Annotated in this window: 58 protein-coding genes, 4 tRNA genes and 1 rRNA gene (1 of these 63 running past the window's edge); 21 read left to right on the top strand and 42 right to left on the bottom strand. The window is 67.2% G+C overall.

Annotation, left to right across the window (positions count from 1 at the left end; translation table 11 throughout):
* Positions 1-524 carry the 3' portion of a Crp/Fnr family transcriptional regulator gene (locus ASE79_RS10775; RefSeq protein WP_234422585.1) on the top strand. The gene continues 160 nt to the left of window position 1, outside the view, so 524 of the gene's 684 nt are visible here — the last part of the coding sequence; the start codon falls outside the window, past its left edge; its stop codon occupies positions 522-524.
* Positions 525-590: 66 nt separating this feature from the next.
* On the opposite strand, the gene clpS is transcribed toward ASE79_RS10775, so the two are convergent.
* The 3 genes from clpS to ASE79_RS10755 form a co-directional block, all read right to left on the bottom strand.
* Positions 591-926: an ATP-dependent Clp protease adapter ClpS gene (gene clpS, locus ASE79_RS10770; RefSeq protein WP_055875355.1), complete on the bottom strand. Its 336-nt coding sequence runs from the start codon at positions 924-926 to the stop codon at positions 591-593.
* Between the two features lie 195 nt (positions 927-1,121).
* Positions 1,122-1,913, bottom strand: a complete 792-nt coding sequence (locus ASE79_RS20390; RefSeq protein ID WP_082445253.1) for a phasin family protein — start codon at positions 1,911-1,913, stop codon at positions 1,122-1,124.
* A 102-nt stretch (positions 1,914-2,015) separates the two neighbouring features.
* Positions 2,016-3,728, bottom strand: coding sequence for a PHA/PHB synthase family protein (locus tag ASE79_RS10755; RefSeq protein ID WP_056416043.1), 1,713 nt, complete (start codon positions 3,726-3,728; stop codon positions 2,016-2,018).
* Positions 3,729-4,054: 326 nt separating this feature from the next.
* Here ASE79_RS10755 and ASE79_RS10750 point away from each other — a divergent pair, with 326 nt between their 5' ends.
* From ASE79_RS10750 to ASE79_RS10740, 3 genes are read left to right on the top strand one after another with little or no spacing between them, the layout of a single operon-like run.
* Positions 4,055-5,263: an LL-diaminopimelate aminotransferase gene (locus ASE79_RS10750; RefSeq protein ID WP_056416040.1), complete on the top strand. Its 1,209-nt coding sequence runs from the start codon at positions 4,055-4,057 to the stop codon at positions 5,261-5,263.
* Positions 5,264-5,270: 7 nt separating this feature from the next.
* Positions 5,271-6,047 carry a sulfite exporter TauE/SafE family protein gene (locus ASE79_RS10745; protein ID WP_056416037.1) on the top strand — a complete coding sequence of 259 codons (777 nt, stop codon included), beginning with the start codon at positions 5,271-5,273 and terminating at the stop codon, positions 6,045-6,047.
* Between the two features lies 1 nt (position 6,048).
* Positions 6,049-6,477: an acyl-CoA thioesterase gene (locus tag ASE79_RS10740; RefSeq protein WP_056416033.1), complete on the top strand. Its 429-nt coding sequence runs from the start codon at positions 6,049-6,051 to the stop codon at positions 6,475-6,477.
* Between the two features lie 12 nt (positions 6,478-6,489).
* On the opposite strand, the gene ASE79_RS10735 is transcribed toward ASE79_RS10740, so the two are convergent.
* Positions 6,490-6,963, bottom strand: coding sequence for a winged helix-turn-helix transcriptional regulator (locus tag ASE79_RS10735; protein WP_056417171.1), 474 nt, complete (start codon positions 6,961-6,963; stop codon positions 6,490-6,492).
* Positions 6,964-7,109: 146 nt separating this feature from the next.
* Here ASE79_RS10735 and ASE79_RS10730 point away from each other — a divergent pair, with 146 nt between their 5' ends.
* Positions 7,110-9,215, top strand: a complete 2,106-nt coding sequence (locus ASE79_RS10730; RefSeq protein WP_056416030.1) for a RelA/SpoT family protein — start codon at positions 7,110-7,112, stop codon at positions 9,213-9,215.
* A gap of 47 nt (positions 9,216-9,262) precedes the next feature.
* A complete protein-coding gene (locus ASE79_RS10725; RefSeq protein ID WP_056416028.1) occupies positions 9,263-10,285 on the top strand; it encodes a glycosyltransferase family 2 protein in 1,023 nt (340 codons plus the stop codon).
* A 356-nt stretch (positions 10,286-10,641) separates the two neighbouring features.
* Here the strand turns inward: ASE79_RS10725 and ASE79_RS10720 are convergent, their stop codons facing one another.
* Positions 10,642-11,370, bottom strand: coding sequence for a class I SAM-dependent methyltransferase (locus ASE79_RS10720; protein WP_056416025.1), 729 nt, complete (start codon positions 11,368-11,370; stop codon positions 10,642-10,644).
* Between the two features lie 28 nt (positions 11,371-11,398).
* Entirely contained in the window at positions 11,399-11,824 is a 426-nt protein-coding gene (locus tag ASE79_RS10715; protein WP_199861061.1) for a GtrA family protein, read from the bottom strand.
* A 90-nt stretch (positions 11,825-11,914) separates the two neighbouring features.
* On the opposite strand from ASE79_RS10715, the gene ASE79_RS10710 reads away from it, so the two are divergent.
* Complete coding sequence (locus tag ASE79_RS10710) at positions 11,915-13,702, top strand: hypothetical protein (protein ID WP_056416022.1); 1,788 nt, start codon at positions 11,915-11,917, stop codon at positions 13,700-13,702.
* A gap of 40 nt (positions 13,703-13,742) precedes the next feature.
* Here the strand turns inward: ASE79_RS10710 and ASE79_RS10705 are convergent, their stop codons facing one another.
* The 6 genes from ASE79_RS10705 to ASE79_RS10680 all read right to left on the bottom strand — a co-directional run bounded on the left by ASE79_RS10705 (position 13,743) and on the right by ASE79_RS10680 (position 17,783).
* Positions 13,743-14,363 carry a MarC family protein gene (locus ASE79_RS10705; RefSeq protein WP_055874200.1) on the bottom strand — a complete coding sequence of 207 codons (621 nt, stop codon included), beginning with the start codon at positions 14,361-14,363 and terminating at the stop codon, positions 13,743-13,745.
* The gene (gene folD / locus ASE79_RS10700) at positions 14,360-15,250 is read right to left on the bottom strand and encodes a bifunctional methylenetetrahydrofolate dehydrogenase/methenyltetrahydrofolate cyclohydrolase FolD (RefSeq protein WP_056416018.1); all 891 of its coding nucleotides are present in this window, start codon (positions 15,248-15,250) and stop codon (positions 14,360-14,362) included. The genes ASE79_RS10705 and folD overlap by 4 nt, the downstream gene beginning before the upstream one ends.
* The gene (locus ASE79_RS10695; protein ID WP_056416016.1) at positions 15,247-15,558 is read right to left on the bottom strand and encodes a DUF167 domain-containing protein; all 312 of its coding nucleotides are present in this window, start codon (positions 15,556-15,558) and stop codon (positions 15,247-15,249) included. Before ASE79_RS10695 ends, folD begins: the two co-directional genes overlap by 4 nt.
* The gene (locus tag ASE79_RS10690) at positions 15,555-15,857 is read right to left on the bottom strand and encodes a YggT family protein (RefSeq protein WP_055874210.1); all 303 of its coding nucleotides are present in this window, start codon (positions 15,855-15,857) and stop codon (positions 15,555-15,557) included. The genes ASE79_RS10695 and ASE79_RS10690 overlap by 4 nt, the downstream gene beginning before the upstream one ends.
* Positions 15,858-15,999: 142 nt before the next feature.
* Positions 16,000-16,917, bottom strand: coding sequence for an acetylglutamate kinase (gene argB, locus ASE79_RS10685; RefSeq protein WP_056416014.1), 918 nt, complete (start codon positions 16,915-16,917; stop codon positions 16,000-16,002).
* 212 nt (positions 16,918-17,129) lie between these two features.
* Entirely contained in the window at positions 17,130-17,783 is a 654-nt protein-coding gene (locus tag ASE79_RS10680; protein WP_056416011.1) for a queuosine precursor transporter, read from the bottom strand.
* A 162-nt stretch (positions 17,784-17,945) separates the two neighbouring features.
* Between ASE79_RS10680 and ASE79_RS10675 the strand changes: the two genes are divergently transcribed.
* Both ASE79_RS10675 and ASE79_RS10670 read left to right on the top strand, forming a co-directional pair.
* Positions 17,946-19,211 carry a NupC/NupG family nucleoside CNT transporter gene (locus ASE79_RS10675; RefSeq protein WP_056416009.1) on the top strand — a complete coding sequence of 422 codons (1,266 nt, stop codon included), beginning with the start codon at positions 17,946-17,948 and terminating at the stop codon, positions 19,209-19,211.
* 45 nt (positions 19,212-19,256) lie between these two features.
* A complete protein-coding gene (locus ASE79_RS10670; protein ID WP_056416007.1) occupies positions 19,257-20,018 on the top strand; it encodes a MerR family transcriptional regulator in 762 nt (253 codons plus the stop codon).
* 99 nt (positions 20,019-20,117) lie between these two features.
* Here the strand turns inward: ASE79_RS10670 and ASE79_RS10665 are convergent, their stop codons facing one another.
* The 3 genes from ASE79_RS10665 to ASE79_RS10655 all read right to left on the bottom strand — a co-directional run bounded on the left by ASE79_RS10665 (position 20,118) and on the right by ASE79_RS10655 (position 22,194).
* Positions 20,118-20,672, bottom strand: coding sequence for a fasciclin domain-containing protein (locus ASE79_RS10665; protein ID WP_056416004.1), 555 nt, complete (start codon positions 20,670-20,672; stop codon positions 20,118-20,120).
* A 79-nt stretch (positions 20,673-20,751) separates the two neighbouring features.
* Entirely contained in the window at positions 20,752-21,690 is a 939-nt protein-coding gene (gene dapF / locus ASE79_RS10660; protein WP_056416001.1) for a diaminopimelate epimerase, read from the bottom strand.
* 39 nt (positions 21,691-21,729) lie between these two features.
* Positions 21,730-22,194 (bottom strand): DUF6456 domain-containing protein, encoded by a 465-nt coding sequence (locus ASE79_RS10655; RefSeq protein ID WP_056415998.1) that lies wholly within the window; start codon positions 22,192-22,194, stop codon positions 21,730-21,732.
* A gap of 85 nt (positions 22,195-22,279) precedes the next feature.
* On the opposite strand from ASE79_RS10655, the gene ASE79_RS10650 reads away from it, so the two are divergent.
* Complete coding sequence (locus tag ASE79_RS10650; RefSeq protein WP_056415995.1) at positions 22,280-22,840, top strand: helix-turn-helix domain-containing protein; 561 nt, start codon at positions 22,280-22,282, stop codon at positions 22,838-22,840.
* 16 nt (positions 22,841-22,856) lie between these two features.
* Here the strand turns inward: ASE79_RS10650 and ASE79_RS10645 are convergent.
* From ASE79_RS10645 to ASE79_RS20380, 8 genes are all read right to left on the bottom strand, one after another.
* Positions 22,857-22,932: transfer RNA gene (locus ASE79_RS10645), tRNA-Val, on the bottom strand.
* 64 nt (positions 22,933-22,996) lie between these two features.
* Positions 22,997-23,938 (bottom strand): MarR family winged helix-turn-helix transcriptional regulator, encoded by a 942-nt coding sequence (locus ASE79_RS10640; protein WP_056415992.1) that lies wholly within the window; start codon positions 23,936-23,938, stop codon positions 22,997-22,999.
* Between the two features lie 113 nt (positions 23,939-24,051).
* The gene (locus ASE79_RS10635; RefSeq protein ID WP_056415990.1) at positions 24,052-25,539 is read right to left on the bottom strand and encodes an NAD(P)(+) transhydrogenase (Re/Si-specific) subunit beta; all 1,488 of its coding nucleotides are present in this window, start codon (positions 25,537-25,539) and stop codon (positions 24,052-24,054) included.
* 27 nt (positions 25,540-25,566) lie between these two features.
* Entirely contained in the window at positions 25,567-25,896 is a 330-nt protein-coding gene (locus ASE79_RS10630) for a proton-translocating transhydrogenase family protein (protein ID WP_056415987.1), read from the bottom strand.
* Between the two features lie 19 nt (positions 25,897-25,915).
* The gene (locus tag ASE79_RS10625) at positions 25,916-26,131 is read right to left on the bottom strand and encodes a type II toxin-antitoxin system HicB family antitoxin (protein ID WP_200910363.1); all 216 of its coding nucleotides are present in this window, start codon (positions 26,129-26,131) and stop codon (positions 25,916-25,918) included.
* 41 nt (positions 26,132-26,172) lie between these two features.
* Positions 26,173-26,562, bottom strand: a complete 390-nt coding sequence (locus tag ASE79_RS20385; protein ID WP_082445289.1) for an endonuclease domain-containing protein — start codon at positions 26,560-26,562, stop codon at positions 26,173-26,175.
* A gap of 59 nt (positions 26,563-26,621) precedes the next feature.
* On the bottom strand, positions 26,622-27,743 hold the full coding sequence (locus ASE79_RS10615; protein ID WP_056415979.1) for an NAD(P) transhydrogenase subunit alpha: 1,122 nt from the start codon (positions 27,741-27,743) through the stop codon (positions 26,622-26,624).
* 4 nt (positions 27,744-27,747) lie between these two features.
* Complete coding sequence (locus ASE79_RS20380) at positions 27,748-27,870, bottom strand: aa3-type cytochrome c oxidase subunit IV (RefSeq protein ID WP_082445252.1); 123 nt, start codon at positions 27,868-27,870, stop codon at positions 27,748-27,750.
* 139 nt (positions 27,871-28,009) lie between these two features.
* On the opposite strand from ASE79_RS20380, the gene ASE79_RS10610 reads away from it, so the two are divergent.
* Positions 28,010-29,425 (top strand): sigma-54-dependent transcriptional regulator, encoded by a 1,416-nt coding sequence (locus ASE79_RS10610; protein WP_056415976.1) that lies wholly within the window; start codon positions 28,010-28,012, stop codon positions 29,423-29,425.
* A 38-nt stretch (positions 29,426-29,463) separates the two neighbouring features.
* On the opposite strand, the gene ASE79_RS10605 is transcribed toward ASE79_RS10610, so the two are convergent.
* The 7 genes from ASE79_RS10605 to glmM all read right to left on the bottom strand — a co-directional run bounded on the left by ASE79_RS10605 (position 29,464) and on the right by glmM (position 36,297).
* A complete protein-coding gene (locus tag ASE79_RS10605) occupies positions 29,464-30,348 on the bottom strand; it encodes a bestrophin family protein (protein WP_056415973.1) in 885 nt (294 codons plus the stop codon).
* A gap of 67 nt (positions 30,349-30,415) precedes the next feature.
* Complete coding sequence (gene folP / locus ASE79_RS10600) at positions 30,416-31,474, bottom strand: dihydropteroate synthase (protein WP_056415967.1); 1,059 nt, start codon at positions 31,472-31,474, stop codon at positions 30,416-30,418.
* Between the two features lie 153 nt (positions 31,475-31,627).
* The gene (locus tag ASE79_RS10595) at positions 31,628-32,785 is read right to left on the bottom strand and encodes a site-specific DNA-methyltransferase (RefSeq protein WP_056415964.1); all 1,158 of its coding nucleotides are present in this window, start codon (positions 32,783-32,785) and stop codon (positions 31,628-31,630) included.
* A gap of 175 nt (positions 32,786-32,960) precedes the next feature.
* Positions 32,961-33,599 (bottom strand): ribonuclease HII, encoded by a 639-nt coding sequence (locus ASE79_RS10590; protein WP_056415961.1) that lies wholly within the window; start codon positions 33,597-33,599, stop codon positions 32,961-32,963.
* Positions 33,587-34,447: a bifunctional hydroxymethylpyrimidine kinase/phosphomethylpyrimidine kinase gene (gene thiD / locus ASE79_RS10585; protein WP_056415959.1), complete on the bottom strand. Its 861-nt coding sequence runs from the start codon at positions 34,445-34,447 to the stop codon at positions 33,587-33,589. Before thiD ends, ASE79_RS10590 begins: the two co-directional genes overlap by 13 nt.
* A gap of 294 nt (positions 34,448-34,741) precedes the next feature.
* Positions 34,742-34,957, bottom strand: a complete 216-nt coding sequence (locus ASE79_RS10580; RefSeq protein WP_056415957.1) for a DUF1272 domain-containing protein — start codon at positions 34,955-34,957, stop codon at positions 34,742-34,744.
* Complete coding sequence (gene glmM, locus ASE79_RS10575; protein ID WP_056415954.1) at positions 34,957-36,297, bottom strand: phosphoglucosamine mutase; 1,341 nt, start codon at positions 36,295-36,297, stop codon at positions 34,957-34,959. Before glmM ends, ASE79_RS10580 begins: the two co-directional genes overlap by 1 nt.
* A gap of 68 nt (positions 36,298-36,365) precedes the next feature.
* Here glmM and ASE79_RS10570 point away from each other — a divergent pair, with 68 nt between their 5' ends.
* Both ASE79_RS10570 and ASE79_RS10565 read left to right on the top strand, forming a co-directional pair.
* Positions 36,366-37,628: a dicarboxylate/amino acid:cation symporter gene (locus ASE79_RS10570; protein WP_056415951.1), complete on the top strand. Its 1,263-nt coding sequence runs from the start codon at positions 36,366-36,368 to the stop codon at positions 37,626-37,628.
* On the top strand, positions 37,603-38,691 hold the full coding sequence (locus ASE79_RS10565; RefSeq protein ID WP_082445251.1) for an aldo/keto reductase: 1,089 nt from the start codon (positions 37,603-37,605) through the stop codon (positions 38,689-38,691). The genes ASE79_RS10570 and ASE79_RS10565 overlap by 26 nt, the downstream gene beginning before the upstream one ends.
* Here ASE79_RS10565 and ASE79_RS10560 read toward each other — a convergent pair.
* Entirely contained in the window at positions 38,663-40,456 is a 1,794-nt protein-coding gene (locus ASE79_RS10560) for a peptide MFS transporter (protein ID WP_056415948.1), read from the bottom strand. The genes ASE79_RS10565 and ASE79_RS10560 overlap by 29 nt on opposite strands.
* A gap of 117 nt (positions 40,457-40,573) precedes the next feature.
* On the opposite strand from ASE79_RS10560, the gene ASE79_RS10555 reads away from it, so the two are divergent.
* Both ASE79_RS10555 and ASE79_RS10550 read left to right on the top strand, forming a co-directional pair.
* A complete protein-coding gene (locus ASE79_RS10555; protein WP_056415945.1) occupies positions 40,574-41,149 on the top strand; it encodes a nitroreductase in 576 nt (191 codons plus the stop codon).
* 38 nt (positions 41,150-41,187) lie between these two features.
* Positions 41,188-41,544: a GntR family transcriptional regulator gene (locus ASE79_RS10550; protein WP_056415943.1), complete on the top strand. Its 357-nt coding sequence runs from the start codon at positions 41,188-41,190 to the stop codon at positions 41,542-41,544.
* Positions 41,545-41,765: 221 nt separating this feature from the next.
* Here ASE79_RS10550 and ASE79_RS10545 read toward each other — a convergent pair whose 3' ends face one another.
* Both ASE79_RS10545 and ASE79_RS10540 read right to left on the bottom strand, forming a co-directional pair.
* Positions 41,766-42,584, bottom strand: a complete 819-nt coding sequence (locus ASE79_RS10545; protein ID WP_056415941.1) for an arylamine N-acetyltransferase family protein — start codon at positions 42,582-42,584, stop codon at positions 41,766-41,768.
* A gap of 269 nt (positions 42,585-42,853) precedes the next feature.
* Entirely contained in the window at positions 42,854-44,566 is a 1,713-nt protein-coding gene (locus tag ASE79_RS10540; RefSeq protein ID WP_056415938.1) for an acyl-CoA dehydrogenase, read from the bottom strand.
* A 46-nt stretch (positions 44,567-44,612) separates the two neighbouring features.
* Here ASE79_RS10540 and ASE79_RS10535 point away from each other — a divergent pair, with 46 nt between their 5' ends.
* Positions 44,613-45,617 carry an L-threonylcarbamoyladenylate synthase gene (locus ASE79_RS10535; RefSeq protein ID WP_056415934.1) on the top strand — a complete coding sequence of 335 codons (1,005 nt, stop codon included), beginning with the start codon at positions 44,613-44,615 and terminating at the stop codon, positions 45,615-45,617.
* 117 nt (positions 45,618-45,734) lie between these two features.
* Here the strand turns inward: ASE79_RS10535 and msrA are convergent, their stop codons facing one another.
* Entirely contained in the window at positions 45,735-46,292 is a 558-nt protein-coding gene (gene msrA / locus ASE79_RS10530; protein ID WP_056415930.1) for a peptide-methionine (S)-S-oxide reductase MsrA, read from the bottom strand.
* Positions 46,293-46,351: 59 nt separating this feature from the next.
* Here msrA and galE point away from each other — a divergent pair, with 59 nt between their 5' ends.
* On the top strand, positions 46,352-47,365 hold the full coding sequence (gene galE, locus ASE79_RS10525; protein ID WP_056415927.1) for a UDP-glucose 4-epimerase GalE: 1,014 nt from the start codon (positions 46,352-46,354) through the stop codon (positions 47,363-47,365).
* A 135-nt stretch (positions 47,366-47,500) separates the two neighbouring features.
* Here the strand turns inward: galE and ASE79_RS10520 are convergent, their stop codons facing one another.
* The 3 genes from ASE79_RS10520 to folK form a co-directional block, all read right to left on the bottom strand.
* Entirely contained in the window at positions 47,501-48,013 is a 513-nt protein-coding gene (locus tag ASE79_RS10520) for a phosphatase PAP2 family protein (RefSeq protein ID WP_162237036.1), read from the bottom strand.
* A 203-nt stretch (positions 48,014-48,216) separates the two neighbouring features.
* A tRNA-Lys gene (locus ASE79_RS10515) sits at positions 48,217-48,292 on the bottom strand.
* 21 nt (positions 48,293-48,313) lie between these two features.
* A complete protein-coding gene (gene folK, locus ASE79_RS10510) occupies positions 48,314-48,823 on the bottom strand; it encodes a 2-amino-4-hydroxy-6-hydroxymethyldihydropteridine diphosphokinase (RefSeq protein WP_056415924.1) in 510 nt (169 codons plus the stop codon).
* A gap of 22 nt (positions 48,824-48,845) precedes the next feature.
* Between folK and ASE79_RS10505 the strand changes: the two genes are divergently transcribed.
* Entirely contained in the window at positions 48,846-49,577 is a 732-nt protein-coding gene (locus ASE79_RS10505; protein WP_082445249.1) for a uracil-DNA glycosylase, read from the top strand.
* Between the two features lie 244 nt (positions 49,578-49,821).
* Here the strand turns inward: ASE79_RS10505 and ASE79_RS10500 are convergent, their stop codons facing one another.
* On the bottom strand, positions 49,822-50,868 hold the full coding sequence (locus ASE79_RS10500; protein ID WP_056415921.1) for an MBL fold metallo-hydrolase: 1,047 nt from the start codon (positions 50,866-50,868) through the stop codon (positions 49,822-49,824).
* Positions 50,869-50,936: 68 nt separating this feature from the next.
* On the opposite strand from ASE79_RS10500, the gene ASE79_RS10495 reads away from it, so the two are divergent.
* A complete protein-coding gene (locus ASE79_RS10495; protein ID WP_056415919.1) occupies positions 50,937-51,512 on the top strand; it encodes a DUF4337 domain-containing protein in 576 nt (191 codons plus the stop codon).
* 135 nt (positions 51,513-51,647) lie between these two features.
* Here the strand turns inward: ASE79_RS10495 and aguB are convergent, their stop codons facing one another.
* A complete protein-coding gene (gene aguB / locus ASE79_RS10490) occupies positions 51,648-52,508 on the bottom strand; it encodes an N-carbamoylputrescine amidase (protein ID WP_055874312.1) in 861 nt (286 codons plus the stop codon).
* A 201-nt stretch (positions 52,509-52,709) separates the two neighbouring features.
* Between aguB and ung the strand changes: the two genes are divergently transcribed.
* Together ung and ASE79_RS10480 are read left to right on the top strand one after the other, a co-directional pair.
* Entirely contained in the window at positions 52,710-53,411 is a 702-nt protein-coding gene (gene ung, locus ASE79_RS10485; RefSeq protein ID WP_056417160.1) for a uracil-DNA glycosylase, read from the top strand.
* The gene (locus ASE79_RS10480; RefSeq protein WP_056415917.1) at positions 53,404-53,715 is read left to right on the top strand and encodes an alkylphosphonate utilization protein; all 312 of its coding nucleotides are present in this window, start codon (positions 53,404-53,406) and stop codon (positions 53,713-53,715) included. Before ung ends, ASE79_RS10480 begins: the two co-directional genes overlap by 8 nt.
* A gap of 203 nt (positions 53,716-53,918) precedes the next feature.
* Here ASE79_RS10480 and ASE79_RS10475 read toward each other — a convergent pair.
* From ASE79_RS10475 to rrf, 3 genes are all read right to left on the bottom strand, one after another.
* A tRNA-Met gene (locus ASE79_RS10475) sits at positions 53,919-53,995 on the bottom strand.
* A 37-nt stretch (positions 53,996-54,032) separates the two neighbouring features.
* Positions 54,033-54,109: transfer RNA gene (locus tag ASE79_RS10470), tRNA-Met, on the bottom strand.
* Between the two features lie 82 nt (positions 54,110-54,191).
* Positions 54,192-54,299: ribosomal RNA gene (gene rrf / locus ASE79_RS10465) — 5S ribosomal RNA — on the bottom strand.
* Between the last annotated feature and the right edge of the window lie 291 nt (positions 54,300-54,590).

The following is a 54,590-nucleotide window of genomic DNA, read 5'->3' as shown; positions in this document are numbered from 1 at the left end:
TCCTTCGCTTCCTCCATACCGGCGACATGCTCGGCGTGTCGGCGCTGGTGTATCGCGATTCCCCGGAGACGGTGGTCGCGCTGACCGATTGCACGGTCTGCCCGTTCGATCGATCGGTGATGACCGCGCTGGTGACCGATCATCCGCGATTGTCGGCGATCATCATGGTGATGAACCAGATGGAAAAGGTCGCGCTGACCGACCGGCTCGCCGCGCTCGGGCGCACCTCTGCCAAGGCGCGGATCGCCGCGTTGCTGATCGAGATGCACAACCGGCTGCGCAGGCGCGACCAGGCGATCGGCAACAGCTTCACGCTTGGCGTCACGCAGGAGGAGATCGGCGACGCGACCGGGCTCACCGCGGTGCACGTCAACCGCATGCTGCGCCAGCTCGAGGAAGACGGGCTGATCCGGCGCGAGGGCAGCCGGGTGACGCTGCTCAAGGAGACGCTGCTGGCACAGGCGGCGAATTACATCGAACGCTTCGACGGGCTCGACCTGCGCTGGCTCCCGCCCGCGCGATAGGTTTCGCCTGCCCTCCTCCCCCGCCAGGGGGAGGATCAGCAAGGAAATCGGGTCAAGCGGTGAGGCTCACGCCTTTTCGAGCGTGCACTGCAACGGATGCTGGTTCTGCCGGGCGAAATCCATGACCTGGCTGACCTTGGTCTCCGCCACCTCATAGCTGAACGTGCCGCACACCCCGACGCCCTTCTGGTGGACGTGGAGCATGACGCGAGTCGCCGCCTCCATATCCATGCGGAAGAACCGCTGGAGGCACAGCACGACGAATTCCATCGGCGTGTAATCGTCGTTGAGCATCAACACACGGTACGGTGTCGGCTGCTTGGTCTTCGCACGCGTCTTGGTCGCAATGCCAGCGCCCGTGCCGCCGGTACCATCCTCGCCATCGTCACGGCGCTCGGCCATCGATTCTACGGCCATCATTTCAGAGTCCACCACCATGCCGTCAAAATATGGCATCCCGTCGGGCAAGAGCAAGGGGGCGCCGACACACGGCGCGCTAAAACCGCAACCGCAAAGGGGGCGACCGTCGCGTGACGGCCGCCCCCTCCTGTCGCGTCTGATCCTGTCGCGCTACCCGGGGGCAGCGCGGCGCCAGGCTCAGGCCGGCATCTTCATCTTGTCGGTCGCAACCGCGACCCGGTTCGAGATCGGCTGCGCGAACTCGCCGAACATCTTGAGCATCCGCTCGGTCGAGCGCGAGCCCTCGGCGATCATCGTGTCGAACGCGGTGCGCGCATAGTCGCTCTGCAGCTTCACGAACTCGGTCGGCGACTTGGCAGCGGCGAGCGTCTTGGCGGCTTCGGTCGCGTGCTCGAACGAGGTTTTGGCGTAATCGGCAGCTTCCTGGCCGAGCGCTTCGACGTTCTTCGCGGCGATCTTCGACGATTCGACCAGTGCCTCGATATTGCCCTTGCCGAAGGCGACGAAATCTTCGGCCATCTTCGCCGACTTTTCCATCGCGCCCTTGGCCTGCTCGGTGAAATCGGTGGTGGTCGTGCCGCCGAACCCGTTCGTGAACAGGGACTTGGTCTTCTCGGTGATGCTCTGGATCGTTTCCATGATGGCGTCCTTCGTTTCGCTGACAGGAATCCCCGGGGGCGCGGCGGCCGTGATCGGGGCGGCTGGTATCGGGGCTGGAGAGTCGGGATGCGGCGGTACGCAGTCTGCCGCAGGGGGCTGTTCGATCGCAGGCGTCATGGCGACCGGCTCGGGTGCCGGAGCCGGAACGACCGGCTCAGGCGCGAGAGCCATGACGACCGGCGCAGGCGCCGGCGGGACAGCGATCGACTCGGATGCCGGTTGCGCCGGCTTGGCGACAGTCCGAGGAGCCTTCGCGGTGACGAGCGGCTTCGAGTCGGACTTGGCCGTCGGTTTTACGATATCCGTCATCCACGCACCTCTCTTCGGAGTAATGTCGCGATCTTTATACACGATTCGCGGCGGCGCACAAATATCTTGTGCACTGCACCATGACGTGAACGGAAGGTAGCGCTACCGGCCTTTGACGTACGTCCCGGGCGCATCGCAAAGCGCTTCGAGCGACCCCGCGCCGGGTACCCTAACCCCTTTTGCCGACACGGTTTTGGCATCGATCGCGCGGACCCATTCGACCCAGTCCGGCCACCAGCTTCCCTTGGTTTCCGTCGCCCCCGCGACGAAGTCCGCTAGCGTCGTATGCGCCGAGGGATTGGTCCAATACTGATACTTCCCGGCGGCCGGCGGGTTCACGACTCCGGCGATATGTCCCGACCCCGCCAGCACGAACTTCAGCGGCCCGGTGAACAGCTGAGTCAGCTTCCACACGCTCTCGGCCGGCGCGATATGATCCTCGCGCCCCGCCTGGACATAGCTCGGCGTCGTCACCTTGGTCAGGTCGAGCGGCGTTCCGGCGACGCTGATCGCGCCGGGCTGCACCAGCAGATTGTCGCGGTAGAGGTCGGTCAGATAGCTCAGGTGCCATTTCGCGGGCAGGTTGGTCGTGTCGCCGTTCCAGTGGAGCAGGTCGAACGGCACGTAATCCTGGCCGAGCAGGTAATTCTGCGTGACATAGTTCCAGATCAGGTCGCGCCCGCGCAGCAGGTTGAACGTCGTCGCCATGTAGCGCCCGTCGAGAAACCCCTCGGGCGAGAGCGACGCGACCATCTTCAACTGCTCGTCGTCGATGAAATGCTGCAATTCGCCCGCCTGCGCGAAATCGACCTGGGCGGTGAAGAACGTCGCGCTCGCGACCTTCGCCGCCTCGCCGCGCGCCGCCAGCAGCGCGAGCGTCGCCGCCAGCGTCGTCCCGGCGACGCAATAGCCGATGGTGTGGACCGCCGGCACCTTCAGCGCGGCGCGGACCGTGTCGATCGCATCGACCTGCGCGGCGACATAATCGTCCCAGATCACGTCCTTCATGCTCGCATCGGCGGATTTCCACGACACCATGAACACCGTGATGCCCTGCTCGACAGCCCAACGGATGAAGCTCTTCTCGGGCGTCAGGTCGAGAATGTAGAACCGGTTGATCCACGGCGGGAAGATGACGAGCGGCGTCGCCAGCACCTTGGGGGTGGTGGGCGTATATTGGATCAGTTCGTAGAGTGGCGTGCGCTTGACCACCTTGCCCGGCGTCATCGCCAGGTTGCGGCCGAGCTCGAACGCGCCGTCGGGGGTATGCGTCACCTGCCCGCGGGCAAGATCGGCCATCATGTTCTGCAGCCCTTTGAGCAGATTCTCGCCGCGCGTCTCGATCGTCTTCTCGATCACCTGCGGGTTGGTCAGCGCGAAGTTGGTCGGGCTCATCGCATCGACGAACCCCTTGGTCGCGAACCGCAGCTGCTCCTTCTGCCTGGCATCGAGCCCGTCGACCGCCTCGACGCTGCGCAGCATGTGATCGCCGATCAGTTCGTAGCTCTGGCGGATCAGGTCGAACACGGGTTCGCGCCACTGCGGCGCCTTGAAGCGCTTGTCGGTGACGGGCGCGGGGTCCGGCGCCTTGGCGGGATCGAGGAACCGCTGCCACAGCGTGAAGCTCTCGTTCCAGAAATCGCGCGCGCGCGCCAGCGTGGCGGGGTCGGTAAGCCCGGGAATCGTGGGCATCCCCTCCGGCGGCGCCTGCATCGCGGCGAGCCCCTGCTCCATCATCATCTGCTGCGCGCGGCCCATCACCCAGGTCCAGTGCTGGAGATCGGGCAGGCTCGGAGCGGGAGGAGTTTCGGCCATGGCGTCCTCTGGTTTTTCGGGAGCTTAACGCAGGTGTGGCTGGAGCGGAAGCTTGCGCCACAACCGATTCATGCCGCCGCCGCTCTCTATTCCCGTCTCCCGCCCCACATCGCCACCCACCCTACCCCGTCACCCCAGCGAAAGCTGGGGTATCCCCCTTGTCGAGGCGAGCGGCCCAAACCCGGATACCCCAGCGTTCGCTGGGGTGACGGCGTTGGGAAATACGCTCCCGATCCAATTTAAGGGGACGAACGCGGTGGTACGGAGTGGGTGACGCCTCCCTTTAGCTGCGGTAAAGCATCCCCTCCTCCAGCTTGAGGCTGATCATGTCCGAAGATTTCTACCGCATCAAACGCTTGCCCCCCTATGTCATCGCCGAAGTGAACGCGATGCGGGCGGCGGCGCGCGCGGGCGGGGAGGACATCATCGATCTCGGCATGGGCAATCCGGATCTGCCGCCGCCCGAGCACGTCATCGAAAAGCTCGTCGAAGTCGCGCGCAAGCCCAGCGCGCACGGCTATTCGCAGTCGAAGGGCATTCCCGGCCTCCGCAAGGCGCAGGCGAATTACTACGGCCGCCGCTTCGGCGTCGACGTCGATCCCGAGACAGAGGTCGTCGTGACGATGGGCTCGAAGGAAGGGCTCGCCAGCCTCGCCACCGCGATCACCGCGCCCGGCGACGTCGTGCTCGCGCCCAACCCGTCCTACCCGATCCACACCTTCGGCTTCATCATTGCCGGTGCGACGATCCGCGCAGTGCCGACCACGCCAGACGAGGCGTATTTCGAGAGCCTGGAGCGCGCGATGGCGTTCACCGTACCGCGCCCGTCGGTGCTGGTGATGGGCTATCCGTCGAACCCGACCGCCGAGGTCGTCGACCTCGCCTTTTACGAACGCGTCGTCGAGTTCGCGAAGAAGCATAAGCTCTGGGTGATCTCCGACCTGGCCTATTCGGAGCTGTATTACGACGGCAAGCCGACCCCCTCGATCCTCCAGGTGCCGGGTGCGAAGGACGTCGCGATCGAGTTCACCTCGCTCAGCAAGACCTATTCGATGGCCGGGTGGCGGATGGGCTTCGGGGTCGGCAACAAGACGCTGATCGCGGCAATGACTCGCGTGAAATCCTATCTCGATTACGGCGCGTTCACGCCGATCCAGGCGGCGGCCTGCGCCGCGCTCAACGGCCCGCAGGATATCGTCGCGCGCAACCGCGAACTCTATCACAAGCGCCGCGACGTGCTGGTCGAAAGCTTCGGCCGCGCCGGCTGGGATATTCCGAGTCCCCGTGCGAGCATGTTCGCCTGGGCGCCTTTGCCGCCCGCCCTCGCGCATTTAGGTAGCCTTGAGTTCACCAAACAATTGCTGACTCACGCGCACGTCGCGGTGGCCCCAGGAGTGGGCTATGGCGAAAACGGCGAGGGCTATGTGAGGATCGCGATGGTCGAGAACGAACAGCGGCTCCGCCAGGCGGCGCGCAACGTGAAGAAATATCTCCAGTCGATGGGCGTCAACACGCCCGCGCGTGGCGCTGGCTAACCGCTTAGTGGATATCAATCCGTTGTATTCGGTGGCCGGCGTGCTCGTCGGCCTGATCGTCGGGCTGACCGGCGTCGGTGGCGGATCGCTGATGACGCCGCTGCTGGTGCTCGTCTTCGGCTTCCACCCGGCCACCGCGGTCGGCACCGACCTGCTCTACGCCTCGGCGACCAAGACGGTGGGCACCACCGTGCATGGCTGGCGCGGCACGGTCGACTGGCGAGTCGTGCGGCGGCTCGCGACCGGCAGCGTCCCCGCGGCGATCGCGACGTTGCTCGTGCTCAACCATCTCGGCGAGAAATCGTCGGACACCGGCCATGCGATCACCGTCGTGTTGGGCGTGACGCTGATCCTGTCGGCGGTGGCGACGTTCCTGCGCGGCCGAATCGTCGCGTGGCTGACGCCCCGCGTCGGCACGGTCCGCGGCGAGCGTCAGGCGATGCTGACGATCCTGCTCGGCGCCGTCCTCGGCGTGCTCGTCTCGCTGACGTCGGTCGGTGCGGGCGCGCTGGGGATGACCGCGCTCCTGATCCTCTATCCGAAGCTGCCGATCAACCGGCTGGTCGGATCGGACATCGCGCATGCCGTGCCGCTGACGCTGCTCGGCGGGATCGGACACTGGATCCTCGGCTCGGTCGACGTCGACCTGCTCGTGTCGCTGCTGATCGGCTCGATCCCCGGGATCGTCATCGGCAGCCTGATCGCGACGCGCGTGTCGGACCGCGTGCTGGTGCCGGTGCTGGCGACCGTGCTGGCGATCGTCGGCATCCGCCTGATCGTCTGACATGCGGCCGGGTTTCGCCTTCTCGACGCGGTTTCGCGTGCGCTATGCCGAGATCGACGGCCAGCGCATCGTCTTCAACTCGCGCTATCTCGAATATGCCGATGTCGCGGTCACCGAGTTCTGGGACTGGACCGGGATCGTCACGGCCTTGCCGGAAGTGTGGCCCAGCACCGAGTTCAACGTGCGCCGCACCGAGATCGATTATCTGAAACCGTTCCGCCTCGGCGATACGGTCGAGGCGTTCGTGCGGATCGAGAAGCTCGGCACGTCCAGCCTGACGAAGCGATTCGAACTGGCGCATGCCGAGACGGGCGAGCTGCATACGGTGATCACGATGGTCAGCGTGCATGTCGATCTGGAAACCGGGCGGCCGGTGCCGCTGCCGGACGCGATCCGCGCGGTGCTGGAGGCGTTGCCTTCGTCATCCTGACGAAAGGTGGCGTTACTCCGCCGCCTCGGCCTCATCCCCCGCGACCTCGCCCGGTAGCGCCCAGATCAGGTCCCCCTTCCCCAGCACGCGCCCGTCATGCGCGCGCACCGAGACGGGCTGCAGCGGCCGCCGATCGCGCGCGTCGACGAGGATCGGGAACGCCGGCACGCATGTCTCCCACCGCTCGCCCCATTGCCGAAGCGCGATCATCGTCGGCAGCAGCGCGAAACCCTTGTCGGTCAGGCCATAGGCGATCTTGCGGCGGTCCTCCGGGATCGGCTGCCGCTCCAGGATGCCGTGCTCGACCAGCCGCGCCAGCCGGTTCGCCAGGATATTGCGCGCGATGCCGAGCTCCGACTGGAACTCCTCGAAATGGTGCAGGCCGTTGAACGCGGCGCGCAGGATCAGGAACGACCAGCGCTCGCCCATCGCCTCCAGCGCGGCGGGCAGGCTGCATTCCAGCAGTGGTTCGCGCAATTTGCCCATCACGTCATCCTCGTCCGTGGGCAAGCGTACCGCATATGCCGCAGAAGCGAAACGCCCCACGCATTCGCTACTCATGCAGTCATTAGATCACAGTGATCCGACGCTTTTTGTTGCCAAAAGTCCCTCCGCGGCCCCATCTACGATCCGTGCTGCGCCAATATGAACTGGTCGATCGCGTCCTCGACTACGATCCCGACGCCGACGAGGCCCTGCTGAACCGCGCCTATGTCTTCTCGATGCAGGCGCATGGGAGCCAGAAGCGCGCGTCCGGCGATCCGTATTTCAGCCACCCGATCGAGGTGGCGGGCATCCTCACCGACCTGCACCTCGATGCCGAGACGATCGCCACCGCGATCCTGCACGACACGATCGAGGACACGGTCGCGACACCCGAGGAGATCGAGCGGCTGTTCGGGGCATCGGTCGCGCGCCTCGTCGACGGCGTCACCAAGCTCAGCAAGATCGAGGCGCAGACCGAGAACGAACGCGCCGCCGAAAACCTGCGCAAGTTCCTGCTTGCGATGTCCGACGACATCCGCGTGCTGCTGGTCAAGCTCGCCGACCGCCTGCACAATATGCGGACGCTGCACCATATCGCCAAACCCGAGAAGCGCCGTCGTATCGCCAAGGAGACGATGGACATCTACGCGCCGCTCGCCGAGCGGATCGGTATGTACGAATTCATGCGCGAGATGCAGTCGCTCGCGTTCGAACAGCTTGAGCCCGAAGCCTCCGAATCGATCCATCGCCGCCTTGAACAGCTCAAGCAGGGCGATGGCGACCGGATTGCCAAGATCGCGTCGGGGCTTAAATCGGTGCTCGCGCGCGCCGGCGTCGAGGCCGAGATTTCGGGGCGCGAAAAGCATCCCTATTCGATCTTCCGCAAGATGTCGGAGCGGCACATCAGCTTCGAACAGCTGTCAGACGTGATGGCGTTCCGCGCGATCGTGCCGACCGAGGAGGATTGCTACCGCACGCTCGGCATCATCCACCAGCGCTGGCCGATGGTGCCGGGGCGGTTCAAGGATTACATCTCGACGCCCAAGCGCAACGGCTATCGCTCGCTGCACACCTCGGTGATCCATGCCGACAGCGCGCGCATCGAGATCCAGATCCGCACCGCCGACATGCACGCGCAGGCCGAGTTCGGGCTGGCGGCGCACTGGGCGTACAAACAGCAGATCAACGGCAGCGACCGGCAGGTCAGCTGGATCCGCGACCTCGTCGAGATCCTCGATACGGCCGAAAGCCCCGAGGAGCTGCTCGAACACACGCGCATGGCGATGTACACCGATCGCATCTTCGCGTTCACGCCCAAGGGCGAGCTGATCCAGCTGCCAAAGGGCGCGACCTCGATCGATTTCGCCTATGCGGTGCATACCGATCTCGGCGACCAGGCGGTGGGCGCGAAGGTCAATGGCCGCGTCGTGCCGCTGTCGACGGTGATCGAGAATGGCGACCAAGTGCAGATCCTGCGCTCGAAGGGCCAGTCGCCGCAACCGCAATGGCTGAACGTCGCGACCACCGGCAAGGCGCTCGCCGCGATCCGCCGGCATCTGCGCCAGAAGGAGCGCGTCGAACAGATCGCGCTGGGCCAGAGCCTGTACGAGGACATCGTCACGCGGTTGCCCGCGCAGATCGGCACCGATGCACTGAGCCACGCGCTCAAGCGGCTGAAGCTGCCCGACGAATCCTCGCTGATGGTCGCGATCGCGCGGCGCACGCTGTCGGACGCCGCGGTGATGGAGGCGTTGATGCCGGGGTCGGCCGGCGCGGACGTCACGCATGCGTTGGCGCCGCAATCGAGCGCAATCTCGATCAAGGGCCTTACCCCCGGCGTCGCCTACGACCTTGCGACCTGCTGCCATCCGGTCCCGGGCGACCGGATCGTCGGCCTTCGCCGCCCCGATGCGGGGATCGAGGTGCATGCGATCGACTGCCGCGTGCTGGGCGAACTCGCCGAGCGATCGGAGAACGAGACCGACTGGGTCGACGTGGCGTGGGGCGACGAGACCGAGGGCGCGGTCGCGCGGATATCGGTGATGGTGAAGAACGAGCCGGGCTCGCTCGGCATCGTCTCGACGATCATCGGCGGGCACAAGGCGAACATCATCAACCTTCGGCTCGATACGCGCGACAAGAGCTTCCACACCAACGAGATCGATGTCGAGGTGCACGACGTGCAGCAGCTGATGCGGCTGATGGCGGGGCTGCGCGCGGCGGACGCGGTGCACACCGTGGAGCGGGTGTAGAAACATCCGACGATGACGGCGGGCGCAGCGGACGCTAGACGGGGGCGATGAACCGTCCCGCTCTCTCTATCGTCGTGCCCTGCTATAACGAGGCCGCGTGCCTCGACATCCTGCACGCCCGCATTTCCGGCGCGGCCAAGGTCGCGGTCGGCGACGATTACGAGATCGTCCTGATCAACGACGGCTCGCGCGACGACAGCTGGGACGTGATGCAACGCCTCGCCAGCGCCGACCCGCGGCTGGTCGCGATCAACCTGTCGCGCAACCATGGCCACCAGCTGGCGCTCACCGCGGGGCTCGATCTGTGCGCGGGCGAGCAGATCCTGATCATAGACGCGGATCTGCAGGATCCGCCCGAGCTGCTGTCCGACATGCGCGCGGCGATGGCGGCGAGCCAGGCCGACGTGGTCTATGCGGTCCGCCGCCAGCGCGCGGGCGAGACGGTGTTCAAGAAGGCCACCGCCGCCGCCTTTTATCGCCTGCTGACGCGGATGACCGAAACGCCGATCCCGCTCGACACGGGCGATTTCCGCCTGATGAGCAGGCGGGCGCTCGATGCGTTCCTGAGCTTGCCCGAACAGGCGCGCTTCATCCGCGGCATGGTCGCCTGGATCGGCTTCCGCCAGGTGCCCTTCCCCTATGACCGTGCCGAGCGGCTCGCGGGCGAGACGAACTACCCGCTCGCCAAGATGATCCGCCTCGCCTTCGACGCGGTCACCGGCTTCTCGACCGCGCCGTTGCGGTTTGCCAGCCATGCGGGGCTCGCGCTGACCGGCGTGTCGCTGCTGCTGTTCGTGTATATCGCGATCGGCTGGCTGTCGGGCAGCGCGGTGCAGGGCTGGACTTCGACGATGCTGGTCACCGTGTTCCTGGGCGCGGTGCAGATGTTCGTGCTGGGAATGATCGGCGAATATCTCGGCCGGCTATATGTCGAGTCGAAGCGCCGACCGCTGTATATCGTGGCGGATATCGCCGGCCCGATCCAGGGCAAGGCGACGCTGGGGTTCCGCGCGGAGCCGGTTGAGCCGGTTCAGGCGCCTGATGGCCTCCCGCCCGTTCGCGTCGACTAAACGAACGCCGCCTGCCCCATCACGCCTCCACCCCGGCGGAGGCCGGGGCCCAGTTGCGAAGGTCGCAGTAACGGCGCGCACCCGCAGTTGGCCACGTTCCCCAACTGGGCCCCGGCCTTCGCCGGGGTGGTGCTTGCTTGGTGCTTGCTTGCCAATTCGGGGAGGCATGCCACGCCCTGTTCCGTTCGTGCCGAGTAGAGACCGAGTAGCTCCGTAAGGAGCGTATCGAGGACTCGTATCGAGGTATGGGTTCCGCGCGCCAGCTATCCTTCGATACGCCGTCTCGATACGCTGCTTCGCAGCTACTCGACGGCTACCCAGGACGAACGGAAGGGCGCGCGCAGATACCTCGATCGCTACCGCGGCACCGCCAGCGTCACGATCGAAACCCCCGGCGTCATCGGCACGCGCCCGACCAGATGGCGTTCCAGCCGGAAGATCGTCTCGAACAGCGCGTTGACGGGCTTGGGCGGCGGGGAATCGTCGCTGTCGTCGCGCCCCGTCATCCGACCGGCGATCCGCGCCGCCGCCGCCAGCGGGAACAGCAGCGAATTGAAATAGCCGAGCTTTTCGGGCTTGAGCCCCGCAGTCTCGATCGCCGCCTTCAGCGTCGCCTTCGAATAGCGGCGGTGGTGGTGGTTCACGGTGTCGTGCGCGCTCCACATCCACTGGTGCGCCGGCACCGCGATCAGGATCTTGCCGCCGGGCGCGAGGCAATCCGCCATCGCCTTCAGCGCCGCGACGTCGTCCTCGATATGCTCGACCACATCGAGCACCGCGATCAGGTCGTAATGGCCCCGCGGCACGCCCGGCAGTTCGGGCAAGGGTGCCGCGCCGACCGGCTTGCCGAGCCGCTCGCTCGCGATCTCGCGCGCGGCGGGATCGATCTCGATCGCGTCGATGCTGCCGAACGCGGCCAGCATCGGCAGATTGTGCCCGGTGCCGCAGCCGATCTCGAGGATCTTGGCGTCCTTCGGCAACGCGCCGTAGCGCGTCAGGTAATCGGCGAGGATGTCGCGGCGCGCGCGGTACCACCAATGCGTGGAATCATGCGCGGCCATCCGGTCGTAGACGATGCGGTCCATCAGTAATTCGCCCAGTTCGTTGGAAGCATCAGTTGAAAACCCAGAGACGGTTGAGCACGAAGCTCAGGATCGCGGCAAGAAGCACCGCGGGGATCAGCGGGATCCACGGGTGCAGGTGAAACAGCGCGGTGCCGATCCAGGTGATCAGCGCGTTGAGCGCGAGCCCGGCGCCCTGGACGATCACGAACTTGATATGCCGCCCCGCCCCAGGCTCCTTCGCATGGCCCTTGAAGCTCCAGCGGCTGTGCAGGAAGAACCCGACGACCACCGCGACGACGAACGCGAACGGCACCGCGGCCACTGCCTGGCGTGGCGGGAAGACATACGCCGTCAGCGGCAGGTAGACGAGAGAATAGACGAGGCTCGACAGGCCGCCGGCAATCCCGAAGCGCACGAGCTGGCCGAGCACGCCGCTCGCCCGCATCTGCTCTACCTGTCGCCAAATCGCCTGCATGCCCGCCTTGTTCTTTACCAACACCGCGATAGAGCGACGCTTGAGATATGCCCGCGCATCTAGAGTGCGTGCGGGCCGGAGGAAAGCGTTTTGGATCAGGCACCACCGCGGCGGAATACGCTGCTCGACGCACTCGATCGGCATTGGATCGCCTTGTCGCTGCTCGCCTGGGTGGCGGTGGCGGCATGGTCGATGGTCGATCGCTGGGGGCAGGTCCGCTGGCTGTCGCTCGGCGATACCGACGACAACATGCGGCTGATGCAGGTCCGCGCGCTGCTCGACGGCCAGGGCTGGTATGATCTGCGCAACTACCGGCTGAACCCGCCGGTCGGGTTCGACATCCACTGGAGCCGGATCGTCGACCTGCCGATCGCCGGGCTGATCCTGGTCTTCCGCCTGTTCACCACCAACAGCTGGTCAGAGCGGCTGGCGTGCGGGATCGCGCCGCTGCTGCCGCTGTCGATCGCGATGCTCGGCATCGGCGCGACCGTGCGGCGGCTGATCAGCCCCTATGCATGGCCGCTCGCCATCGTGTTCATGGTCGGTGCGACCGGCACCATGCTGATGTTCATGCCCGAGCGGATCGATCATCACGGCTGGCAGCTGGCGATGCTGAGCCTCACGGTCGCAGGCCTGTGCGATACCAACGGCCGTCGCGGTGGCGCGATGGTCGGCATCGCGAGCGCGGTATCGCTGTCGATCGGGCTCGAGCTGTTGCCCTATGCGGCGATGGCGGGCGCGATCATCGCGCTGCGCTGGGTATGGGACCGGGCGGAGGCGGAGCGGCTGTCGATCTATGCGCTGACGCTGGGCGGCGGCAGCACGCTCGGCTTCGCGCTGTTCGCGTCGAACGCCAACCAGGCGATGCGCTGCGACGCGCTGACCCCGGTGTGGCTCAGCGTGATGATCGCGGCGGGGATGCTGCTGTTCCTGCTCGCGCGGTTCGGGCCCGCCTCGCGCGGCGCGCGACTGGCGCTGGCGGTGGTGGCGGGCGCGGCGATCGTCGCCGGGTTCGCGCTCGTCTTCCCGCAGTGCCTGGGCCGGCCGGAGGGCATTTCGCCCGAGCTGCAGCGCAACTGGCTGGACAATGTCCGCGAGGCCAAGCCGATCTACAAGCACAGCTTCCGCGTCGGCTTCGCGCTGGCGACGTTGCCGATCATCGGCCTGATCGGCGCGATCGTCGCCGCCTGGCGCGCGCGGCGCGATCCGCGCGCGGTCGGCTGGGCGGCGGTCGCGCTATTCACCGCGTTCGCCTGCGCGATGCTGCTGTGGCAGGTCCGCGCCGGCCCCGCCGCGCAGTTGCTGGCGATCCCGGGGGCGACCGCGCTCGGCTGGCTGATCCTGCCGAGGCTGCTCGGCAACCGATCGCTGGCGGTGCGCGTGCTGGGGACGGTCGGTGCGTTCCTGATCGTCTCGGGGCTGTTCGCGGGGATGGTGATCCAGTATTTCCCGATCGACCGCCCCAAGCCCTATGAAAAGCGCGTCAACATGGCGACCGGCAACTGCCTGCGCACGACGGTGCTGCTCGCGCTGAACAAATACCCCGCGCAGACGATCTTCACCTTCGTCGACATGGGCCCGCGGTTGATCACGATCACGCATCACGATGCGATTGCGGGGCCGTATCACCGCAACGGCGACGCGATCCTCGACGTCCAGCATGCGTTCGGGGGAACCGCGGACCAGGCGCATGCGATCGTCAAGCGCCACGGCGCGACGATGATGCTGCTCTGCCCCAACGCGGCGGAATCGACCAACTACAAGGCGCGCAGCCCGAAGGGGTTCTACGCGGAGCTCGCCAGGAACGAGGTGCCGGCGTGGCTGACACCGCTCCCGCTACCGCGCAATTCCCCGCTGCGGCTGTTCAAGGTGGATTGATGCCCACCGCCGTCATCCCGACGACAGTCAGGATGACGGCCTAGTGCAGCACCACCGACAGGCCATCGAGCACGAACTGCACCGCCAGTGCCGCCAGCAGCACGCCGAGCAGGCGGGTGATCACCGCCTCGATCTTCGCGCCCAGGATCCGCATGATCGGCCCGGCGGCCAGCAGCGCGACCAGCGTCAGCAGCAGGATCGTCACCATCGCGGCGAGCACGATCGCCGAGCGCTCGAGCCCGCTGTTGCGGCTCATCAACAGCATCACCGACGCGATCGAGCCGGGACCGGCGATCATCGGCATAGCCATCGGAAAGATCGAGACGTCCTCGGCCTCGGGGTCGCTCGCCACCTTGGCGGCGCGATCCTCGCGGCGCTCGGTGCGCTTCTCGAACACCATCTCGAGCGCGATCAGGAACAGCATGATGCCGCCGGCGATGCGGAAGCTCGCCAGGCTGATGCCCAGGCCCTTGAGCAACGCCTCGCCGAACAGCGCGAACACGAACAGGATCGCCGCCGACACGCCGACCGCACGGATCGCCATCGCCCGCTTCTGCGTCGCCGACGCACTCGCCGACAGCCCGGCATAGATCGGCGCGCAGCCGGGCGGATCGATGACCACGAAGAACGTAATCAGCGACGAGATATAGAGCTCGATCACAGCCCGGCCCGATCGAGCATGGCTTCGTCGACGGCAACGCCTTCGCGGCGCCCCGCCGAGACCAGCGTGTTGCGCAGCAGGCACGCGATCGTCATCGGCCCGACGCCCCCCGGGACCGGCGTGATCGCGCCCGCGACGTCGACCGCGCTCGCGAAGTCGACGTCGCCGACCAGCCCCGTCTCGGTCCGGTTGATGCCGACGTCGATCACGGTCGCGCCGGGCTTGAGCCAGTCGCCCTGGATCATCTGCGGGATCCCGACCGCGGCGACGACGATGTCGGCGCGGCGGATATGCGCGGGCCCGTCCGTCGTCCGGCTATGCACGACGGTGACGGTACAGCTTTCGCGGAGCAGCAGTTGCGCCATCGGCTTGCCGACGATGTTCGAGCGCCCGACGACGACCGCCTCGAGCCCGCTCAGGCTCGGCAACACGCTCTTGAGCAGCAGCACGCAGCCGAACGGCGTGCAGGGCACGAACCCCGGCAGCCCGGTCGCGAGACGACCCGCGTTGATCGGGTGGAAGCCGTCGACATCCTTGTCGGGGTCGATCGCCGCTATCACCGCCTGCTCGTCGATATGCTTGGGCAAGGGCAGCTGGACCAGGATGCCGTCGATCGCCGGATCGGCGTTGAGCGTCGCGACCAGCGCGAGCAGGTCGTCGGCCGACACGTCGGCGGGCAGCCGGTGCTCGATGCTCTCCATCCCCGCCTCGCGCGTCGCCTTGCCCTTCGAGCGGACATAGACGCTGGAGGCGGGATCCTCGCCGACTAGCACCACGGCAAGGCCGGGCGCCCGGCCCGCCTGTGTCCGAAAGGCGGTGACGCCGTCTGCGATACGGGCCCGGAGGCCGGCGGCGAAGGCCTTGCCGTCGATGATGGTCGCGCTCATGCCCGCGGCCCATAGAGCGCGGACGCGATTTCCGCCAGCGTAGCGACATCACCGGCGATATGCAGGCGCTTCAGCCGGGCGGTTTCGCCCGAGACGATCGTCACCGCGCGCCTGGGCACGCCGAAGCTCTTGGCGACGAGCGCGACCAGCCCGGCATTCGCGGCGCCATCGACGGGCGCCGCCGCCAAGCGCGCGGCAAGATGCTCGGGGGTGCCGGCGACCAGCGTGTCCCGGCCGCCGCGCGGGGTTACCCGGACGGCGAGCGCCAAGCCGTCACCGACCGCGCGCCAGGCAGCGGGTCCGTTCAATAGGCCGCGACGAGATAGTTCTGCGCGATGTTCGGGATGACGATGTTGGTCAGGATATAGAGGATCAGCAGCACGACGAGCGGCGACAGATCGAGCGCGCCGAAATCGGGCAGGATCCGGCGGATCGGGCGATAGAGCGGCTCGGTGATCTTCTGCAGCGCGTTCCACACCGTGCGGACGAAATCGCTCTGCGTGTTGATGACGTTGAACGCGATCAGCCATGACAGCACCGCCTGGATCACGATGACCCACCAGACGAGATTGAGCAGCAACTGGACGATCTGAAGAAGGGCGATCAAGGCGTGGGTCTCCGCTGGTATGATACTAATATAAGGGGACGGAGGGAGAACGAGAACCCCTGCGGTGATCTGCCCGCTCGCTTGCGTCAGCCGGGCACAAGCAGGGAGGAGGAATCAAAGGGCCGTTAAAGGCCCCCCGCCCCTAACGCGCGCGCCCCTTGGCGCTGACCAGCGTCCCCGCGCCCTGCTTGGTGAAGATTTCGAGCAGCATCGCATGCGGCACGCGGCCGTCGATGATCACCGCGGCGTCGACTCCCGAGCCGACCGCCGCGACGCACGTCTCGAGCTTGGGGATCATCCCGCCGGTGATCGTCCCGTCCGCGCGCAGTTCGGCGATCTTCGCCGGGTCGAGATCGGTGAGCAGTTCGCCCTCCTTGTCGAGCACGCCGACGACGTCGGTCAGCAGGAAGAACCGCGCGGCGCCCATCGCGGCGGCGATCGCGCCCGCCATCGTGTCGGCGTTGATGTTGTAGGTGTGGCCGTCCGCGCCGATGCCGATCGGGGCGATCACCGGGATGATGTCGGCCTTGATCAGCGTGTCGAGGATCGTCCGGTCGACCGCGATCGGCTCGCCGACGAAGCCCAGGTCGACATGGCGCTCGATCCCCTGCAGCTTGTCAGGCTCGCGGCCATGGCCGACCTTCTGCGCGAGCACGAGGCCTGCGTCCTTGCCCGAAATGCCGACCGCGCGGCCACCCGCCTGGCCGATCCAGCCGACGATTTCCTTGTTGATCGAGCCTGCGAGCACCATTTCGGCGATCTGCGCGGTCTCCGCATCGGTCACGCGCAGGCCGTCGACGAAGCGCGATTCGACGCCGAGCCGCTTGAGCATCGCGCCGATCTGCGGCCCGCCGCCATGGACGACGACCGGGTTGATCCCGACCGCCTTCAACAGCACCATGTCCTCGGCGAAATCGCGCTGCAGCTCGGGGTCGCCCATCGCGTGGCCGCCATATTTCACGACGAACGTCTTGCCCGCATAGCGCTGCAGATAGGGCAGCGCCTCGGTGAGCGTTTCGGCCTTGGCGAGCAGGGCGGGATCGGGCGTGTGATCGGTCATGCCCGCGCTTTAGCCAGTCGCGGCGCGTTCGTCATCGGTGAACGTGCGCCCTCTGCCCCGCCGTCATCCCAGCGAAAGCTGGGATCTCCCAGTTCGAGCCCCCGCACCCGCCAACGGGGATACCCCAGCGTTCGCTGGGGTGACGGACGTGACGGAAGTGTCGGGCGTGACGGAAGTGTCGGACGTGTCGGACGTCCCGAAAGGTCCGGATTTCACAGCGGACGCGCGTCCAGCCACCGCCCGAGCTTCACGAAGAAGGTGATCATGAACGGCACCAGCACGATCGACAGCACGACCTTGGTCAGCATCTGCCCCGCCATCAGCTCGACGATCGGCCGCGCGCCGAGGAAGGAGATGGTGATGAACAACACCGTGTCGATCACCTGCGAGACGATGCTGGCGATCATCCCGCGCAGCCAGACCAGCTTGCCCTCGCCGCCGCCGACCTGCCCCGCCAGCTTGGCGAAGATCAGCACGTTGAGCGTCTGCGAGATCCCGTAGGAGATCAGCCCCGCCATCATCATCCGCGCGCCCTGTCCGACGACGATCGGAAACGCGTCGACCGCGGGCGGATACATGCCCGGATCGTGCGGCAGCGCCAGCACCAGCTGGATCAGCGCGGCGGACACCAGCAGGGGTATGAAGCCGAGGCGGACCAGCAGCGTTGCGGTCTTCTGTCCGTGCAGCTCGGCGATCGCGCTGCTGAGCACGACCAGCAGCAGGAATGCGAAGATCCCCGCCTCGACCGCGAGCGGGCCGAGCGCGACCTGTTTGACCCCCAGCACGCCGGCGATGCACACCATGCCGCCATACAGCACGGAGAAAATGAAGAGCGAACGCGGGAACGCGGGAAGGTCTGTATTCATCGCCGCGGACGCTAGCGAAAACGCGCGCGCCGTCAAATGACAAGCGGGGCCGAAAACCGGCCTGTCCTCAAATGACTGGCGACCGGCGCCCGCCCGTGTCATGTCGGCCGCTTGCGCAGCCGGGGGGCCGCGTGTGTCATCGTACGAGAACGCAGGGCGTCCATGGAAAGACTAGTCATCGGCCTGGGCGGTATCGCCGTCATCCTCGGCATCGCCGTGCTGTTGTCGAGCGATCGCCGGGCGATCCGCCTGCGCATCGTCGGCGCCGCCTTCGCGCTGCAGGCGGGTATCGCCGTGCTCGTGCTCTATTCCAGCTTCGGCAAGGTCGTGCTCGGCGAGATGTCGGGCGGCGTCGCCAACCTGCTTGGCTATTCGCAAAAGGGCACCGAGTTCCTGTTCGGCAAGATGGCGACGCCCGAAATCGGCGGCCAGAGCTTCGCGATCGCCGCGCTGCCGGTCATCATCTTCTTCGCCAGCCTCGTCTCGATCCTCTATTATCTCGGCATCATGCAGTTCGTCGTGCGCTGGGTCGGCGGCGGGATCGAGAAGGTCATCGGCGTCTCGAAGGTCGAATCGCTGTGCGCGGCCGCGAACATCTTCGTCGGCCAGAGCGAATCGCCGCTCGTCATCCGTCCCTATCTCGCAGGCCTCACGCCGGCGCAGCTGTTCACGGTGATGACCAGCGGCATGGCTGGCGTCGCGGGCACCATCCTCGCCGCCTATGCGTCGATGGGGATTCGGATCGACTATCTGCTCGCCGCCAGCTTCATGGCGGCGCCCGGCGGCATCCTGATGGCCAAGATCATCATGCCCGACCGCGTGACGCCGCCCGAGGGCGAACTCGCGCTCGGCGACCTGCCCGGCGAAACGTCAGCGGGCGAACCGATGCCGCAGGCCACGCATGACGAGGAAAAGCCCGCCAACCTGATCATGGCCGCCGCGCAGGGTGCGCAGACCGGCGTCCGCCTCGCGGTCGCGGTCGGCGCGATGGTGCTGGCGTTCGTCGCGCTGGTGGCGCTCGCCAACGGCCTGCTCGGCGGGCTCGGCAACATGATCGGGCTGCCCGGGCTCAGCTTCCAGGGCCTGCTCGGCTATGTCTTCGCGCCGATCATGTTCCTGCTCAACGTGCCGTGGAGCGAAGCGGGCATTGCCGGAGGGCTGTTCGGGCAGAAGATCGTGCTGAACGAATTCGTCGCCTATATCTCGCTCGGCACGCAGCAGGGGCTGAGCGCACGCACGATCGCGGTCATCACCTTCTCGCTGTGCGGCTTCGCCAACTTCTCGTCGATCGCGATCCAGATGGCGGTGACGGGCAGCCTCGCCCCTAACCAACGTCCGATGATCGCCAAGCTCGGCCTGCGCGCGCTGGCCGCGGGCAGCCTCGCCAACCTGATGTCCGCCGCGCTCGCGGGGCTGCTGATCGGCTAAAATAGCGCTTGCTCCTGACGTAACGTCAGCGGCTATCCCGTCGGCATGGAAGACATGCTCGACATTGGCGACGTCACGCGGCGCACCGGCCTCACCCTTCGTGCGCTTCGGTTCTACGAAGGGCGCGGGCTGGTCTCGCCGCTGCGCACCGCGGGCGGGCGGCGGATCTACGGCGCCGGCGAACTCGCGCGACTGAACGCGATCGTCGCGCTGAAGCACGCCGGTTTCTCACTGACCGAAATTGCCGCGATGCTCCGTTCGGGGCCGGTCGATATCGGCCGGCTGGTGGCTGCCCGGCTGGCCGAACTCGACCAGCGCGCCGTGGCGATCGCGGACTCGCGCACGCTCCTCCTCTCCGTTCTGTCCCGCATCGATCATGGCGAGCCGATCGACGTCGCGACCCTTTGCTCGCTGATCCGTTCAGGAGACGACATCATGGATACCAACTGGCGCGGCGTTGTGGACCGCTATTTCTCACCCGAAGAGCAAGCGCGCTGGGGGGAGCGGATGGCCGACGTGCCCAACCTCGACCCCGGTGCGTACAACGCCCGCTGGCACGATCTCGGCAGCCGCATCGCCAAGGCGCTGCCGCTCGATCCCGCCAGTCCGGCCGCGCAGGCGTATCTCGATGAATGGCAGGCGTTGCTGGCCCCCTTCACCGCGGTCGCGACGCCCGAGATGATGGCGGGGGCAACGTCGCTCTACGATCGGATGGGCGAGTGGCAGGCGGATCAACCGTCGCCGTTCCCGGCCAACGTCTGGACGTTCATCAAGGCTGCCGGCGAAGCACGCGGCGCCGCCGCCTAGGTCGGCGGCAAACGCAATCGAGCCCGCCGCCTTTTGGCGACGGGCCCGACGACACTGCCTTTGGGGGGGGAAGGGGCAGATACTGACTCTTATAGTCGATTACGGCAGCATGACGGTGTCGATGACGTGAATTACGCCGTTCGACTGCATGACGTTGGCGATCGTGACGCGGCCCTTATGGCCCTTGCCGTCCATGATCCCCCAGCCGCTGCCGACCTTCCTGAACATCAGCGGCTCGCCCTGCACGGTGGTGTAGCTCGCGGTACCGCCATTCGCCTTCGCCTTGGCGGCGATATCGGCGGCGGTGATCGTGCCGGGGACGACGTGATAGGTCAGTACGCCCGTCAGCTGCGCCTTGTTCTCGGGCTTGAGCAGCGTGTCGACGGTGCCGGCGGGCAGCTTCTTGAACGCGGCGTTGGTCGGCGCGAACACCGTGAACGGACCCGGGCCCGACAGAGTCTCGACCAGACCGGCGGCCTTCACCGCGGCGACCAGCGTCGTGTGATCCTTCGAATTGACCGCGTTCTCGACGATATTCTTGGTCGGGTACATCGCGGCGCCGCCGACCGTCGGGTTGGTCTGCGCGGCGACGATGGCGCTGCCGCTCACGGCAATGGCAGCGGCGACGATCGCGGTACGAAACACGTGATTCATGGCTTCTCTCCTGCACGGAGCCTGTGGGCGGCTCACTGCCCGGAGATACGCGCAGTCTGATGGAAGGATGCAGGCGGCGTCAGAGATTTGCAACGAGTTTGGACCAAGCCGCGCGCTCGTCCTCATAGCGCCGCGTGACCACCACGTCGCTGGCGGTCGCGGTCGCCAGATCGACCTCGACCGAGCCGCTCCACTCGAACGTCGCATTGCCCGACAGCGTCACCATCGCCGCCGCACTCGCCTGTGCGCGGACGAGCCCGCCCTTGTTGAACACCGTCGTCTGCGTGTCGTACGCGATCCGCCCGGTCAGGCACGCGGCATAGGTCGACGCCGCCATCGCGCTGCCACAACTGTCGGTCAGCCCGACCCCGCGCTCGAACGTGCGCACGAACAGGTCGCGCCCCCGCAGTTCGACGAAGCTGACATTGGCGCGGTTCGGCAGCCAGGCGGGCGCGGCCTCGCATGCTTCACCGACGCGGACGAGCTCGGCCTCGTCGATCGCGTCGACGAACGTCACGAGATGCGGGTTGGGCATCGCCACCGCGGTGAACGCGCGGGTCGTCGGCAAGCCCGCGATCGGCGCGTCGACGACCAGGTCTGCCCCCACCGCCATCGGCCAGGCGGCGACGTCGAGCGACGCCGGCCCCGCAATCTCGCGGACGGTATAGACGCCCGCCGCGATATCGGCGTCGCGCAAGACGACCGCATCGCTCGTCTTGAGCAACGCCGTCGCGGTCTGCGTGCCCGTCGCGGCGAACCCGGCGCGCGCCACGCACCGCAGCCCGTTGAGGCACGTCTCGGATTCGCTGCCGTCCGAATTGAACATCCGCATCCCGAACGCGCGATCCGCATCGCCGTCGGTGAGCAGCAACAGCCCGTCGCCGCCCACCGGGCCCTGCCGATCCGCGAGCGCGCGCGCGACCGCCGCCCACGCCGCATCGCCGAGCGTCGACGCGCGCGCGTCGATCAGCGGGAAATCATTACCGGACCCATGACATTTGACGAGATCGAAGCGCATGCCTGCCATCTAGTCATGCGACCGCACCAAAGCGAGCGCCTAACCGATCGCATGATGCGCCGCCACCCGATCGAGCGCGAGCGTCAGCACCAGCCGCCCCGCCCGCGCCGGCCAGTGCAACGCCTTCTCCGCGACGGGCAGCCCCTCGCCCGCGCAGACCACCCGCCACAAGATGTCCGCCAGACCCGGCCCCGCCGCCGCCAGCGCCGAGTCGAACCGCGCCTTCGCCGCGATCTGCGCCGACGTCGGATCGAGCCCGCCATACCGGGCACCATCGACTCGCTCCGCCCAGCGCATCGTCACGCTCGGCGCGATCGACGCCCGCTCGTAATCCGCGCGCAATCGCTCCCCCGCCGCGAACTGTCGCGCATCGACCAGCCCGCGCGCGCGCAGCCACCCCAGCGGCGATTCGGCCACATTCACCGTCACCGTCCGCCCGCGCCGGGCCCCCGCTTGCTGCAGCACACCCTCCGAATCGATCGACCGTTCCACCAGTTCGCGCATCCACCGTCTCCCATTGCCGCTTCCGGTTGCCATATCGGCACGGTTGTAGGACAGAGGAATAACCCATCTGGTTTGGAGCCTGCCGATGATCACCGCCATCCGCGAAGTCCGCCGCGCCAAGGGCCTGACGCTCGAGGATGTCGCGCGACGCTGCGTCCCGCCGACAACGGCGCAGACGATCGGCCGGCTCGAAACCGGCACGCGTACCGTCTCGGTCGGCTGGCTCAACCGCATCGCCGCCGCGCTGGGCGTCGACGCCGCCGATCTCGTCACGCTGCCCGACCGCGCCGACCTGCCCGTCACCGCGATCCTCGATGCGCGCGGCGCACACGCCCCCCGGCGCACCACGACGGTCGCGCCCCCTCAGGTCGCATCGGGTCAGATCGCGGTGACGGTATCCGGCAGCATCGGCGACTATCGCACGGGCGACGCGATCTGGTGTGCGATGGTCGCGCCCGAGGGGTTTGCGACTGTGCTCAACCGCGATGTGCTCGTCCCGCAACCCGCAGGCCGGTTCGTCTTCGGACGGCTGATCGGATACAGCGACGGCGTCACCCTGTTGCCGCCGGGCGCGGGCACGCAGCCACAGACGATCAAGGACCCTGCCTGGATCGCGGTCGCGATCCGGCTCGTCCGCGACCTGTAACGATCGAATGCGGGGATGGTGGGCGATGACGGGCTCGAACCGCCGACATTCTCGGTGTAAACGAGACGCTCTACCAACTGAGCTAATCGCCCCCTCTCGGGTGGAGGTGCGATGCCAAAGCCCGGCGGCCGGGGCAAGCTAAAAGGGCGGACGCGGTCACGGAATCCGCAGATTCGCCCCGGTCGTGGCCAGGATATAGCCCCGCATCGCCTCGCTCGCGCGCTCGGAGAGCACCATGAACGCGCGTCGCCGGTCGTGCATGTCGGGGCGGCGTTCGAACAGCCCCGTGTCGGTCATCCGCGCGATCCAGCGCAACGCCGTCGTCGGCGCGACCGCGGCGGCGATGCACAGGCTCGACACCGAGACGCGCGCCTGTTCGAGTTCGGCCGCATAGAGGTCGAGCAGCATGTCCCAGCCCGGATCCTCGAACAGCGCGGTGCCGAAAAACTGGTCGCGCAACCGGCGCGCGCGGATTGCCCGCCGGACGTCCGCCGCACTCGGCCTGGCGAGCGACGGCTGCGCGCCGTAGCGAGTCGTCCGGTCGCCGACGATCGGCGCGGCGGGCGCATCGCCTGCAAACTCCGCCCGGGTCAGCCGCGCGAGCGCCTCGGCGATCCGCGCCACCTCGGTGTTCAGCCGCTCCAGCCGCATGCCATCGGTCTCGCGCCCCGCATCGAACACGCCCGCAGGGCTGCGCGTGCGCTCGGCGGCGACCACGATCGCCGCCACGCAGTCCGCGACGCCGGGATCGACCAGCAGCGTCGTACCGCCGCCCAGTGTCGCCGCCGCGACCGCATCGATCTGGTCGTCGTCCATCGCGACCACCAGCGCGGCCTCCAGGACAGCCGCGCGCGCGACGATCCGCGGCAGATGGTCGGCGAGGACGGCGGCGTCCACGCCCGCCGCCTCGACCACCACCAGCTGCGGGGTGGCGTGCAGGCCGAACGGCGCCTGCCACCCGATCCGGGCGACGATCCGCCCGCCGACCGCCGCCAGCGCCGCGGCGAAACGGTCGGGTGCGGCCTCTGCCGTAATCAGGATCGCGTCGATCCCGGTGTCGTACCGCGTATCGGTAAAGTCGCCGTCGAGTGGGGTCATGGCTATCTCCGCTAGGTTGCGAAGACTAGCCTTGGCGATCGCACGTATTACACCCGAACTGGATCGACTTTCGTTCGAGTTGGGGAACTTAACACCAGCGCCAAACCGGTCGCCTAGTCGAGCGCCTTCACGATATCCTCGACCATCTTCTTGGCATCGGCGAGCAGCATCATCGTATTGTCGCGGTAGAACAGATCGTTATCGACGCCTGCATAGCCGACTCCGCCCATCGATCGCTTGATGAACAGCACGGTCTTGGCCTTTTCGACGTCGAGCACGGGCATGCCGTAAATCGGCGAGGTCTTGTCGGTCTTGGCGGCGGGGTTGGTCACGTCGTTCGCACCGATCACGAACGCGACGTCGGTCTGCGCGAACTCGCTGTTGATGTCCTCGAGCTCGAACACGTCGTCATACGGCACGTTCGCCTCCGCCAGCAGCACGTTCATGTGCCCCGGCATGCGCCCCGCGACGGGGTGGATCGCGTATTTCACGCGGACGCCCTCGGCTTTCAGCTTGTCGCCCATCTCGCGCAGGACGTGCTGCGCCTGCGCCACCGCCATGCCGTAGCCCGGGACGATGATGACCTGCTCGGCCTGGCTCATCAGGAACGCGGCGTCCTCCGCCGAACCGCGCTTCCACGGGCGATCGATCGCCGTGCCGCCGCCGCTGGTATCCGCGACCGCGCCGAACCCGCCGGCGATCACGCTGATGAAGCTCCGGTTCATCGCGCGGCACATGATGTAGCTCAGGATCGCGCCCGAGCTGCCGACCAGCGCGCCCGTGATGATCATCGCGCTGTTGTGGAGCGTGAACCCCATCGCCGCCGCTGCCCAGCCCGAATAGGAATTGAGCATGCTGACGACCACCGGCATGTCGGCGCCGCCGATCGGGACGATCAGCAGGAAGCCGATGACGAAGCTCAGGATCGCGATCGTCCAGAACACCCATGGCGCCTGCTCGGTGACGAAATACGCGATCAGCCCGAGGATACCGGCGAGCAGCGCAAGATTGATGACGTGGCGCCCCGGCAGCATGATCGGCTTGCCGCCCATGTTGCCGTTGAGTTTCAGGAACGCGATCACCGAGCCCGAGAACGTGATCGCACCGATCGCGACGCCGAGCCCCAGCTCGATCCGGCTGACCGGGTGGATCACCGCGAAGGGCTGGCCGATCATCGGCACGACGAGGTCGGAAATCCCGAACGCCTGCGGGTTGAGATAGGCGGCGACCCCGACCAGCACCGCGGCGAGCCCGACAAGGCTGTGGAAGGCGGCGACGAGCTGCGGCATCGCGGTCATCGCGATGCGGCGTGCGGTGACCAGGCCGATCGCGGCGCCGACGCCGATCGCCGCGAGGATTTCGCCGACCGTTACCCAATCGATCATCAAATCGTGCGGGTTCCCCGGCGGGACCGCCACCGAGCGCAACGGGACATGCGTCACCAGCGTCGTCACGACCGCGATCGTCATGCCGATGATACCGAAGCGGTTGCCGCGCTGGCTCGATGCCGGGCTCGACAGCCCGCGCAGCGCGAGGATGAAACACACCCCCGCGACCAGATAGGCGAGCGAAGCCCATGGGCTGACCGTCAGTTCATGCATATCGCGTCCCCTCGCCTGGCGTGCCGCTCACTTGCTCGAAGCGGGCGCGACCGGCCGTTCCTTCTTCTTGTACATCGCCAGCATCCGCGCGGTGACCGCAAAGCCACCGAAGATGTTGACGCTCGCCAGCACCACCGCGACCAGCCCGAGCGCCTTGGCGACGCCCGAACCGGCACCGATCGCCCCCAGAACCGTCGGGGCGGCGGCGGCGATCAGCGCGCCGACGATGATGACGCTGGAGATCGCATTGGTCACCGCCATCAGCGGCGTGTGCAACGCGGGCGTGACCGCCCAGACGACGAAATACCCGACGAAACACGCCAGCACGAAGATCGACAGGATCGCGATAAAGTCCATTATTCGGTTCCCAACTCTCTCACGCTGCGGCGCGTGTCGCGGCAGGGACGGCGCGTCCCAATTCTTCGGCGGCTTCGATCCAGCAGGCGATCGAATCATAGGCGTTCGCGAGCGCGTCCTGCGGCGTGTCGCCATCGGATTTGCATCCCGGCAGCGCGGGGGCGGTCGCAAGGTACCCACCACCATCGGCCGCCGGGAGCGGCCGGATCACGACTTCATAATCCTGAGGTTTCACCGTCCGCTCCACAAGAGCCATAGACGCAACACTACCGTACATCATTCCTCCCCGGCACGGGGAGGGGGACCGGCCGCAGGCTGGTGGAGGGGGCGGGCCGCAGACGACACGATCATCGTCACCACGGCCTCGATATCCCCCAGCACGTCGCCGGCGGCCACACGCAGCACCCGGTGGCCATTCTGCGCGAAGAATCGGTCGCGATCAGCATCGCGCTGAGCGCGATCGCCGCGGCCGTGAAATTCGCCATCGACCTCTACCGCGAGCTTGGCGGCGGCGCAGTAGAAGTCGCAGACATAAGGGCCGAGGGGATGCTGGTGGCGGAATTTGAAGCCGGTCTTCTGTCCTCGCAGATGCTCCCAAAGCAGCACCTCTGGAAGGCTCATCTCGCGGCGTAGTCGGCGCGCCAGCGATACTTCAGGGCGCAGCATAGGCGGGACGCCCCCTCCACCGGCTGCGCCGGTCCCCCTCCCCGTGCCGGGGAGGATTGTCACGACGACAGCCGCGCGTTCACGATTCTGCCGCCTTGGGTCAGGCGGATCGCGTCGCCGATCTCGGCGTCGAGCGCCGGTCGCCCCGCGTCCTTGTCCCAGAACGCGCTCAGGAAATTGAACAGGTTGCGGCTGAACAGCGCGCTCGCGTCCGCCGCGAGCCGCGACGGCACGTTGCGGTGGCCGACGATCGTGACGCCGTTCACGACGACCACCTCGCCCGCGACCGAACCCTCGACATTGCCGCCCTGCTCGACCGCGAGGTCGACGATCACCGAGCCCGGCTTCATGCTTGCCACCTGCGTTGCCGAGATCAGCCGCGGCGCCGGGCGCCCGGGGATCAGCGCGGTCGTGATGACGATATCCTGCTTGGCGATGTGCCCGGACACGAGCTCGGCCTGCGCCGCCTGATATTCGGGCGACATCTCGCCGGCATAGCCGCCCGTCCCCTCGCCCTCGATGCCTGCGACATTCTCGACGAAGATCGGCTTGGCGCCGAGCGACTGGATCTGCTCGCGGGTCGCGGCGCGTACGTCGGTCGCCGACACCTGCGCGCCCAGCCGCCGCGCGGTCGCGATCGCCTGGAGCCCGGCGACGCCGACGCCCATCACGAACGCCTTGGCCGCACTGATCGTGCCCGCCGCGGTCATCATCATCGGGAAGGCGCGGCCATATTCGGCGGCCGCGTCGAGCACCGCCTTGTAGCCCGACAGGTTCGACTGCGACGACAGGATGTCCATCGACTGCGCGCGCGTGATCCGCGGCATGAACTCCATCGCCAGCGCCTCGTACCCCGCCGCGGCATAGGCCTCGACCCGGGCGCGTTCGGCAAACGGGTTGAGGCTGGCGACGATCCACGCGCCCGGCGCCACGCCGCCGAGCGTCGCCGGATCGGGGCCCTGCACGCCCAGCACGATGTCCGCCCCCGCCAGCGTCGCCGCACGATCCCCGACCGACGCGCCTGCGTCGGCATAGCCGGCGTCTGCGATCGACGCGGTCTCGCCGGCGCCCGTCTCGACCGCCAGCGTCGCGCCGAGCGCGATGAATTTCTTGACCGTTTCCGGCGTCGCGGCCACCCGCCGCTCGCCGTCCGCTTGCTCTTTCAGGACGGCGATCTTCATGAGATTAATGGATCAGCCAGATGACGAGCGCGACGACCAGCGCGCACCCGACCGCGCCCCATTTCATCATGCCGGTCACGCTCGAATAGGTCGCAGAATGCGCCTTCATGTCTCCATTGCCGGCCATGGTTCTTGTCCCAATCCTTTGTGTGCCACCCTCTACACCCAGACCTTAACCGGCACATTCGGGATCGCCAAGCGCGACATTTAAGGCGCCCTTTACTCGGTTGCGCTATTGCCCGTACCGGAACGGGACAGGATTCGCCATGACGCGCAACGGCCAGCGCCTAGTATTGCTGATCGACGACGAGCCCGCGCAGCGCCGGCTGGTGGCGACGCTTGCCTCGCGTGGCGGCTGGCGCACGGTTTTTGCGACGGATAGCGAAATGGCGATCGCCACGCTCGGCACGCAGGACGGGATGCAGCTCGACGCGATCCTGCTCGATCATTCCGCGCCCGACGGCGATGCGACCGCGCTGATCGCCGAACTCCGCGACCGCCGCCCCGCGCTGCCGATCCTTATGCTCACCGCCAATGGTTCGGTCGCGCATGCGGTCGCCGCGATGCGCGCCGGTGCCACCGACTTCCTCGTCAAGCCGCTCGCGCCCGACCGGGTGCTCGCCGCACTCGAAGCCGCCGTTGCCGGCACCGCCGCGGGCGAGCTCCGCCCGCTCACCGAAAAAATTCCGGCCCTCCTCGCGTTCGACGAGATCGTCGGCTCCTCGCCAGATTTTCGCGCGGCGCTAGCGATCGCGGCAAAGGCGGCACGCGCGCGCGTCGCGGTGCTGGTCGAGGGCGAGAGCGGAGTCGGCAAGGCGGTCGTCGCTGAAGCCATCCACGCAGCCTCGCCGCGTGCCAAGAAGCCGATGATCACGATCAACTGCGCGGCGATGCCTGCCAATCTGATCGAATCGGAACTGTTCGGGCACGAGATGGGCGCGTTTACTGGCGCGTTTGAGCGTAAGATCGGGCGGTTCCACGATGCCGATGGCGGCACGGTGTTCCTGGACGAGATTGGCGAGATGCCGCTCGAGGCGCAGGCCAAGCTGCTGCACCTTCTTCACACCGGCGAAGTCCAACCGATCGGCGGGCGGCAGTCGCGCGAGGTCGATGTCCGGGTGATCGCCGCGACCAACCAGCGATTGCTAGACGAAGTAGAGGCGGGGCGTTTCCGCGAAGATCTGTATTATCGGCTGAACGCGGTCCAGGTCACGATCCCGCCCTTGCGCGAACGGACCGGCGATATCCCCGCACTCGCCCGCCACTTGCTCGCGCGGATTGCCGAGCAACCGGGACTCCGACCGCTCGGCATTACCGACGCCGCGCTTACGCTGCTGGTCCATTACGACTGGCCCGGCAATGTCCGCCAGCTCCAAAACGCGCTCTTTCGCGCCGCCGTGTTATGCGAGGGGGCAGCGCTAACCGAGGAAGATTTCCCGCAGATCGCCGCGCTCGGCAACCGTCAGCGCGGCCCGGCCACTGTGGCCGCGGGCGGTGGCGGCGTGACGCTGTTTCGCCCCGACGGCAATCTGCGCGCGCTCGACGAGATCGAGGCCGACGTCATACGCCTTGCGATCGGCCACTATCGCGGCCGCATGACCGAGGTCGCCCGCCGCCTCGGCATTGGCCGTTCGACCCTGTACCGCAAACTCAGCGATTTGGGGATCGACAACGCTGCGTGAGCGCGGTGGTCAGACGGAGTTAGGCAAGCACCGCCTAATTACCAAAGCACACCCTTATCGGGTTTCAGCGGCTCGGGGGCAGGATCGCCGATCGCCTGTAACAGGTCGATCTCGATCGTCCGGCACATTGCGTTCAGCGGCACGTCGTGGATGGTGTCTGCGAACGGATCGACCAGATCGTCGCCGATCTGCAGCACCGCGAGGAACATCAGTCCGGCGATCGTCGAGCCTACGGGTGTCGCATAGCCCAGCGACTCAACCAGACCGATCGGCAGCAGCACACAGAACAACCGCGTAAACAGGCTCGGGAAGAACCGGTACTGGTTGGGAAGCGGGGTGTTCTTGATCCGCTCCATGCCGCCCTGTGCGTTGGCGATATCGACCAGGATCGCCTCGAACTGGGTCTGCTGGATCGTGTCGATCCAACCGTTGCGCCGCGCGATGTCGACCCGCCGCCCCGTACCGTCAAGCAGGCCGTTGGCGATATTCGTGCGATCGAGCGCAAACGAGGCCTCTTCCTTCGACAGGAACCGCAGTACCTCGGGTGGCGCGGGCTGCTTGCGTAGCTGACAACGCAGTGCGTTCACATAGGCGATCTGGCGCAGGACGATCGTCCGCTTCATGTCATGGCCCTCGGGCTCGGGCAGCATGTTGCGCGCCATCCGCGCGAGGTTGCGCGAGGCGTTGATCATCAGGCCCCAGAGGCCGCGGCTTTCCCACCAGCGTTGATACGCGGAATTGTCACGAAATCCGAGGAACAGTGCGAGCGCCGTGCCGAACAGAGTCAGGGGCAAGGCCGGCGCGTGGAAGGGCAGCACATAGTAAGTGATCGTGACGATCACGTCCCAGACGAACAGGCCCAGCAGCGGACGCCAGACCTCGCTCAGGATCTGGCCGAGACGTGGTGTTGCAGTAACGATCAAGCGACAGCTCCTTGTTAAGGTCTGCAACTAATGCGCGAAGCGGCGTTTCGCTGCAATGCAGCGGCGATCAGCCTCCCACCAGCGACTGATCGCGCATCCCGCGCCAGATCCTGATCGCCTGCACCGTCTCGGCGACGTCATGGACGCGCAGGATCTGGACGCCTGCCTCGGCCCCCTTCACCGCGAGAGCCAGCGAACCGGCGAGGCGCTGGCCGACCGGCGCCTCATTCGAGAGCGCGCCGATCAGCCGCTTGCGGCTGGCGCCGAGCATGATGGGGCAACCGAGACCATGGAAGATTGAGAGGCCGTTGAGCAGCGCGAGATTCTCCGCGAGCGTCTTGCCGAAGCCGATGCCGGGATCGACGATGATCCGCGACCGATCGACGCCGCCCGCGACGACCGCGGCGATGCGCGCCTCGAGCCAGTCGAAGACGTCGGTCAGCACGTTGGCGTACCCGCCGTCGCCGTGACCGCCTTTTTTCGGATCGGGCGAGTGCATCATCACGACCGGGCAACCGCTCCTGGCCACCACGCCGAGCGCGCGGTCGTCCCACAGCAGCGCGGCGACGTCGTTGACGATATGCGCGCCGGCGGCGAGCGTGGCCTCCATTACTGCCGCCTTGCGCGTGTCGACCGAGACGATCGCACCCGCGCGCGCCAGGCGTTCGACGACGGGGACGAGGCGTTTGATCTCGTCGCCTTCCCAGACCACCGCCGCGCCGGGGCGGGTCGATTCGCCGCCGACGTCGATCAGCGTCGCGCCCGCTGCGGCCATGTCGATCCCGGCGGCGGCCGCCGCGGCGGGGTCATCGACATGCTTGCCGCCGTCGGAAAAGCTGTCGGGGGTGACGTTGAGGATGCCGGCGACGACGGGCTGGTCGAACCGGAGCGTGCGGTCGCCGAGCTGGAGTGCGGCGCGGGGGCTGGTGATGGCGGCGTGGAGGCGGGCGGCGCGATCGCCGAGTGTCGCGACGTCGGCGACCGGGATCGTGCGTCGGGCGCGGCCCTCGATCACCTCATAGGCGGCGAACCACTGCATGCCGCCGGCGAGCCGTGCGACATTGCCGTCGGGATGGCCGATCGGGGTGTCGACGAACTGGACGGGGCGGAGGTGGAGGCTGGTCATGATCCCCTTTTCCTCAGATCCGTCGCTCGATCAAACCCACGCCGTTCGGCCCGAGTAGGCATCGAGCGCGTCGAGATGGCGTATCGAGGGACATGTACCTCGATACGAGCCCTCGACTACGCTCGGTCTCTACTCGGCACGAACGGCAATTCGCTAGACGGTCGTCGCCAGCAGGTACGTCTGGCGGAGGTCGTCGATCGGCTTCAGCCCCTTGTCGCTCTCGTAGTGCCAGAAACTCCAGCCGTTGCACGCAGGCGCGTTCTGCAAGGTCGAGCCGAGCTTGTGGATCGAGCCGATCGTCCCGCAGTCGCTGAGCAGCGAGCCGTCCGCGCGGATCGTCGCGCGCCACCGCCGCTTCGAATCGGTCAGCACCGCGCCAGGCGTCAGATACGCATTCTCGACCAGCACGCCGAACGCGACCTTGGGCTGCGTGCGCGGGCTCATCATCGTGCGGATCGCGGATTCGTCGAGCGGCAGCGCGGCCTCGATCCGCTCGTGCGCGGCCTCGATATAGTCGCCCTCGCGGTCGATGCCGATCCAGCTGCGGCCGAGCCGCTTGGCGACCGCGCCGGTCGTGCCGGTGCCGAAGAACGGATCGAGCACCACGTCGCCGGGCTCGGTGCAGGCGAGGAGGATGCGGTACAGCAGCGCCTCGGGCTTCTGCGTCGGGTGGACCTTGGTGCCGTTCTTCTTCAGCCGCTCGGTGCCGCCGCAGGTCGGGAATTCCCAGTCGCTGCGCATCTGGAGTTCGTCGTTGAGCGTCTTCATCGCGCGGTAGTTGAAGTGATACTTCGCCTTCTCGCCCTTCGACGCCCAGATCAAAGTCTCATGCGCGTTGGTGAAGCGCGTGCCGCGGAAGTTGGGCATCGGGTTGGTCTTGCGCCAGACGATGTCGTTGAGGATCCAGTAGCCGAGATCCTGCACCGCCGCGCCGACGCGGAAGATGTTGTGGTAGCTGCCGATGACCCAGAGCGAGCCGTCGTCCTTGAGGATGCGGCGCGCTTCCTTCAGCCACGCGCGGGTGAAGCGGTCATAGGCGGCGAAGGTGTCGAACTTGTCCCAGTCGTCGGTGACCGCGTCGACATGGCTGCCATCGGGGCGATAGAGTTCGCCGCCGAGCTGGAGATTATAGGGGGGGTCCGCGAAGATCATGTCGATCGAGTTCGACGGCAGCGCCTTCATCCGCTCGATACAGTCGCCCCTCAGAATCTGATCGAGGGGCAGGATCTGGTCGAGCGGGAGCGCCGGCTTGACGGCCGGTTCCGCTGCCTTCTTCGCGCGCGGCCGCGCGATCGTGTCGATCAAACCCATGTTTTCCGCCCCTTATCACCCCCATAGCGGCGGAATTGTCCGACTCCGTCAAGCAAACAATCGTTAACGGCGTTTCGGCGCGATTCCGTAGATGCGACCAAATGAGTCGGCGCGCGCCAGATGTTGAGTCGTGACAGACTCGCGGCTCAAGCCCTTGGGGTGTGGCGCGAAAGACTCAGCTCGTCGCTTCCTTTGCGAAAAGTCCCTCGCGCGCCAGATAGGCCGCGGCGACGGGCGCGAAACTGCGGCGGTGAATCGGCGTGGGGCCGTGGTCGCGCAGCGCCTTCATGTGGTGCGCGCAGCCATAGCCCTTGTTCGAATGCCAATTGTACTCGGGGTGGACGTCGGCGGCGGCGATCATGATCAGGTCGCGCGTGTGCTTGGCGACGATCGAGGCGGCGGCGATCGACAGCGATTTCGCATCGCCGCCGACCAGCGGGGTGGCGGGGTAGGTCCAGCGCGGCAGGCGGTTGCCGTCGACAAGGACGTGGCCCGGCGCGTGGCCGAGTTCGGTGGCGAGCGCGTCGACCGCGAGCGTCATCGCCTTCATCGTCGCCCAGTAGATGTTGAGCGTGTCGATCTCGTTGGGCTCGACGATGCCGATGCCGACGATCGCACAACCTTTCAGCCGCGCGTAGAGCCGTTCGCGTTCGGAGGCGGAGAGCTTCTTCGAATCGTCGATGCCGCGGGGGACGCCCTTGGCGGGCAGGATCACCGCGGCCGCGACGACCGGCCCGGCGAGCGGACCGCGGCCGGCTTCGTCGACGCCGGCGACGGGGCCGACGCAGAGCTTTTCGTGTTTCATGCCGGGCATTTGCGGTCTTTCAACTGGTCGAACGGGCTGACGCCGAGTGCATGTCCCATCGGACCGTGCCCTGCACCGAGCCCCGGCGCGTGTGCAAGCGCGGCGCGGACGAACGCGATTGCGCGCTCTATCGCGGCGTCGAGCGGCATGCCCTGCGCGAGGCCGGTGGCGATACCGCTGGCGAGCGTGCAGCCGGTGCCGTGCGCATGGCGGGTTTCGATGCGGGGGTTGGTCCAGAGGGTTTCGCCGGCGTCGGTGACGAGGCGGTCGGTGATCTGCTCGCCCTCTGCGTGCCCGCCCTTGATCAGCACGGCTGGGCCCAGCGCGCGCACGGCGGCCTCGCCGCCGAGGGCTGCGAGTTCGGGGAGGTTGGGGGTGACGAGCGTGGCGATCCGCATGAGGCGGGCGAACGCGGCGATGGTCGCCGGGTCGGCTAGCACGGAGCCGCTGGTGGCGATCATCACCGGGTCGAAGATGATCGGAATGCGTTTGGCGAGACGACGGTCTCCCCCACTTTGTTCTCCCGCGAAGGCGGGAGTCCAGTCTGGGCTCCCGCCTTCGCGGGAGAACAGGGAGGTCAGGCGGTCGGCTACGGCGTTGGCCGTCTGGGCCGAGCCGATCATGCCGATCTTTACCGCATCCACGCCGATGTCGCCGGCTACTGACTCGATCTGCGCGAGGACGATGTCGGTGGGCACCGGGTGGACTGCCTGTACGCCCAGCGTGTTCTGCGCGGTGATCGCGGTGATCGCCGTCGTCGCGTGGCCGCCGAGCATCGTCACGGTCTTGATATCGGCCTGGATGCCTGCGCCGCCGCCTGAATCCGAGCCGGCTATGATGAGGATTCTGGCGGTCATCGGCGGGCTGCGGGGAAAGTGAAGTATAGGAAGTATAGACGCTCGCGCGGTTTGGTCGTGGGGCGGTTTGGGGCCGCTGTACGGGGTTTGGCGAGGGTGGGGATCATACGCTGCGCTATGGCATAATCGGGGTGATGTAGGACAGGGCTATGCCCTGCCCCCTCCCACCCCGGCGGAGGCCGGGGCGCAACTGGGAAACGCTGATAACGGAGGGTAGCGGTCCGTTGCCTGGACCTTTCCAATTGGGCCCCGGCCTTCGCCGGGGTGGTAGAAGAGCCTGGTTGCGGCAGGACCCTAGTGTCGCCTGCCCGCGGCGGGCTTCTGCGGGGGCGCTTCGCCGAGCCGCGTCGGGCGGTCGAGGAGTTCGCCGCCGCAGTTCGGGCAACGCTCGTCTAGCGCGTCGCTGCATTCCGCGCAGAAGGTGCATTCGAACGAGCAGATGAACGCGCCGGGGGCATCGGCCGGAAGGTCGGTAGCGCAACGTTCGCAGGTGGGGCGCATCTCGAGCATCAGGCGGCCGCCTTGCGCACGGCGTCGCAGATCCGGTCGACGACGCGCTCGACCTGGCCGAGATCGTCGCCCTCGGCCATGACGCGGATCACGGGTTCGGTACCCGACGGGCGGATGACGAGGCGGCCCTTGCCGGCGAGTTCTGCCTCGGCCTGCGCGATCACCGCCTTCACCGATTCGTCGTCGAGCGGCTTGCCGCCGCCGAACCGGACGTTCTTGAGCAATTGCGGCAACGGCTCGAACCGGTGCAGCACTTCGCCGGCCGGCGCGCCCGAGCGCTTGACCTCGGCGAGGATCTGGAGCGCGGCGACGAGGCCGTCGCCGGTCGTCGCATAATCCGACAGGATGATGTGGCCGGACTGCTCGCCGCCGACATTATAGCCGCTCGACCGCATCTTCTCGAGCACGTGGCGGTCGCCGACCTTGGTGCGCACGAGCCCCAGCCCCTGTGCTGCCAGATGGCGCTCGAGCCCGAGGTTCGACATGACCGTCGCGACCAGCCCGCCGCCCGCGAGCCGGCCCTGCCGTGCCCAGCTTGCCGCGATCGTCGCCATCAGCTGGTCGCCGTCGACGATCGTGCCGGTCTCGTCGACGACGATCAACCGGTCCGCGTCGCCGTCGAGCGCGATGCCGATGTCCGCGCCGCTCGCGACCACCGTCTCGGCGAGCGTCTGCGGCGCGGTTGAGCCGACGCCGTCGTTGATGTTGGTGCCGTTGGGCGTCACGCCGATCGCGACGACGTCGGCGCCGAGTTCCCAGAGCGCGGATGGCGCGACCTTGTACGCGGCGCCGTTAGCGCAATCGATCACGATCCGCATGCCGTCGAGGCGGAGATTCTCGGGGAAGGTCGACTTGGCGAAATGGATGTAGCGGCCTTGTGCATCCTCGATCCGGCGGGCGCGGCCGATCTGGTCCGAGGTCACGAGCGGCACGTCGCCATCGATCAACGCCTCGATCGCGGCCTCGGCCTCGTCGGACAGCTTATAGCCGTCGGGACCGAACAGCTTGATGCCGTTGTCCGCATAGGGGTTGTGGCTGGCGGAAATCATCACGCCGATATCCGCGCGCATCGACTGGGTGAGCATCGCCACCGCGGGGGTCGGCATCGGCCCGACCATGACGACGTCCATGCCGACGCTGGTGAAGCCCGCGACCAGCGCGGATTCGAGCATATAGCCCGACAGCCGCGTGTCCTTGCCGATCACGACGCGGTGGCGGTGATCGCCGCGCAGGAAATACGCACCCGCCGCCATGCCGACCTTCATCGCCATCTCGGCCGTCATCGGCGAGACGTTGGTGGCGCCACGAATGCCATCGGTGCCGAAATATTTCCTTGCCATCGCTTGTACTTTCCGTCCGGTATCGGGTTCGCCATCGCTGATAGCGCGATGCAACACGAAGGGCGAGCATGTCGCAGGCAACACGGATATTGATCGCCCTGGTTGGTGGTATCGCGATCGGCATTATCGCCGCCGCGCTGGCGCCGGCGCAGGCGATCGCGGTCACGGCGGTGACGCAGCCGATCGGGTCGGCATGGCTGCACGGGTTGCAGATGGTGATCGTGCCGCTGATCGTCTCGCTGCTGGTCACCGGGATCGGTGCGACCGCGGAGGCCGCGCGCGCCGGGCGGATCACCGTGCGCGCGCTGGCGATGATGGTCGCGATCCTGTGGGCGGTGACGATCATGTCCGCGCTGGTGACGCCGCTGCTGCTCGAGGCGTGGCCGCTGCCCGCTGGCCTTGCGACCGCGCTGCGCACCGCGCTGACGACCAGCGCGCCGGTCGGGACGGTGCCGGGGATCGGTGCGTTCTTCGATACGATCGTGCCGACCAACGTCGTCGCGGCGGCGGCGGGCGATGCGTTCCTGCCACTGACGGTGTTCGCGCTGGCGTTCGCGTTCGCGGTCACGCAGCTGCCCGACGCGCAGCGCAGCATCCTGACGGGGTTCTTCCAGGCGGTGGTCGATGCGCTGCTGATCGTGATCGGCTGGGTGCTGAAGCTCGCACCGATCGGGATTTTCGCGCTGGCGTACGGGGTCGGCGCGCGGACCGGGACCGCGGCGTTCGGTGCGCTGGTGCATTACATCGTCTGCGTCTCGGCGATCGGCGTGGTCGTGCTGATCGCGGCGTATCCGGTCGGGATGATCGGCGGGCGGGTGCGGTTCGCCGCCTTTGCGCGCGCGGTTGCGCCGGCGCAGGCGGTGGCGATCAGCACGCAGTCGTCGCTCGCGTCGCTGCCGGCGATGTTGAAGGGTTCGGTCGAGCTGGGTGCTTCGCCTGCCACGGCGGGGATCGCGCTGCCGCTTGCGGTCGCCGTCTTTCGCGCGACGAGTCCGGCGATGAACCTCGCGGTCGCGCTGTACGTCGCGCATCTCGTCGGGGTGCCGATCGGGCCGGGGCAGCTCGCGGCGGGGATCGCCACCGCGGCGATCACGACGATGGGATCGGTGTCGCTGCCGGGGACGGTGAGCTTCATCGCCTCGGTCGCGCCGGTGGCGATCGCGATGGGGGTGCCGATCGAGGCTTTGGGGCTGTTCATCGCGGTCGAGACGGTTCCCGACCTATTTCGCACCGTCGGCAACGTGACGATGGATACCGCCGTCACCATCTCCGTTTCAGCGCGCAGTGACGCCAAGGAGATTCCGCATGAAGTATCGCACGCTCGGCCCTGATTTCGAGGTTTCCGCGCTGGGCCTCGGCTGCATGCCGATGGCCGGTATCGGCAAGGGCATGTACGGCGAGGCGAACGCCGACGAAAGCATCGCGACGATCCACCGCGCGATCGAGCTTGGCGTGACGCTGTTCGACACCGCCGAGATCTATGGTCCGCTGATCAACGAGGAACTGCTCGGCAAGGCGATCCGCGGCAAGCGCGACGGCGTCGTGATCGCGACCAAGTTCGGCTTCCGTTACGACGACAACGGGATGACCGGGGTCGACTCGACGCCCGCCAATGTGCGGCGCGCGTGCGAGGGGTCGCTGAAGCGGCTGGGGGTCGAGACGATCGACCTGCTGTACCAGCACCGCGTCGATCCGGGCGTGCCGATCGAGGACACGGTGGGCGCGATGGCCGAGCTCGTCCGCGAGGGCAAGGTGCGGCATCTGGGGCTGTCGGAGGCCGGCCTCGACACGATCCGGCGCGCGGCGGCGACGCATCCGATCGCGGCGTTGCAGAGCGAATATTCGCTGTGGGAGCGCGGGGTCGAGGACGAGATCCTGCCGCTGTGTCGCGAGCTGGGGATCGGGTTCGTGCCCTATTCGCCGCTCGGCCGCGGGTTCCTGACGGGGCAGATCACCGCGCGATCGGATCTGCCCGAGGGCGATTATCGGCGCAACGACCCGCGTTATTCGGAGGAGAACTTCGCCACAAATATGGAAATGGTCGCGGTCGTGAAGGCGATCGCCGACGCGCATGGCGCAAGCCCGGCGCAGGTGGCGCTGGCGTGGTTGCTGGCGCAGGGCGACGATATCGTGCCGATCCCGGGGTCGAAGCGCCGCGTCACGCTGGAGGACAGCATGAAGGCGGCGGAGGTTGCGCTGACCGCGGATGATCTGGCGAAACTGGATGCGGCGGCGCCGAAGGGTGGGACAGCCGGGCCGCGGTACGGCGAGAAGGCGCTGTCGATGACGCGACCTGAGGGGGCGCGACCGTCGTGGTGCGCCGGGGGGCGTGTGCCCTCCCGCAAGCGGGAGGGGAATTGCGGGCTTACTGGACGCCGTGCATCCACTTCTTGATGAGCGGCGAGATCAGCAGCAGCAGCACGCCGATCCCCGCCGAGACTAGCCCGATCGTCCAGAACACGCCCGCATAGGTGTCGAGGCTGACCTTCAAATTGGTCACCTGCCCGCCGACCGTCTCGACGCTCGCGACCTGTGCGACGATGCCCGCGACATATTGCGCGACCGAGATCGACAGGAACCACACGCCCATCATCAGCCCGACGACGCGCGCGATCGACAGCTTGGTGATCATGCTGAGACCGACCGGCGAGATGCAGAGCTCGGCGAACGAGTGGATGAAGTAGAGCCCGGCGAGCCACCAGATTGCGACCTTGAACGTCGGCCCGACCATGCTCGCGCCCCAGACGAGGAACAGGAAGCCGACGCCGACGCCGATCAGCGCGATGCCGAACTTGACCGGGATCGACGGCTCGATGCCCTTGGCCGCAAGCTTGGTCCACAGGATCGACATCACCGGCGCGAGCGCGACGATGAAGAAGGCGTTGAAGAACTGGGTCTGCCCGGCCGAGATGCTGAACAGGCCGAACACGCTGAGATCGGTGTTGCGATCCGCGAACAGCGTCAGTGACGAGCCTGCCTGCTCGAACAGCGTCCAGAACACGACGTTGAACACGATCAGCACCATCGCCGCGAGCATCATCTGGAACTCGCGCCGCTCGCCGTTGACGAACGACCAGATCAGGATGCCCGGCACCGCGATCAGGAACGTGCCGAACAGCAATTTGCCCATCAGCGACAGCGAGACGATGTAGCCGATGATCCCGGACCCCGGCACCGGCGGCTCGGCGTTCATCAGGTTGACGAACAGCAGGTAGAAGATCGGGATGCCGAGCAGCGCGAGCGCATAGATGCCGAGCGCGCGATCGGGGCCGCTGCGCACCGGCGGCTCACCGTATCCGTTCAATTTGCCGCCATCGAACTGGATCAGCGTCCACGAGAACAACATGCCGATCGCCGCCAGCCCGAAGCCGGCCCACCAGCCGAACGCGACCGCGAGGAACGGGCAGAGCAGCTGCGAGAACAGCGAGCCGAGATTGATCCCCATGTAGAAGATCGTGAACCCGGCATCGCGGCGCTTGTCGCCCTGCGCGTAAAGCTCGCCGACCATCGTCGAGATGTTGGGCTTGAAGAAGCCGTTGCCGACCGAGATCATGCACAAAGCGAGCAGCATGATCGTGACGTAGAAGCTGCTGCGTTCCGCGCCGGACTCGAAGCCGCCCTTCTCGACCGTCCGCGCGGTCGATCCGTCGGCCGCGAGCAACGAGACGGTGCCGTCGTCATTGCCCTTGATCTTCAGCTTGTTCGCGCCGTCGACGAGGTAGCGGACCTCGCTGTCGGCCTGTTCGACGACCTGGATCTCGTAGCGCTGGTTGGCGATCGTCGCATAGGGCTTGGCGGTCTCGCCGCCGAAGCACAGCAGCAGATAGCCGAGCGCCATGATGATCGCGCCGAACTTCACCGCCCGCTTCGAACCCAGATACTGATCCGCCAGATAGCCGCCGACCAGCGGCGTCAGATACACCAGCGCGGTGTAGCCGCCGTACAGGCCGGTCGCCTCGCGATCGCCGAACACGAAATGCTTGGTGAGATACAGCGTGAGCAGCGCGCGCATGCCGTAATAGCCGAACCGCTCCCACATCTCGGTGGTGAACAGCCGCGCGAGCTGCCGTGGGTGCCCGAACCAGGTTTCCCCGGCGGCCGGATTGATATGGGTGATATCCGGCTCTCGCGGGGTATCCGCGGTCGGGGTGTCCACCATGCTTACGCTCCCTAATACTCGTCTGGCCGCCGTCGGTCGCGGCGTCGTTATGCGCGCGCAACTTAACGACAAAGCCCGGACTGTAAATATCGCAGGGCAAAGCCTATCTCACATGCCATGCTCAACGATCGTTCCACGCCGCTGTCGCTGCTCGCCACCCGCCGCTCGGGCAAGCCGCGCGACCTGGTCGCGCCCGGCCCCGATTCCTACCAGCTGGCGACGATCCTCGAGATCGCGGCGCGGACGCCCGATCATGGCAAGCTGGCGCCGTGGCGGTTCGTCGTGGTCGGCGACGACCATCGCAAGGCGCTGTCGACGCTGATCACCGACGCGTACCTCGCCGAGCGTCCCGACGCGTCGCGGCTCGAGCTGGAGTCGCTCGACCAGTTCGCGCACCAGGCGCCGACTTTGGTCGTCGTCCTGTCGTCGCCCAAGGAGAGCAAGATTCCGCTGTGGGAGCAGGAATTGTCGGCGGGCGCGGCGTGCATGAACCTGCTGCACGCGGTCCATGCCGAGGGCTTCGCGGGCGGCTGGCTGACCAGCTGGGCGGCGTTCTCCGACACGGTGCGCGATGCGTTTGGCTCGGCATCGGAAAGGATCGCGGGCTTCATGTTCATCGGCACGCCGTCGCGTACGCTCGACGAGCGGCCCCGCCCGGATATGGCACGGTTGGTAAGCCATTGGGGATCCTAAGGACTCGACTATTCGCCCGATTGCTGTATTAGAACAGCATGACAGCGCTCAGCAGCGACGACAGCCCCGTATATATCCGTCTCCGCAGCACGATTGCCGCCGGGATCCTCCGAGGTGACTATCGCGCGGGGGACCAGCTTCCCTCGGTCCGCGCGTTTGCCGCCGAGCAGGGCGCCAACCCGCTGACGGTCGCCAAGGCCTATCAGAGCTTCCAGGATGACGGCTATGTCGAGGTCCGCCGCGGCGTCGGCATGTTCGTGATGCCGGGCGCGGCAGAGGCGTTGCGGATCGCCGAGCGCGAGAATTTCGTGACGACGCAGTGGCCGCGGATCCTGGGGCATATCGACTTGCTGGGGCTGGATGCGCGCGACCTGCTGGAGCGCGAGCGGGTCTGAGTCTTTACCCCACTCGCCCCCCTGGGCCTGACCCGTCCCCTTCCGTCCGCTTCCCCCCGTTCGTCCTGAGTAGTCGTCGAGTAGTGGCGAAGCCGCGTATCGAGAGGACGTATCGAAGGACAGGTTTGCACGCGGAACCTGTCCTTCGATACGCGCCCTCGATACGCTCCTGACGGAGCTACTCGGTCGCTACTCAGCACGAACGGCAGTGGGGATGAGTTTCAGAACAGCCCCAGCGCGGCGACGTCCTCGACGCTCAGGTCGATCCCGAACAACAGGCTCATGCGGATCCGGTAGACTCGCGGATCGGTGATCTCGCCGGCGGTCGTGTCGGTTCCCGAACGGCGCCGATAGTTGCGGCCGATCAGCGATGCGAAGCCGTTGGGCAGGACGATGCTGGCGATCGGTGTGTGCGTGAACCGGCTGGCGGGCGCAGTCGACGTCCAGTGGTTCGACAGCGCGAGATCAGCGTCGAAGACCTCGGCGAGTGTGAAGCTGTATTGCGGCTGGAACCCGCCGGTCTCGCCGCGGCCATCGGTGGTCATCGGATCGCCGTCGCGCAGCAGCAGCCAGCCCTGCTCGGTCGCATCGAGCCGGAAGCGCGCGCCGTCGGGTGCGGTCGCCTCGGCGCCGTCCGTCAGCGGGAGGACGGGCGTGTAGCTGCCGCCGAAGCCGGTGTCGGCAATCCAGTCCTGCCCGTCGATCGTGACCAGCGCAAAGGTGTGGGTCTGTGGCGGCGGCACGTCGGTCGCCGCGTACCAAACGCGCGCGAGCAGCGGGCGGGCGATGAAGCCGAGCTCGGCGAGCGCGTCGAGGAACAGGCGGTTATGCTCGAAGCAATAGCCGCCGCGGCGCGCGGTGACGAGCTTGGCGAAGACCGAGGCGCTGTCGATCGCGATGCCGCGGCCGAGCACGACGTCGAGATCCTCGAACGGAATCGCCAGCCGATGCGCGTGCTGGAGGCGGGCCAGCCCGATCGAGTCGAGCGTGGGGCGGGCGGGCATGGCGACACGGGTGAGATAGGCTTCGAGATCGAACATCGGTCGGGCTTTCACAGATTTCTGCTCCCCCCTTACCGTTCGTGCTGAGCGAAGTCGAAGCACCTGAGCGTGGGACCGGCCCTTCGACTTCGCTCAGGGCGCATGGACGGTGGAGGATCGGATGGGGGGTTGAGGGCAATGTGCGAGGGCGGGCCCCTACCCCACCCCGTCGTCCTGACGAAAGTCAGGATCCAGAGCCACACGCGATACCGTGCTTGGCTCTGGATCCTGGGTCGAGCCCAGGATGACGGGGCGTGATTAAGGGCAGCTCAGGCCGCGAACAGGTCCGCTTCGATCGCGTACAGCACCGCCGCGCTCGCAGTGGCCGCCGCGTTGAGCCCCATCGCCTCGGGGACGATCTGGTCGAGGTAGAAGCGCACCGCCGCCGCCTTCATCCGGCCGAAGTTGTCGGTGCCGGCAACGCCGCCCTGCCGCTCCATCAGCCAGCCGCAGGTCGCGACCGACAGCATCGTGAGGAACGGATAGCTCGCCGCGAGCTTGTCGTCGGCGTCCGCGGTGGCCAGGCGACGCCCGATCGCCTCGCACGCGTCGACCAGTGCGAGCAGCCGCTCATCCTTTGCCTCCGCGCGGATGTCGGCGATCAAGGCCGCGAACGCGCCGCCATTGTCGAGGCCGAGTTTCCGCCCGACCAAGTCGGCGGCCTGGATGCCGTTCGTGCCTTCGTAGATCGGCGTGATGCGCGCATCGCGGAAATACTGCGCGGCGCCGGTTTCCTCGACATAGCCCATGCCGCCATGCACCTGGATGCCGAGCGAGGCGACTTCGTTGCCGAGATCGGTGCCGTGCGCCTTGGCGAGCGGGGTGACGAGTTCGAGGCGGTTGCGCGCGGCGTGATCGCCCATGTTGGCGCGATCGACCTGCCCGGCGGCGTAGTAGACGAGCGCACGCGCCGCCTGGGTCTGCGCCTTCATCCGCATCAGCATGCGCCGGACGTCGGGATGCTCGACGATCTTGACCGACTCCTTGTTCGGCGAACCCGCGCGCGCCGACTGGACCCGGTCGAGCGCATAGGCGACCGCGCCTTGGGTGGCGCCCTCGGCGACCTGCACGCCCTGAAGCCCGACGTTGAGGCGCGCATTGTTCATCATCGTGAACATCGCGCGGATGCCGCCCAGCTCCGCGCCGATCAGCTCGCCGATGCAGTCGTCATTGTCGCCGAAGCTCAGCACGCAGGTCGGCGAGGCGTGGAGCCCCATCTTGTGCTCGATCGAGACGACGCGGACGTCGTTGAAGTCGCCCGGGGTGCCGTCATCCTTGAGACGGTATTTCGGGACTAGGAACAGCGAGATGCCCTTCGTCCCGGCAGGGGCACCGGGGGTGCGGGCGAGGACGAGGTGGACGATGTTCGGCGCCATGTCGTGATCGCCGAACGAGATGTAGATCTTGGTGCCCTTGATGCTCCACCTGCCGTCACCGAGCGGGGTGGCCGTCGCGCGGAGTGCGCCGACGTCGGAGCCTGCCTGCGGCTCGGTCAGGTTCATCGTACCGGTCCATTCGCCGGTCGCGAGATGGGGGAGGTAGAGTGCCTGCTGTTCGGGGCTGCCGTGATGCTGCAGCGCCTCGATCGCGCCGACGGTCAGCGTCGGGCAGAGCGCGAAGCCCATGTTCGCCGAGCCCAGCGTGTCGAGCACCGCGGTCTGGATCGCGAAGGGGAGGCCCTGCCCGCCCCATTCCTCCTCGACGCCGATCGTGCCCCAGCCGCCCTCGACATAATCCTTGTACGCCTGTGCGAAGCCGTCGGGCATGACGACGCCGTCCGGGGTCCATTTCGCGCCGACGGTGTCGCCGGTGCGGTTGAGCGGCGCCCATTCGCCGGCGGCGAGCTGCCCGACGCCTTCCAGGACCGCGTCGACGACGTCGTCGCTGGCGGCGGAATAGCGTTCGGTATTCGCGAGTTCGGCGATCCGCACGACATGGTCGAGCACGAAACGCTGTTCGGTGGTTGCTGGGGTGAAGGCCATCGCATCCTCTTATCGCTATGCTTTGCGCCCGCTATAGGCCTTCAGAATGACCCGTCCACACCCAGTGATTTTACCGTACGGCACGGCCGCGGTCGCCGAGGCCGCTGCGCTGATTCGCGCGGGTGGCATCGTCGCGGTGCCGACCGAGACGGTGTACGGGCTCGCGGCGGACGCCACCAATGCCGAGGCGGTGGCGCGGATCTATGCCGCCAAGGGGCGCCCGAGCTTCAATCCGTTGATCGTGCATGTCGCCGATCTGGCGGCGGCGGAGCGGATCGCGGTGTTCGATGCGGACGCGCGCGCGCTGGCTGCGGCGTTCTGGCCTGGGCCGCTGACGCTGGTGCTGCCGGTACGCAGCGGTTCGGGGATCGCAGCGCTGGTGACGGCGGGGTTGGAGACGATCGCGATACGCGTGCCGCGGCACCGCGCGATGCAGGGGTTGATCGCGGCGTCGGGGCGGCCATTGGCGGCGCCGTCGGCCAATGCGAGCGGGGGGATTTCGCCGACGACGGCGGCGCATGTCGCGGCGAGCCTGGGGGCGAACGTGCCGCTGATCCTCGACGATGGGGCGACGGAGGCGGGGTTGGAATCGACGATCGTGGCGGGGCGGAGCGTGCTGCGGCCTGGGCCGGTGACGGCGGAGGCGTTGATGATGCACCTCCCCGGGGGAGGCCGGGGCCCGGTTGGAACGTCGGATGTCACGGAGCGCGGCGCGGATCATCGCCGTCCCCCAACTGGGCCCCGGCCTTCGCCGGGGGGGAGTGCGGTCACCGCGCCGGGGCAGCTTGAAAGCCACTATGCGCCGAGCAAGGCGCTTCGGTTGAACGCGATCGATGCGGAACGCGACGAGTGGCTGATCGGGTTTGGCGATGTGGAGGGCGACGTGTCGCTCTCCGCCTCGGGGGATCTGGTCGAAGCCGCAGCGCGGCTGTTCGACCTGCTGCACGCGGCTGATGCGAATGACGCCGCTCGCATCGCCATTGCGCCGATCCCTGCGCACGGCATCGGCGAAGCGATCAACGATCGCTTGCGCCGCGCCGCGCATCGCTGACTCTCGTCATCCTGACGAACGTCAGGACCCAGAGTCCCGAGCGACACCCCCCGTAACACTGCGTCCTGACGTTCGTCAGGATGACGGGGGGTGTGGCTCGGCCGGCCGGTTTGAGGATTACGCGTTCACGGCCGCCTTCGACCGTGCCGCAAAACTCTTGCGCAGCTTCTGCAGCTTGGGGGGGATCACCGCCATGCAGTAAGGGTTCGAACGGCCCGACGTTTCCCAATAATCCTGGTGATAGCCCTCGGCCTCGTACCAGGTCGATGCCACCGCATCCTGCGGCGCCTCGATCGTCGTGACGATCGGCTTGGGGCTGTCGGCCTGCGCGCGCTCGAGCGCCGCCTGCATCTCCGACCGCTGCGAATCATCCATCGGGAACATCGCCGAGCGATATTGCGTGCCGACGTCGTTGCCCTGCCGGTTCAGCGTCGTCGCGTCATGCGTCGCAAAAAAGATGTCGAGCAGATCGCCGAGTTTCAGCTGCTCGGGATCGAACCCGATGCGGATCGCCTCGGCATGGCCGGTGTCGCCGCCGCAGACCTGTTTGTACGTCGGATCAGGCACATGCCCGCCGATATAGCCGCTCTCGACGCTTTCGACGCCGATCACGTCCTTGAACACAGCCTCGGTGCACCAGAAGCAGCCGCCGGCCAGCGTTACATAATCCGTCATTATGATCTCCTTTCTCCCAAGATAGGAAGCCGCTACCGCGCAACAAAGAGGAGACGTACATGATCGACGGCCCAAAGCTCGATGGTAAGGTAATGGTCACCGGCGGTGCCGGTTACATCGGCAGCCATGCGGTACTGGCACTTCTCGACGCGGGATACGGCGTCGTCGTGCTCGACAATCTGGTCACCGGGTTCGACTGGGCGGTCGATCCGCGCGCGACGCTGGTCGAGGCGAACGTCGCCGACGATGCCAAGGTCCGCGCCGCGATCCGCGACCACGGCGTGAAGGCGATCATGCATTTCGCAGGGTCGGTGGTGGTCCCTGAATCGGTCAGCGACCCGCTCAAATATTACCGCAACAACACCGCCGCCAGCCGCGCGCTGATCGAGAGCGCGGTCGTCGAGGGCGTGCCCCACTTCATCTTCTCGTCGACCGCCGCGACCTATGGCACGCCCGAAAAGGTGCCGGTCGCGGAGGGCGATCCGACCGTGCCGATCAACCCGTATGGCATGTCGAAGCTGATGACCGAGGCGATGCTGCGCGACGTCGCGGCGGCGCACCCGATGAACTATGCGGCATTGCGCTACTTCAACGTCGCGGGCGCGGATCCGCAGGGGCGCAGCGGCCAGTCGACGGTCGGCGCGACTCACCTGATCAAGATCGCGGTCGAGGCGGCGACCGGCAAGCGGAGCCATGTCGGCGTCTACGGCACCGATTTCGCCACGCCCGACGGGACCGGCGTGCGCGACTATGTCCATGTCAGCGACCTTGCCGCAGCGCATGTCGCAGCGCTCGAACTACTGGTCGCCGCGCCTGCCGAGAGCCACACGCTCAACGCGGGCTATGGCAAGGGCTTCTCCGTGCTCGAAGTGCTCGATGCGGTCGACAAGGTCACTAACCGGACGATCGAGCGTCGGCTGGAAGGGCGTCGCGCGGGCGATCCCGCGATGCTGATCTCGGACAATCGCGCGATCCTCGAGACGCTCGACTGGACGCCGCGCCACGCCGATCTCGACGGCATCGTCCGCGACGCGCTGGCCTGGGAGCGCGCGCTCGCCGAGAAGGGCCGCTAGGACGCGCCGCAAATCCTCCCCCGCCAGGGGGAGGTGGCAGGCAGTAGCCTGACGGAGGGGGCGGACAGGGAAACCGCGGTTGCGTGTCCTCCCCCTCCGTCGCTTCGCGCCACCTCCCCCTGGCGGGGGAGGATGTTAGAGTTGGGTGTGAGGATTCGGCGGGGTGCCGAAGGCGTGGCGCTCGCCGCCGATCGCGCGGCGCGCGCGGGCGGTCGCCAGCCACCAGGCGAGTGCCCAGAGCGTACCGAAGCTCCACCCCGCCAGCACGTCGCTCGGCCAGTGGACGCCGAGATACACCCGGCTGCAGCCGATCGCACCGACCAGCAGGATCGCGACGACGAGCAGATACGCGCGCGTCGCACGATGCTCCGTGACCTGCGACGCTAGCCCTGCAAGCGTTAGATAGACGATCGCGCTGTTCGCCGAATGCCCGCTGGGGAAGCTCATATGCGTGACGGCGACGAGATGCTCGACGATATCGGGCCGCGGGCGCGCGACGTGCAGCTTGACCAGCTCGACGACGATATTGCCGCCGATGCTCGACGCGACGATTGCGACCGCGGTCAGCCAGAGCCGCTGGACGATCAACAGGCCGGCGACGAGCACGACGACGATCGTCAGCACGATTCCACCGCCGAGCGCAGTCACGTCGGTGGCGACCTTGGGCAGCCAGGACGGGCCACCCCAGGCGCGCAGGCCCAGGATGATCGAGCGATCGAACGCGAACGGCCAATGATCGACCGCGAGACCGACGATGAGGATCAGGACAATGCCGACCGCGGCGACCGATGCGCCCGCGAGAATCGCCGGGACATGCCGCCGCCTGCTCGGCGCATCGCTCGAGGAATCGATGGTGGGTCCGCCGGGGCTCGAACCCGGGACCTCTCGATTAAAAGTCGCTTGCTCTACCAACTGAGCTACGGACCCCCGCCATCGTGGACCGCGCACCTAATCGCGTGGCCGCCGTCGGTCAACCAGTTGCGCCAATTGCCGTATCGTTCTGCCCGTCCGCGGATCGCGCCAGGCGGGCACGAGGTCGGCAAGCGGGGCGAGCACGAAGCCGCGCGTGCGGTACGCGGCGTGCGGAACGACGAGGCCGGGCGACGTCCATGCGCCCCCCGACCAGAGGATGATGTCGAGGTCGATCACGCGGCTGCCCCAGCGACGCCCCGCGCGCCGGCCGAAGCGCCGCTCGATTTGTTTCAGCCGGACGAGCAGCGTGGCGGGATCCTCGGACGTTTCGATCAACGCGACGGCATTCGCGTAGCGGCGATTCGAGGGGCCGAGCGGCGCGCTGGCGACGGTCGGCGACCGTGCCACGACGTCGCCCAGCGTGGCCAGCGCGGCCGCGATCTCGCGCTCGGGCGCCCCGTGCCGGCCGCGGCGGTTGGAGCCGAGCGCGATCACGTACGCAGCTGCCGGACGCGCGATCGGCGGGAGCGGGGTTGCAGGCGACATTTCGTCCGCCTAGCGCAATCGCATGGACTCCACACCTTACACCGCCGATCTTTCCGACTCCGCTGACGACGGCGTTATCGACGTCACCACCGTCTTCGCGCCCGTCGCCGCGCTGCCCGAGACCGAGCCGCCGCATGATTGCGCGCTCTGCCCCCGCCTCGTCGCGGTGCGCGAGCAATTGCGCGCCGAGTTCCCGACCTGGTGGAACGCCCCCGTCCCCGCGTTCGGCGATCCGGCGGCGTGGCTCGGCATCATCGGCCTCGCGCCCGGCAAGCACGGCGCGAACCGCACCGGCCGCGCGTTCACCGGCGATTATTCGGGGCAGTTCCTGTACGAGACGCTCGGGCGGTTTGGGCTCGCGACCGGCACCTATGGCGCCAAGGCCGAGGACGGGCTGGCGCTCGACGGTGCGATCATCCTCAACGCGGTGAAGTGCCTGCCGCCCGAGAACAAGCCGACCCCCGAAGAAATCCGGACCTGCCGGCCGTTTCTCGAGACGCAGGCGGACGCGGTGCCGACCGCGCGCGTGTTCGTGGCGCTGGGGCATATCGCGCACCAGTCTGCGGTGAAGATGCTGGGTGGACGGTTGCCCAAGGCTCGGTTCGCGCACGGGGCGGAGCATGTGATGCCCGATGGCCGCATCCTGATCGATAGCTATCATTGCTCGCGCTACAACGTGAATACGGGCGTGCTGACCGCGGAGATGTTCGACGCGGTGTTCGCGCGGGCGCTGGCGTTGCGCGAGACGATTTGAGACGCGCCTCGTCATCCTGACGAACGTCAGGACCCAGGGTAACCGAACGCGGTCCTGCTTGGCTCTGGGTCCTGACTTTCGTCAGGATGACGGATGGAGAGCACTCAATCCTCCCCCGCAAGGGGGAGGTGGCTGGCTCTTGCCAGACGGAGCGGGAGGCAAGGGTAACCGCCGTTCCGTGTCCTCCCCCTCCGTCACCTTCGGCGACACCTCCCCCTGGCGGGGGAGGATCGAGAGGGTGTCGTCATTCGATCACCCAGGCCTCGCCGGCTTCGGGCGTCCGAAAGCGGTCCGCGGCGATGTGTTCGCGTGCCAGCGCCGCGCGGAGGTGCTCGGGCGGCTCGTTAATGCCTTCCGAGGTGAGTTCGAACGTGCCCCAGTGGACGCCGATCGCATAGGCCGCGCCGAGTTGTTCGAACGCGGTCACCGCCTGGTCCGGACCGATGTGATTGTCCGTCTCGTGGCCTGTGAAATGATACGCGCCGATCGGCAGGATCGCGAGGCGGACCGGTCCTGCGCGGCGCGCCTCGGTGGCCCAGCGCATGTCGCCAGGGCCTGTGTCGCCCGCGAAATACAGGTTGCCGCCGGGCAGCGTCACGGTGAAGCCCGCCCATAACGTCGTGTCGCGGTCGCCGGGGTCGTATTGGCTCCAGTGATGCGCGCGCTCGACGATCACGTCGATGCCGGGACGCAGCGCCACGCGCCCGCCCCAGTCGCGCGCTTCCGCATGGACGCCGTTGCGCGTGAGGATCTGGTCGTTGCCGAGGCCCGTCACGATCAGCGGTTGGTCGCGGCGCCACAGCCGGCGCATCGCGTGCATGTCGAGATGGTCGCGGTGGTCGTGGCTGAGCAGGATCAGGTCGATCCTGGGCAGGTCCTCCAGCCGCACGCCGGGCGCGCGGACTCGCTTCACGCCGAGGAACTGCACCGGCGACGAGCGTTCGAGCCACATCGGATCGGTGAGGATGTTGAGCCCCTGCGTCTGCACCAGCACGGTCGAATGGCCGATCCACGTGACGCGCATCGTCCGGCCGTCGACCTGCGCCGGCGGTCGCGACGGCGTCACGGGGACTTCGGGCCAGCTCCGATAGGGCGGTTTCACCAGATTGCGCAGCAGCGCGACCGGGCCCTGTTTCTGCTCGCCGGCGCTCCCCTGCACGCCGTCCGGGTTGAAGAAGCGGCGGCCGTCGAAATGATCGCTGGGGGGAACGCTCTTCACCGACGGTGTCGCGCAGCCGGCGAGCAGCGCCACCAGCGGCGGCACAAGGTATCGAATGTGGCGTAACGTCATGGCGCGCTTACAAATATGTCACCCGACCATCAGCGTCCAGTCACGCGCGGGAGCATAAACCGACCGCCATGGACGACGATTTCGACGTGCGCGGACTGCATGAGCAACTCTCGGAGGAACGTGCCGCCAAGGGGGAGGCATTCGACCAGCGGATTGCCTTGTTCACCGCGGTTCTGGCGACGCTGGCGGCGGTCACCAGCTTTCTCGGCGGGCATACGCAGAACGAGGCGCTTCTCCACAAGAACGAGGCGGTGCTGATCAAGGCGCAGGCCTCGGACGCATGGGGCTATTACCAGGCGGAGGATCTCAAGCGGCATATCGCGCAGATGGAGGTCGATCTCGCGCCGCCCGGGGTCGATGCGGCGCGGATGGCGACGCAGCGGGCCGATATCGCACGCTACAAGGCACGCGGGGCCGCGTTGAAGCGGGAGGCGACCGCGCTCGACGCGCGATCGGCGGCAGCCGACTTGGATTCGGACAAGGCGTTGCGCCCGCACACGAAGCTGGCGCTGGCGGTCACTGCGATCCAGGTCGCGATCGCGCTGGCCTCGATCACCGCGCTGACCGGGCGGCGGTGGTTGCTGTGGGTAGCGGGCGCGGCGGCGCTGGTCGGCGCGCTGCTCGCGGGGATGGCGTGGTTCTAAGTTCTCGATCCTCCCCCGCCAGGGGGAGGTGGCACCGAAGGTGACGGAGGGTGAGGACAGGGAACGGCGGTCCTCCTATCCTCCCCCTCCGTCTGGCAAGCCAGCCACCTCCCCCTGGCGGGGGAGGATCGGGGTTCAGATGTCCTGAACCAGCCGACCGTAGAGGTCGGGACGGCGATCGCGGAAGAAGCCGAATGCGGCGCGGTGGCGCTTGACGATGTCGAGGTCGATCGTCGCGGTGATCACGCCTTCGTCCTCGCGGCCGAGTTCGGCGAGGATGTCGCCGCGCTCGTCGGCGATGAAGCTGGTGCCGTAGAAGGTCTGGCCGTGCTCGACGCCGACGCGGTTGGCGGCGACGATCGGCACGACGTTCGACACGGCATGGCCGACCATCGCCCGGCGCCACAGCCGTGCGGTATCGAGCGACGTGTCATGCGGCTCGCTGCCGATCGCGGTCGGGTAGAACAGCACTTCCGCGCCCATCAGCATCATCGCGCGCGCGGTCTCGGGATACCATTGGTCCCAGCAGACGCCGACGCCGAGCGTCGTCCGCCCCGCCTCCGACGCGTGCGGCCAGACCTTGAAGCCGGTGTTGCCGGGGCGGAAGTAGAACTTTTCCTCATAGCCCGGGCCGTCGGGGATGTGGCTCTTGCGATAGACGCCCTGGATGTTGCCGTCGGGGCCGATCATCGCGAGGCTGTTGTAATGATGCGGGCCGTCCGCCTCGAAGAAGCTGGTCGGGATCGTGACTTTCAGCGCCTCGGCGAGCGCCTGCATCGCGAGCACCGCCTTGTGTTCGCCGACGGGGGCGGCGTTGGCGAACAGGCCCTCGTCCTCGACGCGGCAGAAATACTCGCCCTCGAACAATTCGGGCGGGAGGATGACCTGCGCGCCCTTAGCCGCGGCCTCGTGGACGAGGCGCGAGACGTTGGCGATGTTGCGGTCGATGTTGGGCGTGAAGCCCAGCTGCAGCGCGGCGACGGTGATCTCTGTCATGGCGGCGCATATAATGAGCCCGCATGCGTTGTGCGAGCCTTTCGCCTCGCATCGAGCACCGTACGGTCGCCGTTCCCCGGCGGAAGCGGGGCTCCAGGGCTACGGGCGTTGCCCTGCGAGATGCTGGGCCCCCGCCTCCGCGGGGGAACAAGACCTCGCGCAGATTGACACGCGCCTGCCCTGTCCGACATGCGACCGGGGATGACGACACCCCCTCTTCCACCAAGCTGGCAGGCGCTGCGGCCCGAGTTCGATGCGCCGTACATGCGCGACCTCGAGGCATTTCTGGAGGCCGAGCGCGCTGCGGGCGCGCGCATCTTCCCAGACGACGCGGATCGGTTTCGCGCACTGGAACTCACCCCGCTCGATCAGGTCCGGTGCGTGATCCTCGGGCAGGATCCGTATCACGGCGAGGGGCAGGCGCACGGACTGAGCTTCTCGGTGCGCAAGGGGGTGCGGACGCCGCCGAGCCTCGTGAACATCTACAAGGAGCTCGAGGCCGATCTCGGCATCCCGCGCGCGCGCCACGGCATGCTCGATCACTGGGCGGCGCAGGGCGTGCTGCTGCTCAACGCAGTGCTGAGCGTGCGGATGGGGGCGGCCGCATCGCATCAGAAGCGTGGCTGGGAGCGATTTACCGACGCGGTGATCGCCGCGGTGAACGCGCAACCGAAACCTGTCGTGTTCCTCCTATGGGGGGCGTATGCACAGAAGAAGGCGGCGTTCGTCGACGATATCGCGACGGGCGGGCGGCACCTGGTGATCCAGTCCGCGCATCCGTCGCCGCTGGCGGCACGAACCGGGTTCTTCGAATCGCGGCCGTTCAGCAAGGCGAACGCCTTTCTCGAAACCCATGGGCGCCGGCCGATCGACTGGGCGCTGCCGGAGACATCTGATGACTGAGACCGCCAACGACGAGTATGTCTATGACGAAGCGACCGGCGAATGGGTCGCGGGCGGCGGTGCTGCGGCCGTGCCATCGGACGACGGTGCGATCGTGGTGCGCGATTCGGTCGGCAACGTGCTGGCGGACGGCGACCAGGTGACGCTGATCAAGGACCTGACCGTGAAGGGCGCAGGCCAGACCCTGAAGCGCGGCACGCTGATCAAGTCGATCCGCCTGACCGGCGACGCGCAGGAGATCGATTGCCGGTACGAGGGCATCAAGGGCCTGGTGCTGCGTGCGGAGTTCGTCCGGAAGCGGTGAGGCTGTCCTGTTGTCTGGGGCCCGCGGTCTTCTCCCGCGGCCCCTGGGCCGCTTCGCACGATGCGTAGGGCGCCCGACGTGAGGACCGTCGTCCGGAAGCCCGGCCCGTTGAGCTCAAAAGCGAACGGGCACAGTGCTTTTGAAATGCAATGCCTGCAAACGCAACAAAGCCCGCATAGTCTTATCGACTTTGCGGGCTGTGTTGGTTGCGGGGACAGGATTTGAACCTGTGACCTTCAGGTTATGAGCCTGACGAGCTACCGGGCTGCTCCACCCCGCGACGGTCCGGTTACGGACTGAGGGTAGATGACTTGTGNTGGTTGCGGGGACAGGATTTGAACCTGTGACCTTCAGGTTATGAGCCTGACGAGCTACCGGGCTGCTCCACCCCGCGACGGTCCGGTTACGGACTGAGGGTAGATGACTTGTGAATGGGTTTTGATATTCTGCGTGATGCATGTCGCACGGGCTTCAATGCCTGGCGACGACCTACTCTTCCATCGCTTGAGCGATAGTACCATTGGCGCAGTCGGGTTTCACGGCCGAGTTCGGAATGGGATCGCACCGACGCTATAGCCACCAGGCAATGGAGCCGGTGCGACATGCGTACGTGAATATCTGGGTCCCTCGAGCGTCGCCTTGCGGCGAAGCTTGAGGGTTTAAAATCGATACCGTGCAAGGTTTGTAGTGTGTTCGACCAATCCCTCGACGGCGAGGGGATTGGCAATCTGGCGTCGTCTTAATCATCCGCACTATCGTCTGACGTGCCGGGCGAACCCAGTGTTGTCATTGATGGTGTGAGACTCTCAAGCGCGAATAGAGCAATTAGTATCGGTTAGCTCCATGCGTTACCGCACTTCTACATCCGATCTATC

The sequence above is a fragment of the Sphingomonas sp. Leaf28 genome (assembly GCF_001421685.1).
Lineage (GTDB): Bacteria > Pseudomonadota > Alphaproteobacteria > Sphingomonadales > Sphingomonadaceae > Sphingomonas > Sphingomonas aurantiaca.
Note: the sequence above shows the minus strand (reverse complement) of the source record. Positions and strands in the feature narration are given on the sequence as shown.

Coding starts and splice junctions, on each gene's coding strand:
- clpS (WP_055875355.1), bottom strand. CDS start 926: ATGGCCGAGCGCCGTGACGATGGCGAGGATGGTACCGGCGGCACGGGC.
- ASE79_RS20390 (WP_082445253.1), bottom strand. CDS start 1,913: ATGACGGATATCGTAAAACCGACGGCCAAGTCCGACTCGAAGCCGCTC.
- ASE79_RS10755 (WP_056416043.1), bottom strand. CDS start 3,728: ATGGCCGAAACTCCTCCCGCTCCGAGCCTGCCCGATCTCCAGCACTGG.
- ASE79_RS10750 (WP_056416040.1), top strand. CDS start 4,055: ATGTCCGAAGATTTCTACCGCATCAAACGCTTGCCCCCCTATGTCATC.
- ASE79_RS10740 (WP_056416033.1), top strand. CDS start 6,049: ATGCGGCCGGGTTTCGCCTTCTCGACGCGGTTTCGCGTGCGCTATGCC.
- ASE79_RS10735 (WP_056417171.1), bottom strand. CDS start 6,963: ATGGGCAAATTGCGCGAACCACTGCTGGAATGCAGCCTGCCCGCCGCG.
- ASE79_RS10725 (WP_056416028.1), top strand. CDS start 9,263: ATGAACCGTCCCGCTCTCTCTATCGTCGTGCCCTGCTATAACGAGGCC.
- ASE79_RS10720 (WP_056416025.1), bottom strand. CDS start 11,370: ATGGACCGCATCGTCTACGACCGGATGGCCGCGCATGATTCCACGCAT.
- ASE79_RS10715 (WP_199861061.1), bottom strand. CDS start 11,824: ATGCAGGCGATTTGGCGACAGGTAGAGCAGATGCGGGCGAGCGGCGTG.
- folD (WP_056416018.1), bottom strand. CDS start 15,250: ATGAGCGCGACCATCATCGACGGCAAGGCCTTCGCCGCCGGCCTCCGG.
- argB (WP_056416014.1), bottom strand. CDS start 16,917: ATGACCGATCACACGCCCGATCCCGCCCTGCTCGCCAAGGCCGAAACG.
- ASE79_RS10680 (WP_056416011.1), bottom strand. CDS start 17,783: ATGAATACAGACCTTCCCGCGTTCCCGCGTTCGCTCTTCATTTTCTCC.
- ASE79_RS10675 (WP_056416009.1), top strand. CDS start 17,946: ATGGAAAGACTAGTCATCGGCCTGGGCGGTATCGCCGTCATCCTCGGC.
- ASE79_RS10670 (WP_056416007.1), top strand. CDS start 19,257: ATGGAAGACATGCTCGACATTGGCGACGTCACGCGGCGCACCGGCCTC.
- ASE79_RS10665 (WP_056416004.1), bottom strand. CDS start 20,672: ATGAATCACGTGTTTCGTACCGCGATCGTCGCCGCTGCCATTGCCGTG.
- dapF (WP_056416001.1), bottom strand. CDS start 21,690: ATGCGCTTCGATCTCGTCAAATGTCATGGGTCCGGTAATGATTTCCCG.
- ASE79_RS10655 (WP_056415998.1), bottom strand. CDS start 22,194: ATGCGCGAACTGGTGGAACGGTCGATCGATTCGGAGGGTGTGCTGCAG.
- ASE79_RS10650 (WP_056415995.1), top strand. CDS start 22,280: ATGATCACCGCCATCCGCGAAGTCCGCCGCGCCAAGGGCCTGACGCTC.
- ASE79_RS10640 (WP_056415992.1), bottom strand. CDS start 23,938: ATGACCCCACTCGACGGCGACTTTACCGATACGCGGTACGACACCGGG.
- ASE79_RS10635 (WP_056415990.1), bottom strand. CDS start 25,539: ATGCATGAACTGACGGTCAGCCCATGGGCTTCGCTCGCCTATCTGGTC.
- ASE79_RS10630 (WP_056415987.1), bottom strand. CDS start 25,896: ATGGACTTTATCGCGATCCTGTCGATCTTCGTGCTGGCGTGTTTCGTC.
- ASE79_RS20385 (WP_082445289.1), bottom strand. CDS start 26,562: ATGCTGCGCCCTGAAGTATCGCTGGCGCGCCGACTACGCCGCGAGATG.
- ASE79_RS10615 (WP_056415979.1), bottom strand. CDS start 27,743: ATGAAGATCGCCGTCCTGAAAGAGCAAGCGGACGGCGAGCGGCGGGTG.
- ASE79_RS20380 (WP_082445252.1), bottom strand. CDS start 27,870: ATGGCCGGCAATGGAGACATGAAGGCGCATTCTGCGACCTATTCGAGC.
- ASE79_RS10610 (WP_056415976.1), top strand. CDS start 28,010: ATGACGCGCAACGGCCAGCGCCTAGTATTGCTGATCGACGACGAGCCC.
- folP (WP_056415967.1), bottom strand. CDS start 31,474: ATGACCAGCCTCCACCTCCGCCCCGTCCAGTTCGTCGACACCCCGATC.
- ASE79_RS10595 (WP_056415964.1), bottom strand. CDS start 32,785: ATGGGTTTGATCGACACGATCGCGCGGCCGCGCGCGAAGAAGGCAGCG.
- ASE79_RS10590 (WP_056415961.1), bottom strand. CDS start 33,599: ATGCCCGGCATGAAACACGAAAAGCTCTGCGTCGGCCCCGTCGCCGGC.
- thiD (WP_056415959.1), bottom strand. CDS start 34,447: ATGACCGCCAGAATCCTCATCATAGCCGGCTCGGATTCAGGCGGCGGC.
- ASE79_RS10580 (WP_056415957.1), bottom strand. CDS start 34,957: ATGCTCGAGATGCGCCCCACCTGCGAACGTTGCGCTACCGACCTTCCG.
- glmM (WP_056415954.1), bottom strand. CDS start 36,297: ATGGCAAGGAAATATTTCGGCACCGATGGCATTCGTGGCGCCACCAAC.
- ASE79_RS10570 (WP_056415951.1), top strand. CDS start 36,366: ATGTCGCAGGCAACACGGATATTGATCGCCCTGGTTGGTGGTATCGCG.
- ASE79_RS10565 (WP_082445251.1), top strand. CDS start 37,603: ATGAAGTATCGCACGCTCGGCCCTGATTTCGAGGTTTCCGCGCTGGGC.
- ASE79_RS10560 (WP_056415948.1), bottom strand. CDS start 40,456: ATGGTGGACACCCCGACCGCGGATACCCCGCGAGAGCCGGATATCACC.
- ASE79_RS10555 (WP_056415945.1), top strand. CDS start 40,574: ATGCTCAACGATCGTTCCACGCCGCTGTCGCTGCTCGCCACCCGCCGC.
- ASE79_RS10550 (WP_056415943.1), top strand. CDS start 41,188: ATGACAGCGCTCAGCAGCGACGACAGCCCCGTATATATCCGTCTCCGC.
- ASE79_RS10545 (WP_056415941.1), bottom strand. CDS start 42,584: ATGTTCGATCTCGAAGCCTATCTCACCCGTGTCGCCATGCCCGCCCGC.
- ASE79_RS10540 (WP_056415938.1), bottom strand. CDS start 44,566: ATGGCCTTCACCCCAGCAACCACCGAACAGCGTTTCGTGCTCGACCAT.
- ASE79_RS10535 (WP_056415934.1), top strand. CDS start 44,613: ATGACCCGTCCACACCCAGTGATTTTACCGTACGGCACGGCCGCGGTC.
- msrA (WP_056415930.1), bottom strand. CDS start 46,292: ATGACGGATTATGTAACGCTGGCCGGCGGCTGCTTCTGGTGCACCGAG.
- galE (WP_056415927.1), top strand. CDS start 46,352: ATGATCGACGGCCCAAAGCTCGATGGTAAGGTAATGGTCACCGGCGGT.
- folK (WP_056415924.1), bottom strand. CDS start 48,823: ATGTCGCCTGCAACCCCGCTCCCGCCGATCGCGCGTCCGGCAGCTGCG.
- ASE79_RS10505 (WP_082445249.1), top strand. CDS start 48,846: ATGGACTCCACACCTTACACCGCCGATCTTTCCGACTCCGCTGACGAC.
- ASE79_RS10500 (WP_056415921.1), bottom strand. CDS start 50,868: ATGACGTTACGCCACATTCGATACCTTGTGCCGCCGCTGGTGGCGCTG.
- ASE79_RS10495 (WP_056415919.1), top strand. CDS start 50,937: ATGGACGACGATTTCGACGTGCGCGGACTGCATGAGCAACTCTCGGAG.
- aguB (WP_055874312.1), bottom strand. CDS start 52,508: ATGACAGAGATCACCGTCGCCGCGCTGCAGCTGGGCTTCACGCCCAAC.
- ung (WP_056417160.1), top strand. CDS start 52,710: ATGACGACACCCCCTCTTCCACCAAGCTGGCAGGCGCTGCGGCCCGAG.
- ASE79_RS10480 (WP_056415917.1), top strand. CDS start 53,404: ATGACTGAGACCGCCAACGACGAGTATGTCTATGACGAAGCGACCGGC.